This is a genomic window from Acidithiobacillus thiooxidans ATCC 19377, from assembly GCF_009662475.1.
Lineage (GTDB): Bacteria > Pseudomonadota > Gammaproteobacteria > Acidithiobacillales > Acidithiobacillaceae > Acidithiobacillus > Acidithiobacillus thiooxidans.
In genome coordinates this window covers 243,645-300,632 of sequence record NZ_CP045571.1, presented here as the reverse complement: position 1 = coordinate 300,632, position 56,988 = coordinate 243,645, and the positions used below count along the sequence as shown (strand labels likewise).

Annotated in this window: 58 protein-coding genes and 1 other RNA gene (2 of these 59 running past the window's edge); 32 read left to right on the top strand and 27 right to left on the bottom strand. The window is 53.0% G+C overall.

What is annotated here, in order from left to right; translation table 11 throughout:
• The 7 genes in view from GCD22_RS01560 to secA are tightly spaced (at most 22 nt apart) and all read right to left on the bottom strand, a layout consistent with a single transcriptional unit that may run on beyond the window.
• Positions 1-502, bottom strand: the start of a protein-coding gene (locus GCD22_RS01560) for a glycosyltransferase family 9 protein (protein ID WP_010641266.1). It extends 599 nt beyond the left edge of the window; only the first 502 of its 1,101 coding nucleotides appear in the window; the start codon lies at positions 500-502; the stop codon falls past the left edge of the window.
• A gap of 22 nt (positions 503-524) precedes the next feature.
• A complete protein-coding gene (locus GCD22_RS01555; protein ID WP_226859331.1) occupies positions 525-1,583 on the bottom strand; it encodes a glycosyltransferase family 4 protein in 1,059 nt (352 codons plus the stop codon).
• 14 nt (positions 1,584-1,597) lie between these two features.
• A complete protein-coding gene (locus GCD22_RS01550) occupies positions 1,598-2,314 on the bottom strand; it encodes a polysaccharide deacetylase family protein (RefSeq protein ID WP_031569541.1) in 717 nt (238 codons plus the stop codon).
• Positions 2,314-3,282, bottom strand: coding sequence for a glycosyltransferase family 2 protein (locus GCD22_RS01545; protein ID WP_010641260.1), 969 nt, complete (start codon positions 3,280-3,282; stop codon positions 2,314-2,316). The genes GCD22_RS01550 and GCD22_RS01545 overlap by 1 nt, the downstream gene beginning before the upstream one ends.
• A complete protein-coding gene (locus GCD22_RS01540; protein WP_024893352.1) occupies positions 3,283-4,272 on the bottom strand; it encodes a Nudix family hydrolase in 990 nt (329 codons plus the stop codon).
• Positions 4,272-5,498 (bottom strand): bifunctional glutamate N-acetyltransferase/amino-acid acetyltransferase ArgJ, encoded by a 1,227-nt coding sequence (gene argJ, locus GCD22_RS01535; RefSeq protein ID WP_031569543.1) that lies wholly within the window; start codon positions 5,496-5,498, stop codon positions 4,272-4,274. The genes GCD22_RS01540 and argJ overlap by 1 nt, the downstream gene beginning before the upstream one ends.
• A 9-nt stretch (positions 5,499-5,507) precedes the next feature.
• Positions 5,508-8,264, bottom strand: a complete 2,757-nt coding sequence (secA, locus tag GCD22_RS01530; RefSeq protein ID WP_031569544.1) for a preprotein translocase subunit SecA — start codon at positions 8,262-8,264, stop codon at positions 5,508-5,510.
• A gap of 50 nt (positions 8,265-8,314) precedes the next feature.
• Between secA and GCD22_RS01525 the strand changes: the two genes are divergently transcribed.
• The gene (locus tag GCD22_RS01525) at positions 8,315-8,830 is read left to right on the top strand and encodes a DciA family protein (RefSeq protein ID WP_010641254.1); all 516 of its coding nucleotides are present in this window, start codon (positions 8,315-8,317) and stop codon (positions 8,828-8,830) included.
• Here GCD22_RS01525 and lpxC read toward each other — a convergent pair.
• Positions 8,770-9,684: a UDP-3-O-acyl-N-acetylglucosamine deacetylase gene (gene lpxC, locus GCD22_RS01520; RefSeq protein WP_010641253.1), complete on the bottom strand. Its 915-nt coding sequence runs from the start codon at positions 9,682-9,684 to the stop codon at positions 8,770-8,772. The genes GCD22_RS01525 and lpxC overlap by 61 nt on opposite strands.
• Before the next feature lie 293 nt (positions 9,685-9,977).
• On the opposite strand from lpxC, the gene GCD22_RS01515 reads away from it, so the two are divergent.
• Genes GCD22_RS01515 through GCD22_RS01505 form a run of 3 tightly spaced genes read left to right on the top strand, consistent with a single transcriptional unit; the run spans position 9,978 to position 13,678 of the window.
• Positions 9,978-10,598: a glutathione S-transferase N-terminal domain-containing protein gene (locus GCD22_RS01515; RefSeq protein ID WP_024893348.1), complete on the top strand. Its 621-nt coding sequence runs from the start codon at positions 9,978-9,980 to the stop codon at positions 10,596-10,598.
• 1 nt (position 10,599) lies between these two features.
• Positions 10,600-12,333 carry an AMP-dependent synthetase/ligase gene (locus GCD22_RS01510; protein WP_031569545.1) on the top strand — a complete coding sequence of 578 codons (1,734 nt, stop codon included), beginning with the start codon at positions 10,600-10,602 and terminating at the stop codon, positions 12,331-12,333.
• A gap of 4 nt (positions 12,334-12,337) precedes the next feature.
• A complete protein-coding gene (locus tag GCD22_RS01505; RefSeq protein WP_031569546.1) occupies positions 12,338-13,678 on the top strand; it encodes a tRNA nucleotidyltransferase/poly(A) polymerase family protein in 1,341 nt (446 codons plus the stop codon).
• Here the strand turns inward: GCD22_RS01505 and GCD22_RS01500 are convergent.
• Positions 13,650-13,916 carry a hypothetical protein gene (locus tag GCD22_RS01500; RefSeq protein WP_010641245.1) on the bottom strand — a complete coding sequence of 89 codons (267 nt, stop codon included), beginning with the start codon at positions 13,914-13,916 and terminating at the stop codon, positions 13,650-13,652. The genes GCD22_RS01505 and GCD22_RS01500 overlap by 29 nt on opposite strands.
• Before the next feature lie 137 nt (positions 13,917-14,053).
• Between GCD22_RS01500 and rnpB the strand changes: the two genes are divergently transcribed.
• The 17 genes from rnpB to ftsZ all read left to right on the top strand — a co-directional run bounded on the left by rnpB (position 14,054) and on the right by ftsZ (position 32,194).
• Positions 14,054-14,398: RNase P RNA component class A (gene rnpB, locus GCD22_RS01495), an RNA gene on the top strand.
• A gap of 321 nt (positions 14,399-14,719) precedes the next feature.
• A complete protein-coding gene (gene mraZ / locus GCD22_RS01490) occupies positions 14,720-15,175 on the top strand; it encodes a division/cell wall cluster transcriptional repressor MraZ (RefSeq protein WP_024893345.1) in 456 nt (151 codons plus the stop codon).
• Positions 15,176-15,177: 2 nt separating this feature from the next.
• Entirely contained in the window at positions 15,178-16,131 is a 954-nt protein-coding gene (gene rsmH / locus GCD22_RS01485) for a 16S rRNA (cytosine(1402)-N(4))-methyltransferase RsmH (RefSeq protein ID WP_031569548.1), read from the top strand.
• Positions 16,121-16,384 carry a cell division protein FtsL gene (gene ftsL / locus GCD22_RS01480; RefSeq protein ID WP_024893343.1) on the top strand — a complete coding sequence of 88 codons (264 nt, stop codon included), beginning with the start codon at positions 16,121-16,123 and terminating at the stop codon, positions 16,382-16,384. Before rsmH ends, ftsL begins: the two co-directional genes overlap by 11 nt.
• Positions 16,381-18,159: a peptidoglycan D,D-transpeptidase FtsI family protein gene (locus GCD22_RS01475; protein ID WP_031569550.1), complete on the top strand. Its 1,779-nt coding sequence runs from the start codon at positions 16,381-16,383 to the stop codon at positions 18,157-18,159. The genes ftsL and GCD22_RS01475 overlap by 4 nt, the downstream gene beginning before the upstream one ends.
• On the top strand, positions 18,146-19,597 hold the full coding sequence (locus GCD22_RS01470) for a UDP-N-acetylmuramoyl-L-alanyl-D-glutamate--2,6-diaminopimelate ligase (protein WP_031569552.1): 1,452 nt from the start codon (positions 18,146-18,148) through the stop codon (positions 19,595-19,597). The genes GCD22_RS01475 and GCD22_RS01470 overlap by 14 nt, the downstream gene beginning before the upstream one ends.
• Positions 19,594-20,946, top strand: a complete 1,353-nt coding sequence (locus GCD22_RS01465) for a UDP-N-acetylmuramoyl-tripeptide--D-alanyl-D-alanine ligase (protein ID WP_081577449.1) — start codon at positions 19,594-19,596, stop codon at positions 20,944-20,946. The genes GCD22_RS01470 and GCD22_RS01465 overlap by 4 nt, the downstream gene beginning before the upstream one ends.
• Positions 20,946-22,028 carry a phospho-N-acetylmuramoyl-pentapeptide-transferase gene (gene mraY / locus GCD22_RS01460; RefSeq protein ID WP_031569554.1) on the top strand — a complete coding sequence of 361 codons (1,083 nt, stop codon included), beginning with the start codon at positions 20,946-20,948 and terminating at the stop codon, positions 22,026-22,028. The genes GCD22_RS01465 and mraY overlap by 1 nt, the downstream gene beginning before the upstream one ends.
• 1 nt (position 22,029) lies before the next feature.
• On the top strand, positions 22,030-23,379 hold the full coding sequence (gene murD / locus GCD22_RS01455; protein WP_031569556.1) for a UDP-N-acetylmuramoyl-L-alanine--D-glutamate ligase: 1,350 nt from the start codon (positions 22,030-22,032) through the stop codon (positions 23,377-23,379).
• Positions 23,376-24,551, top strand: a complete 1,176-nt coding sequence (gene ftsW, locus GCD22_RS01450; RefSeq protein ID WP_031569558.1) for a putative lipid II flippase FtsW — start codon at positions 23,376-23,378, stop codon at positions 24,549-24,551. The genes murD and ftsW overlap by 4 nt, the downstream gene beginning before the upstream one ends.
• On the top strand, positions 24,544-25,626 hold the full coding sequence (gene murG, locus GCD22_RS01445) for an undecaprenyldiphospho-muramoylpentapeptide beta-N-acetylglucosaminyltransferase (protein WP_031569560.1): 1,083 nt from the start codon (positions 24,544-24,546) through the stop codon (positions 25,624-25,626). The genes ftsW and murG overlap by 8 nt, the downstream gene beginning before the upstream one ends.
• Complete coding sequence (gene murC, locus GCD22_RS01440; RefSeq protein ID WP_031569562.1) at positions 25,619-27,013, top strand: UDP-N-acetylmuramate--L-alanine ligase; 1,395 nt, start codon at positions 25,619-25,621, stop codon at positions 27,011-27,013. Before murG ends, murC begins: the two co-directional genes overlap by 8 nt.
• The gene (murB, locus tag GCD22_RS01435; protein WP_031569564.1) at positions 27,010-27,897 is read left to right on the top strand and encodes a UDP-N-acetylmuramate dehydrogenase; all 888 of its coding nucleotides are present in this window, start codon (positions 27,010-27,012) and stop codon (positions 27,895-27,897) included. Before murC ends, murB begins: the two co-directional genes overlap by 4 nt.
• Positions 27,890-28,816, top strand: coding sequence for a D-alanine--D-alanine ligase (locus GCD22_RS01430; RefSeq protein ID WP_031569566.1), 927 nt, complete (start codon positions 27,890-27,892; stop codon positions 28,814-28,816). The genes murB and GCD22_RS01430 overlap by 8 nt, the downstream gene beginning before the upstream one ends.
• The gene (locus GCD22_RS01425) at positions 28,809-29,663 is read left to right on the top strand and encodes a cell division protein FtsQ/DivIB (RefSeq protein ID WP_031569568.1); all 855 of its coding nucleotides are present in this window, start codon (positions 28,809-28,811) and stop codon (positions 29,661-29,663) included. Before GCD22_RS01430 ends, GCD22_RS01425 begins: the two co-directional genes overlap by 8 nt.
• A 30-nt stretch (positions 29,664-29,693) precedes the next feature.
• Positions 29,694-30,983: a cell division protein FtsA gene (ftsA, locus tag GCD22_RS01420; RefSeq protein WP_031569570.1), complete on the top strand. Its 1,290-nt coding sequence runs from the start codon at positions 29,694-29,696 to the stop codon at positions 30,981-30,983.
• A gap of 41 nt (positions 30,984-31,024) precedes the next feature.
• Positions 31,025-32,194, top strand: a complete 1,170-nt coding sequence (ftsZ, locus tag GCD22_RS01415) for a cell division protein FtsZ (protein ID WP_010641217.1) — start codon at positions 31,025-31,027, stop codon at positions 32,192-32,194.
• Positions 32,195-32,210: 16 nt separating this feature from the next.
• Here ftsZ and GCD22_RS01410 read toward each other — a convergent pair whose 3' ends face one another.
• Positions 32,211-32,636 (bottom strand): hypothetical protein, encoded by a 426-nt coding sequence (locus GCD22_RS01410; protein WP_031569572.1) that lies wholly within the window; start codon positions 32,634-32,636, stop codon positions 32,211-32,213.
• An 18-nt stretch (positions 32,637-32,654) separates the two neighbouring features.
• Positions 32,655-33,512 carry a diiron oxygenase gene (locus tag GCD22_RS01405; protein ID WP_024893332.1) on the bottom strand — a complete coding sequence of 286 codons (858 nt, stop codon included), beginning with the start codon at positions 33,510-33,512 and terminating at the stop codon, positions 32,655-32,657.
• A 234-nt stretch (positions 33,513-33,746) separates the two neighbouring features.
• Between GCD22_RS01405 and aroQ the strand changes: the two genes are divergently transcribed.
• Genes aroQ through GCD22_RS01375 form a run of 6 tightly spaced genes read left to right on the top strand, consistent with a single transcriptional unit; the run spans position 33,747 to position 37,805 of the window.
• Positions 33,747-34,205, top strand: coding sequence for a type II 3-dehydroquinate dehydratase (gene aroQ, locus GCD22_RS01400; RefSeq protein ID WP_010641211.1), 459 nt, complete (start codon positions 33,747-33,749; stop codon positions 34,203-34,205).
• Between the two features lie 19 nt (positions 34,206-34,224).
• The gene (gene accB, locus GCD22_RS01395) at positions 34,225-34,692 is read left to right on the top strand and encodes an acetyl-CoA carboxylase biotin carboxyl carrier protein (RefSeq protein WP_010641210.1); all 468 of its coding nucleotides are present in this window, start codon (positions 34,225-34,227) and stop codon (positions 34,690-34,692) included.
• A gap of 1 nt (position 34,693) precedes the next feature.
• Positions 34,694-36,040 (top strand): acetyl-CoA carboxylase biotin carboxylase subunit, encoded by a 1,347-nt coding sequence (accC, locus tag GCD22_RS01390; protein WP_010641208.1) that lies wholly within the window; start codon positions 34,694-34,696, stop codon positions 36,038-36,040.
• Positions 36,037-36,915 carry a 50S ribosomal protein L11 methyltransferase gene (gene prmA, locus GCD22_RS01385; protein ID WP_153940359.1) on the top strand — a complete coding sequence of 293 codons (879 nt, stop codon included), beginning with the start codon at positions 36,037-36,039 and terminating at the stop codon, positions 36,913-36,915. Before accC ends, prmA begins: the two co-directional genes overlap by 4 nt.
• A 3-nt stretch (positions 36,916-36,918) precedes the next feature.
• Positions 36,919-37,551, top strand: a complete 633-nt coding sequence (locus GCD22_RS01380) for a zinc-ribbon and DUF3426 domain-containing protein (protein ID WP_024893327.1) — start codon at positions 36,919-36,921, stop codon at positions 37,549-37,551.
• A gap of 11 nt (positions 37,552-37,562) precedes the next feature.
• Positions 37,563-37,805, top strand: coding sequence for a helix-turn-helix domain-containing protein (locus GCD22_RS01375; RefSeq protein ID WP_010641203.1), 243 nt, complete (start codon positions 37,563-37,565; stop codon positions 37,803-37,805).
• Here the strand turns inward: GCD22_RS01375 and GCD22_RS01370 are convergent.
• From GCD22_RS01370 to GCD22_RS01330, 9 genes are all read right to left on the bottom strand, one after another.
• Complete coding sequence (locus tag GCD22_RS01370; protein WP_010641202.1) at positions 37,787-38,467, bottom strand: transglycosylase SLT domain-containing protein; 681 nt, start codon at positions 38,465-38,467, stop codon at positions 37,787-37,789. The two genes, GCD22_RS01375 and GCD22_RS01370, sit on opposite strands and share 19 nt — an antisense overlap.
• Positions 38,464-38,883 (bottom strand): ClpXP protease specificity-enhancing factor, encoded by a 420-nt coding sequence (locus GCD22_RS01365; RefSeq protein WP_024893326.1) that lies wholly within the window; start codon positions 38,881-38,883, stop codon positions 38,464-38,466. Before GCD22_RS01365 ends, GCD22_RS01370 begins: the two co-directional genes overlap by 4 nt.
• A gap of 97 nt (positions 38,884-38,980) precedes the next feature.
• Positions 38,981-40,006, bottom strand: coding sequence for a chorismate transformation FkbO/Hyg5 family protein (locus GCD22_RS01360; RefSeq protein WP_024893325.1), 1,026 nt, complete (start codon positions 40,004-40,006; stop codon positions 38,981-38,983).
• A gap of 119 nt (positions 40,007-40,125) precedes the next feature.
• The gene (locus GCD22_RS01355) at positions 40,126-42,453 is read right to left on the bottom strand and encodes an MMPL family transporter (protein ID WP_244947559.1); all 2,328 of its coding nucleotides are present in this window, start codon (positions 42,451-42,453) and stop codon (positions 40,126-40,128) included.
• Positions 42,454-42,476: 23 nt separating this feature from the next.
• A complete protein-coding gene (locus tag GCD22_RS01350; RefSeq protein ID WP_226831399.1) occupies positions 42,477-43,175 on the bottom strand; it encodes a LolA-related protein in 699 nt (232 codons plus the stop codon).
• Between the two features lie 24 nt (positions 43,176-43,199).
• Positions 43,200-44,042: a lysophospholipid acyltransferase family protein gene (locus GCD22_RS01345; protein WP_244947558.1), complete on the bottom strand. Its 843-nt coding sequence runs from the start codon at positions 44,040-44,042 to the stop codon at positions 43,200-43,202.
• Positions 44,043-44,119: 77 nt separating this feature from the next.
• Positions 44,120-44,527, bottom strand: a complete 408-nt coding sequence (locus GCD22_RS18690) for an ApeI family dehydratase (protein WP_024895485.1) — start codon at positions 44,525-44,527, stop codon at positions 44,120-44,122.
• On the bottom strand, positions 44,427-45,767 hold the full coding sequence (locus GCD22_RS01335; protein ID WP_244947557.1) for an AMP-binding protein: 1,341 nt from the start codon (positions 45,765-45,767) through the stop codon (positions 44,427-44,429). The genes GCD22_RS18690 and GCD22_RS01335 overlap by 101 nt, the downstream gene beginning before the upstream one ends.
• 50 nt (positions 45,768-45,817) lie before the next feature.
• Positions 45,818-46,549 carry a COG4648 family protein gene (locus tag GCD22_RS01330; protein ID WP_024895446.1) on the bottom strand — a complete coding sequence of 244 codons (732 nt, stop codon included), beginning with the start codon at positions 46,547-46,549 and terminating at the stop codon, positions 45,818-45,820.
• A gap of 704 nt (positions 46,550-47,253) precedes the next feature.
• On the opposite strand from GCD22_RS01330, the gene GCD22_RS01325 reads away from it, so the two are divergent.
• Genes GCD22_RS01325 through fabG form a run of 4 tightly spaced genes read left to right on the top strand, consistent with a single transcriptional unit; the run spans position 47,254 to position 50,485 of the window.
• Positions 47,254-48,450 carry a beta-ketoacyl-[acyl-carrier-protein] synthase family protein gene (locus GCD22_RS01325; protein WP_031569586.1) on the top strand — a complete coding sequence of 399 codons (1,197 nt, stop codon included), beginning with the start codon at positions 47,254-47,256 and terminating at the stop codon, positions 48,448-48,450.
• Between the two features lie 9 nt (positions 48,451-48,459).
• On the top strand, positions 48,460-49,275 hold the full coding sequence (locus GCD22_RS01320; RefSeq protein WP_031569588.1) for a beta-ketoacyl synthase chain length factor: 816 nt from the start codon (positions 48,460-48,462) through the stop codon (positions 49,273-49,275).
• Complete coding sequence (locus GCD22_RS01315) at positions 49,266-49,751, top strand: hotdog family protein (RefSeq protein ID WP_024895474.1); 486 nt, start codon at positions 49,266-49,268, stop codon at positions 49,749-49,751. Before GCD22_RS01320 ends, GCD22_RS01315 begins: the two co-directional genes overlap by 10 nt.
• The gene (gene fabG, locus GCD22_RS01310) at positions 49,748-50,485 is read left to right on the top strand and encodes a 3-oxoacyl-ACP reductase FabG (protein ID WP_031569592.1); all 738 of its coding nucleotides are present in this window, start codon (positions 49,748-49,750) and stop codon (positions 50,483-50,485) included. The genes GCD22_RS01315 and fabG overlap by 4 nt, the downstream gene beginning before the upstream one ends.
• Positions 50,486-50,564: 79 nt before the next feature.
• On the opposite strand, the gene GCD22_RS01305 is transcribed toward fabG, so the two are convergent.
• The 5 genes from GCD22_RS01305 to bamE all read right to left on the bottom strand — a co-directional run bounded on the left by GCD22_RS01305 (position 50,565) and on the right by bamE (position 54,940).
• Positions 50,565-51,332, bottom strand: coding sequence for a glycosyltransferase family 2 protein (locus tag GCD22_RS01305; RefSeq protein WP_024895476.1), 768 nt, complete (start codon positions 51,330-51,332; stop codon positions 50,565-50,567).
• Entirely contained in the window at positions 51,329-52,129 is an 801-nt protein-coding gene (locus GCD22_RS01300) for a lysophospholipid acyltransferase family protein (protein ID WP_024895477.1), read from the bottom strand. Before GCD22_RS01300 ends, GCD22_RS01305 begins: the two co-directional genes overlap by 4 nt.
• A 91-nt stretch (positions 52,130-52,220) precedes the next feature.
• Positions 52,221-53,543 carry an NAD(P)/FAD-dependent oxidoreductase gene (locus GCD22_RS01295; protein ID WP_035209650.1) on the bottom strand — a complete coding sequence of 441 codons (1,323 nt, stop codon included), beginning with the start codon at positions 53,541-53,543 and terminating at the stop codon, positions 52,221-52,223.
• 80 nt (positions 53,544-53,623) lie between these two features.
• On the bottom strand, positions 53,624-54,364 hold the full coding sequence (locus GCD22_RS01290) for a polysaccharide deacetylase family protein (protein ID WP_065958051.1): 741 nt from the start codon (positions 54,362-54,364) through the stop codon (positions 53,624-53,626).
• A 75-nt stretch (positions 54,365-54,439) separates the two neighbouring features.
• Entirely contained in the window at positions 54,440-54,940 is a 501-nt protein-coding gene (gene bamE / locus GCD22_RS01285) for an outer membrane protein assembly factor BamE domain-containing protein (protein ID WP_140391095.1), read from the bottom strand.
• 537 nt (positions 54,941-55,477) lie between these two features.
• On the opposite strand from bamE, the gene GCD22_RS01280 reads away from it, so the two are divergent.
• On the top strand, positions 55,478-55,744 hold the full coding sequence (locus tag GCD22_RS01280) for a phosphopantetheine-binding protein (protein ID WP_024893396.1): 267 nt from the start codon (positions 55,478-55,480) through the stop codon (positions 55,742-55,744).
• A 123-nt stretch (positions 55,745-55,867) separates the two neighbouring features.
• Here the strand turns inward: GCD22_RS01280 and GCD22_RS01275 are convergent, their stop codons facing one another.
• A complete protein-coding gene (locus tag GCD22_RS01275; protein WP_024893397.1) occupies positions 55,868-56,872 on the bottom strand; it encodes a class 1 fructose-bisphosphatase in 1,005 nt (334 codons plus the stop codon).
• 34 nt (positions 56,873-56,906) lie between these two features.
• Positions 56,907-56,988, bottom strand: the final stretch of a protein-coding gene (gene zapD, locus GCD22_RS01270; RefSeq protein WP_024893398.1) for a cell division protein ZapD. Its footprint extends 665 nt past the window's final position; the window shows 82 of its 747 coding nt (coding positions 666-747); its start codon lies beyond the right edge, outside the window; it ends in the stop codon at positions 56,907-56,909.

Here is a 56,988-nt window from a genome sequence, read left to right as displayed (position 1 = left end):
TTGGCCAGTCAAGTTGCTCATTTTTAGCATATTGCTGCAGGCTCGGGCCCGACCTGTCATACAACAACCCACGCCCCATGACCTGATTAACACCGACTATGGCTGACTTGCAAAAGCGACGTAGCCATCTTGCCGCTATGGTAGTTTCCAAACCATGAGGCTCATGATCAATAATCAAATCAGGCTGAATCTGCTTTGCAATTTTTCTCAATTCCGGCAACAAACGCCTCCAGGTTCGAGGTCCCACCCCACGCATCCCCCAAAAATGCCCTTCCTGCATGGGCAGAAAATGTGCACTGGAAAGCAGGAAATGCTCACGAATCAAGGCCTCACTAGGATATCCAGGCCAGCGCGTTAAAAACAGCAAATGCAACTCGACATCGGGCCAACGGTTTTTGAGGACGGCCCAAGCCGCAGAGCTGCGGAGAATATCACCTATGCCCGCGCTGTGGGATTTGATCAGTAAAATACGCCGAGGATTGGCAGGAATAGCACGCGCCATGTTTAGCCCACAAAACCAGCAATCATTGCTGCAACTCCTGCAAAAATTTACAGGCAATGTTTTCTGAGGCAAATCCTGTTGCGTAAACAGGTCCTGCATCAGCAAAATTTTCTCGCAACGCCGGATCCGCCAACAAACTCAGCAGAGCATTTTCCCAGCGCACAACATCTCCAGCCGGCAACAACCATCCACCCTGGCCATCCACAAAACTTTCGGGAATACCCCCTATGTCCGCGCCCAGCACCGGTGTTCCACAGGCCTGCGCCTCCAGGCAAACCCGGCCGAAAGTATCGGGTTCTATGGACGGCAGGGCCAAAGCATCCATGACACTATACCAAGGCATTACCGGATTTTGCCAACCCAGCACATGGTGCCAGGGTTTATTGGCCAGTCGGGAGCGCAATGTTTCCTCGTGCGCCCCTCCGCCTAACCATAAGCCATGAAGATGCACATTTTGTGCGTGGGCTGCATCAATGGCATCGGCCAGCATAAAAACGCCTTTACCACGATGCCAGGCACCCACAAAACCCAACAGAAAATCCGCATCAGTCAGCCCTAAATCGCGTCGCCGATTTTGACGGGCTTCAGCATCTCGATGGAATTCTGTTAGATGAATGGGATTCAGGAGTACTTCTACCCGCGCCGGAGGAATGCCCTGTTCAATCAGACGACGACGCAAGTATTCGGATATGGCGAAAAGTCGCAAGGGCCAGTGGGATAACAGCCAGCGGGTGCTAGGTCTGAGGCGTAAATCCATGTGCCGGAACAACACCAGAGGACGGCCACTCATCCGACTGAGTATGGCCAGAGGCCAGTATTCCTTGCTGAAACTCCCGATCAGCCAATCGGGTTGCACATGACGGATAATTTTCCATAGCTTGCGCATGGCGAGCACATCGGCACTGTTACGAAATGCACCATAGTGCAGCTTGACCAAACTGCCAGACAAAGCCTCGCCAATATGTCCCCGGGGATGCACAAATACATGCATGTCCACGCCGACATCCGCCAAAGCCCGACACATGGTGATCATGTGGGTTTCTGTCCCTCCCCCCCCCGGATTTGTGCCTACCCAGAGCAAACGCCGCCCTGAGCTCAATGCCGATCCTCATGCGCTGTCCAGATCTGCATGGGGAACACATGCGGGCCATGATGTCCGCCAACCATGACCCGGGGAAGGTCAAAAGGGTCCTCCTCCCCCGCTCGGGCGCGCCCCCGACGTACGGTCACGGCCGCCAAAAATCCGGCCTGTTTTGCCGCTTCCCGCTCGCGCTGTCCTGCCGCACCGTAGGGATAACAAAATTGCGTGACGGGAACAGCCAACAATTTTTCCAGATCCTGTCGGGAACCGGTCATTTCGTTCAGCAGATCCGCTTCCGTCAGATCCGGCAGACGGGGATGATGACGACTATGGGCGCCGACTTCCATCCCAGCTGCTTGCCATTGCCGCAACTCTGTTTCGGACATCAACGGCTTGTGTACGCCCAGAGCTTCCGCATCCCAGGCATTGTCCGCGCCCAGGGCCGCGCTGACCATGTAACAGGTCGCCGTAAATCCATAATGCTGCAAAACCGGCAAGGCATTTTCCAGATTATCCCGATAACCATCATCAAAGGTAATGGCGACGACTTTTCCTTTGGCTTCGCCACGAATATAAGGCAAGGCCGCAGACATGGACAAACCCTGATAACCAAGGCGATGCAGCAAGGCCATCTGGCGCCGGAATCGTTCTGGAGAAACGTAAAGACCGCGCAATTTCACCCCTTTGGGTGCGCGGTCAATATTGTGATACATCAAAATAGGAACAGGCATCAGGGTTCGGCACCCGGGTCAAGATGCACCGTATGGCGAATCACATAAGTCTTTTTATCCTGGGATTCATGATATATCCGCGACAACATCTCCCCGACAATACCCGTATTCAAAAACTGCAGTCCTCCCAGAAAAAACAGGACGCCCGCAATGAGCATGGGTCGACCGGAAATCTCTGCACCTTCGGCGAATTTATCAATAAACAAATAAATCAGCATGCCGGAACCTATAAACAGCGAAAACAGTCCGACGGTACCGAAAAAATGCATGGGTCGCTGGCTGTAACCCAGAAAAAACTTAACAAACAACAAGTCTACCAGCACCCGAAAAGTTCGGGAAATTCCGTACTTGCTCTTACCTGCCACGCGCGCATGGTGACGCACGGGCACTTCCACAATACGATCGGTGTAAGTCAGGGTCGATAACCAGGCCGGGATAAAGCGGTGCATTTCTCCATAAAGGCGCACCCCTTTGATCACCGAAGCCCGATAGGCTTTGAGCGTGCAGCCGTAATCATGCAAACGTACCCCCGTAAAGCGGCGAATGAGTCGATTGGCAATACGCGAAGGTATTTTGCGCAAAAACAGGCCATCTTGGCGATTTTTGCGCCAACCCGCTACCACATCCAGATTTTCAGCCAGCAAGCGCTCAGCCAAAGGGAGAATATCCTGAGGATCATTTTGCAGGTCCGCATCCAGGGTCACGATGACTTCCCCCTGGGCGGCATCAATTCCCGCCTGCATCGCCGCTGTCTGGCCAAAATTTCTTTGCAGATGAATCATCTTGAAATGGTTTCCGCGTGTTGCGGCTTCCCGGTCCAGGGCCGCCGCACTGCCATCACGACTACCATCATCGACAATGATGATTTCAGCATCTGCTCCCGCCAGCGCCGCACTCAGGGCATCACACAGCGGTGTGACGTTGTCGATTTCGTTGTACAGCGGGATCACGACGGAAATTCGGGGCACTCAGGGTCTCCAATAGCGCAGAAAATCACTGGTGGTAACAAAAGGATCAGGAGCGTCGAGAATTCCCGAGAGGATGGCAACCCCACTGGCCCCGGTAGCCATTGCTGCAGGAACCCTTTCCACACTCAGTCCGCCCAGGGCGATCAACGGAATAGCCGATGTTTCCACCAGTTCGGCAAATGCTTTTTCGCCCAATGGCAGCGTATCCGGATGGGAGCGAGTGGAAAACAATGGTGAAAGCAAGGCATAACGGGCCCCCGCCTGGGCCGCCTGGTGGATTTCCCCGGCATTGTGACAGGAAGCACCAAAGGGCTCCGAAGGGCGCAAGCCAGCTTCCAATTGGGATTGCGTCAAATGCCGACCGCTATGCGGCCAGTCCGGCAGAGGTTCAGCATGATTCAGCCAGACCTGCGCACCTGCGGCCAGGGATTCTGCACAAAGGGATTTCAACAACTTCGCGCTCTCTTCATCCACAGCGCTTTTGCAACGCAGAATCACCCATTGCAGGCCTGCTCTCAGCGCTTCCCGCCAGGCATGAGCGAATGCCTGGGGCTCCACACGGGCCGGATCTACAATCAGGCATAGTGGCGGGTGCGGCAAAGATTCTTCAAGTACGGCTGCCGTCATCCGCAGGTTGGCGGGCAGACACTCCAACGCCGGAATTTCCCAGGGGTACAACCAGCGAATTTGCTGCCCTTCCTTACCATGAGCCGCACCATCCCAGCGTCGCACCCGGTAAAAATGCAGACGCACCGTCCGCTCGGGATAGGTGTAATCCAGGGTCCGGAATGGCTCTGCATCCTGCACCCGGATGCCAATCTCTTCCCATAACTCCCGATGTAGGGCTTCCTCAGGCGTTTCACCCGGGTCCACTTTTCCACCGGGAAACTCCCAAAACCCCGGCCAGGGTTTGCCTTCAGGGCGCAAGGAAATAAGCAGACGACCATTTTCGTCCTCAAGAATACCTGTGGCTACAGGAACGACGGTCATCAGCTGCGATAATCGGCGTTAATACGCACATAGTCATAGGATAAATCACAGGTCCAGATTGTCGCGCTCGCCAACCCGCGACCCAAATCCACCCGCACCGGGATTTCTGCCTCAGCCATCACCGCCTGCCCGGCAGCCTCGGTGTAATCAGGGTCTCGGGCCCCATCCCGGACAATGCGCGTTTCTCCCAGACTGACCTGAACCTTATCCACTTCCAGATCATCCACCCCCGCTGAACCAATGGCGGCCAGCAAACGTCCCCAGTTGGGGTCTGAAGCAAAAAAGGCCGTCTTGATCAGAGGACTGTGCGCCATGCGATAGGCCACCTGCAGACATTCCTCCTCATTGCGCCCCCCTGCAATCTGGATAGGAATAAATTTGCTCGCTCCCTCGCCATCCCGAACAATGGCCTGGGCCAAAAATTGGGCCACCTCGGTAATTACAGAACAGAGCGGTGCATAGCGCGAATCTTCCACCCTGCTAATGGGCTCAGCGGCAATTTTGCCCGTCGCAATCAAAATACAGGCGTCATTGGTTGAAGTGTCTCCATCTACCGTAATCCGATTGAAGGACTGCGCCATGGCGTCCTGCAGACACTGCTGCAAGGCTTCTCCCTGCAGGGGGGCATCGGTAGCCATATAAGCCAGCATGGTCGCCATATCCGGACGAATCATGCCAGAACCCTTGGCCATGCCCGTTACCGTCACCTTTTGACCATCCAGATCAATCTGCCGCGAGCAGGCCTTGGGGATAGTATCGGTGGTCATGATGGCCGCAGCAGCTATTTCCCAATGATTTTCATCCAGGTGTATTTTTAAGGCGGGAAGCGCAGCAGAGATTTTTCCGGCCAGATCCACCGGCTCACCAATCACCCCGGTGGAAAATGGCAGCACCGACTCTGGAGGACAATCCAAGGCAACAGCAACAACCCGGCAGGCATCCTCTGCCGCCTGCAAGCCTGCAGCCCCCGTACCCGCATTGGCATTACCCGTATTGATGACCAGCGCCCGGATGGGGGTTCCCGAGGACAAATGCCGCTGGGCCACCACTACCGGAGCAGCCGAGAAGCGGTTCCTCGTAAACACTCCAGCTACCTGGGTGCCTTCATCCGCAGCAATCAGGGTAAGATCACGGCGTCCGGCATAACGGATGCCCGCTTCGGTGACCGCCAGCCGCACACCGGCTACAGGCAGCAAATCGTGGGGAGGAAGAAGGCCAACAGCCATAGCAGCTCCTTATTGTAAGCGTCCGTGACAATGCTTGTATTTTTTGCCTGATCCACAGGGGCAGGGCTGATTCCGGCCAATTTTATCATCGGCAATCAGGGGCGACTGCGCAGAAGAATGAGTCGACGAATCAGTCAGCTGTTCTCCGAGGACGCCCCCAGCCAATGCGGTCAGGCCTGAATTTTCAGCCCCCGGCTCCGCCGCAAAATCAGGATGAGAAAACTGTAAGTGCTGGGGTGCGGCGGCACGCGCCAGGGCGTCCCAATCCATGGTTTCCGCTGCCGGACTGACATGCAGACGCGACAGGGTACTGATGACCTCTTCGCGCATGCGCGCCAACATACTGTTGAACATCGCCAGGGACTCTTTTTTATATTCCTGCTTGGGATTTTTCTGCGCATAACCGCGCAAATGAATACCTTCGCGAAGATGATCCATGCTTGCCAGATGATCTTTCCACTGGCTGTCCAGCACCTGCAGCATAATGGATTTTTCAAAATGGCGCGCCATTTCGCTACCCATCAAGGCTTCTTTCTCGGCATAAGACGTTTGCACCAGCCCCATGACTTTGCTGCGCAGACCTTCGTAGTTCAAACGCTTGTCGAGTTCCAGCCACTGCTCAACGGGGGCTTCCAGCCCGAACACCCGCTGCAGGGCCGACTCCAGACCCGGAACATCCCATTCTTCTTCCATGACCCCGGCGGGGGTATGGTCTGCCAGCACAGCATCAAGCACATCTTCCCGCAACAACTGGATTTCTTCGCTGACATTATCCGCATCCATAAAGGCATTGCGCTGCTGATAAATGATTTTGCGTTGCTCGTTCGCCACATCATCATATTCCAGCAGTTGTTTGCGAATATCGAAGTTACGGCTTTCGACCTTGCGCTGCGCATTTTCAATGGATTTGGTGACCCAGGGATGTTCGATGGCTTCGCCCTCTTTCATCCCCAGTTTCTGCATCAGTCCACCCAAACGGTCACTGCCGAAAATCCGCATCAGCGGATCTTCCAGACACAGATAAAAGCGGGTGGTGCCCGGATCGCCCTGACGACCGGAACGACCCCGCAACTGATTATCCACACGCCGTGATTCATGACGTTCAGTACCAATAATGTGCAAACCGCCCGCTTCAATTGCCCGGTCATGCAGACCTTGCCAACCATTTTTCAGAGATTCGGCGCGCTCGCTTTTACGTTCTTCATCCATATCCGGATCAGCCAGCACCATATCTACCTGATGACCAACGTTCCCTCCCAACACAATATCCGTACCACGACCGGCCATATTAGTGGCAATGGTTACCGCTCCGGGCGTACCCGCCTGGGCGATAATTTCTGCCTCCCGCTGGTGTTGCTTGGCATTCAACACTTCATGGGGGATTTTTGCCTGCTTGAGCAAATGCGAGAGAAACTCGTTGTGCTCAATGGAGGTTGTACCCACCAATACCGGTTGTCCACGCTGATGACAATCACGAATATCCTCAACAATCGCCGTCCATTTTTCCTGAGCAGTGCGATAAATAAGATCCGCCATATCCAGACGCCGAACCGGCTTGTGGGTCGGGATAACCACCACTTCCAGATTGTAAATCTGATTCAGTTCAAACGCTTCGGTATCTGCCGTACCAGTCATTCCGGAAAGCTTGTCGTACATCCGGAAATAATTCTGGAAGGTAATGGAAGCCAGCGTCTGATTTTCATTCTGGACCTCGACCCCTTCCTTGGCCTCCACCGCCTGATGCAATCCGTCGGACCAACGCCGCCCGGTCATCATACGACCGGTAAATTCATCCACAATGCAAACTTCACCATCACGGACAATGTAGTCGGTTTCGCGATGATAAATGACATGCGCCCGCAGCGCCTGATTCAGATGATGCACCAGGGTGACATTAGCCAGATCGTAAAGATTATCTTCAGTCAGCAGGCCATGTTCAGCCATGAGCCTTTCGGCCTTTTCAATACCTTCCTCGGTGAGCATCACCTGCTTGGCTTTTTCGTCAACCGTGTAATCTTCCTCGACGACAAATTGCCCTACCAGCTTGTCTACCCGGAAATATAAATCCGTATTTTCTTCGGTAGGGCCACTGATAATCAGGGGAGTCCGCGCTTCATCAATGAGGATGGAGTCCACTTCGTCAATAATCGCATAATGCAAGCCACGCTGGACCCGGTCAGCAGGCGAGAATGCCATATTGTCGCGCAAATAATCGAAGCCGAATTCGTTATTTGTACCATAGGTAATATCGGCTGCATAAGCTGCACGCCGGTCTTCCGTAGCCAGATCGGAAATGATGGTGCCCACACTAAGGCCCAGAAAATTATGTATTTTGGCAACCCATTGGGCATCGCGGCTGGCCAGATAATCATTGACGGTAATTACGTGCACGCCCTTGCCCGACAAGGCGTTCAGATAGGCGGGCAGCGTAGCGACCAGTGTCTTGCCTTCACCGGTCCGCATTTCTGCGATTTTGCCTTCATGCAGCATATATCCGCCAATCAGCTGCACGTCATAGTGGCGCATACCTATCACTCGCCGGGTAGCTTCGCGAACTACAGCAAAGGCTTCGGACAGTAAGGCATCGAGGCTTTCACCCCGGGCGATGCGCTCTTTGAAAAGCGCTGTCTGCCCGGCCAGACTGGTATCGTCCATGGCCTGGTATTGCTCTTCCAACGCATTGATTCTGGCCACTACAGCACGGGCTTTCTTGATCAGGCGCTCGTTGCGACTACCAACCACATGACGGATGATGGTTCCAAACATGAATAGACAAACCTAGGTAAAAAATATTTTGCAGGTTAGCATGAAAGCCCATGAATGATAAACGACAGCGACCACAACGCCCATTTACCCTGCGCCACTCAGGTAATGTCGGCAGCATCGTACAGTATGCCCGCCTGCTGCGGGAACGTCAGCCTGCCTGGAATGCCATGCTCGACCTGGAAGTCCAGGACCACACCTGGCTGGTGGCCTGGTCGGGTAACACTTTACAAGTGCTTTGCCAAAGTCCGGTTTGGCACGCGTGGTTACGGCGTAATGAAAAAAAAGTGATTAAACGCTGGAACAAGGAATTCCCCGAAGATCCGGTGCAACAGATCCAGTCCAGCATCAGGCACTGGCATGCCCAACTACCCGCCCAGCCCAGAGTACAGAAAAAACCTGAAATCTACGCGGATCAGGCTGCCCAAACCCTCAAACAAAGCAGCAAGCAGATGGCGCCAGACATCGCCCGAGCCATGCTGCGCCTAGCAGAGACCCTGGAAAAGGCTCAGGCGGGAGAAGCCACCAAGCTTTCTGCAAAGGAAAAGGGGGCAGAGCTTTCGGAATAATCCGCAAACTCCCAGGCATCCTGACGCTGCAACAAGGCTCGCAACAGACTGTTATTGAGGGCGTGCCCTGCCTTATGCCCGGAAAAATGTCCCACCAGAGGATGCCCCAGCAGATACAAATCACCAATGGAATCAAGAACCTTATGACGGACAAATTCATTGGTGTAACGCAAGCCCTCTTCATTGAGGATGCGATAATCATCGACCACAATGGCGTTATCCAGATTACCACCCAGAGCCAGGCCCATTTTTCGGAGGGTTTCCACTTCCCGCATAAAACCAAAAGTCCGGGCGCGCGCCACTTCTTTCAGGTAAGAGGTGCGTGAAAAATCCACAGTCACGTCCTGGCCACCGTTTTTGACGACAGGATGGTCAAAATCAATGGTGAAACTCACCTTGAATCCATCAAAAGGTTCCAGACGCACCCAACGATCTCCGTCTTCGGCAAGCAGTGGCTTGGTGATACGGATGAAACGCTTGGGTGCATTCTGCTCTTCAATGCCCGCGCATTGAATCAAAAAAACAAAAGGCGCCGCGCTACCATCCATAATCGGCACTTCCGGACCATCCAGGTCTATATAGGCATTATCAATACCCAAGCCCGCCAGAGCAGACATCAGATGTTCAATGGTGCCCACACGAATCTGGCCGTCGCCAATATTGGTGGAAAGACGGGTATCCACCACATGGAGAGGATCAGCCTTGATCCAGGCGCCCCCTTCGATGTCACTCCGGTGAAAAACAATGCCGGTGTTAATCGGGGCAGGACGAAGGCCCAGATAAACCTTGCGGCCGCTGTGCAGGCCGATTCCGGTGCCCCAAATCATATTTTTAAGTGTGCGCTGACGGATCATGATTTTAATTCCTATGCGATCCTCAGGACCGCCCTCCCATACAGTTGTGGTTTAGGTTACAACTTTTGTTGTCTCTATACAACTAACCGACTGGTCAGGCAGTTTACAGCGACCCACAGTCCTCGACAAGGCCTATTGACATTCATTAACAAATAATATTTTCCCATCAGACACTCTATCCTCATGGAAATACCCCAACAATGCGGTACTCATGTATAATCAACGAGCCGATGAAATCCCCTACGGGTTTCATGCTGAAGATATACTCTACTTGCGATCAAGGAAGTTCAAATATGGCCACGCCCAGCAGCAAAAAAACTCTGATGACATTGTATTCCAGCGACGATTGCGTGTTTGCCCACCGCGTGCGTTTTGTTCTGGAAGAAAAGGCAATGGAATACCAGATCATTGAAGTTGACCTCGCCCACAAGCCTGAAGAACTCGCTGAACTCAATTCTTATAATCAGGTTCCCACCCTCCTGGACCGGGACCTCGCCATCCATGAATCGGTGTTGATTATGGAGTATCTGGACGAGCGTTTTCCTCACCCTCCCCTTATTCCTGTTGATCCCATTTCCCGGGCAAAAGTTCGTCTGGGGCTGCTGCGCTTTGACCAGGACTGGTTCGCGCCGCTTTTCCAGCCCGGCTTCAGTCCGGAACAAATCAAGACAGCCAAAGAACAAATCCGCAGTACCATGGCGGGACTCAGCACCATTTTTACGCAACAGCGTTTTCTTTTTGGCGATGATCTGTCCATTCTTGATTGTGCCATTGCCCCCCTGCTCTGGCGCCTTCCCATACTCGACATCAGCCTGCCAGCAGCGGCCAAGGCTACCCAGGAATATATGGACCGCCTGTTTCAAATGGAAAGTTTCAAACGCAGCCTGACCCCTGCCGAGAAGGCCATGCGCTGAAATGGTGGCAGACCTTGGACGTTTTCGGAGTCTGCCCGAAGGGCTGTTCGCCCGTTGCACACTGGATCCAGATGGCTGTATTGCCCTGGAGCGCCAGCCCCAGGGCTTCCAGAAAGTCAGTGCCGCCCATTTTCAGGCCCGGGTACAGGCGCGTGCCGAAGGTTTGCTGCGCTTAGGCGTCAAAAGAGGAGAAAGAGTCATATTGATGGCCCCCAACTCCATGGACTGGGCCATTATGGATTTCGCCATTCTCAGCATTGGCGCCATCACGGTTCCTCTTTATCCCAGTTTTAGTCCCCGGGAAATTCACTACGTTCTGGGGGATAGTGGTGCCGGACTGGTGTTACTGGAGGGCAAGAATGAGTGGGAAAAAATGGGTGGCGAGGGTTGGGGGGTCCCGCATGAACGCATATTACTCAGAAACCCTGACGCAGCCCGAAGCGCCAGCCTGAAATACTGGGCACAACTCGAACAGGACAATACCACGCTGCACAGACAGGAGCTGGCAGAACGCCTTGGCGAATTGCAACGTGAGCAGATTGCCAGCATTGTTTATACCTCCGGAACCACCGGATGGCCCAAGGGCGTCATGCTCAGTCATGGCAATATTCTCAGCAATATTGCCGGTTTTTTGCCTTTAGTCCCCTTGCGGCGCGGCCAGCGACTGCTGTCCATCCTGCCGCTGTCACACGTGTTCGAGCGGGGGACCGGGCATTTTGGCGCTTACCTGCTCGGACTGGAAGTGGCTTATGCTGAACGCCCCGACACCGTCCTGCGCGATATGGAAGCGGCTCATCCTGATATCGTCATTGCTGTTCCCAGAGTCTTTCAGTTGCTTTACAGCAGGGTCCGGCGTGGTATTGAAGAACGCCATGGCCTGCTCGGTCGTTTCATGCAGCGCGGCGCCGGGTTAAGTGACAGTAATCGCTCTGCCCCTCCATGGCAACGGTATGTCGCGCGTCGCCTTTTAGTCTCCGGTCTACGCAAAAAACTGGGAGGACGTCTGCGCTTTTTCGTTTCCGGAGGCGCTCCGCTGGATACAGATATCACCCGTTTTTTTCTGGACATCGGCCTGCCTGTGGTAGAGGGATATGGCATGACCGAAACCAGCCCGGTCATCGCCGCCAATCCTCTGGATGATATCCGACCAGGAACCGTCGGCCGCTTCCTGCCTAATTTGCAAGGTCGTATTGCCGCCGATGGCGAAATCCTGGTGCGCGGGCCATCTATCATGACCGGCTACTGGAATAATGACGGTGCCACCCGGGAAACCATCGTGGATGGCTGGCTACACACCGGTGATGTCGGCAGCCTTGATGAAAATGGATACCTGACTATTTATGATCGCAAAAAAGATCTGATCGTCAATTCGGCGGGCGAAAACATTCCTCCACAAAAAATTGAAATGCGCCTGATGGCCCAGGCGCTTATCAGTCAGGCCGTCGTTTTTGGAGACCGCCTTCCCTACCTGAGCGCCCTGATTTTCCCCAACCCGGAACAGGTGCAGGCGCGTTTTGGCGCGAAGCCGGACACCAGTGTCCTGCGCAAGGCTCTTCAGGAAAGCATTCATACCGCCCTGCAGGATCTGCCTTCCTATGAACAGGTACGGCGTTTTGCCGTTTTGCCGGAAGCGCTGAGTGAAGCTCATGGTGAAGTAACACCCACCCTGAAAATCAAACGTCGGGTTGTGGCCGAACGCTATGCCGAATTATTAACCGAGATGCGCAAAAACTAGGTTTATGGAAATATTCATCCCGCCAAAACTGACGCCAATAATCAACGCGTTGGAACGTGCGGGGGCAAGGACGCTGCTGGTCGGCGGTGCGGTTCGCGACAGTCTGTTAGGCCTGCCCATCCATGACTGGGACATGGAAATCCATGCGCTGAATGAAACGCGACTGGAAGAATGCCTGGCGCCTTTTGCTGCACATCGGGTGGGTGGTCGCTGTGCAGTCTGGGTCGCTGGCGGTGCGGAATTTACCCTGCCCCAAACACGCGGCGAGACAGACCCGCACCTGCCCTGGTCCATTGCTGTCCAGCGTCGTGATTTTACGGTCAATGCCCTGGCCTGGGACTGCTGCTCCGGACAAATACTGGATGCTGTGGGTGGGCTGCGCGATCTGCAGAAAAAACGACTGCGCATCGTGAATCCCGGCACCTTTGCTGATGACCCTCTCAGAGCATTCCGGGCTGCGCGTTTGGTCGGGCAACTGGATTTTCATCTCGTAGCAAGCAGCATCGCACTTTGCCAAAAACTGGCGGAGCAACTGTCGGAAATCCCTACTGAACGGCTGCGCAAGGAATGGGAGGCGCTCCTGCTGCGTGGCTGCAACCTGCGGGCAGCCTGGGATGCACTGGCACTCACCGGTAGCATTCGCGCATTCCCTGCCCTCCAAGCACTGCAGGCCGTACCCCAGCGTCCAGATGCGCATCCTGAAGGTGATGCCTGGATACATACGGGAAAAGTGCTTGCCGAAGCCGCCAACCTGCGCCAAGGCCAGCCCGCACGCGACCTCATCCTGATGCTGGCAGCGCTCTTGCATGATCTGGGTAAAGCCGACAGCACCCGGCGCGATCCACAAAATCGCTGGCGGGCCATAGGGCATGAGCATTCCCTTGCCCGGGCACGCGACTTCCTGAATCGTTATTTTCCCGGACAACATCTACAACGGCAGATTTTACCATTACTCCGTTGGCACGGGGCTCCCCACGCCCTGTTTCGGGATCGGGCCAAGCAACCGGCCTATGCGCGTCTGGCTCTACGCGTTCCTGACCGCAGCCTGCTCCTAGATATTGCCCAGGCCGATGCACGGGGTGCAGGTCATAGCGATACGGCATCCATCGTGCGAGCCCGCGAAATCTGGCAGAAACTGGGGCTCTGGGAGACACTTCCTGAAGCGCTGATCCGTAGCGACGATCTCATGGACCTTGGCGTTCTTCCGGGACCAGAACTCGGCAAGGCCCTGCGCAGCGCCTACCAGAGACAGGTTTTGGGCAACCATCAAAACAAGGAAACCCTGCTCAGGGCATTACATGGCCTGATCCCCGCCATCAATCTCCCAAACGACCCCGCTTGTTAACCGCCGTAGCATTGCCCCATTGGCTCATGTCCTGTACCTGCACACCAACCCACCAATAAGGGGCCACACTGTCCTGACCGTGCCCGCCTACCAGCGCCTGCCCGGGCGCCAAATGCACATGGTCGAGCAGTTTTCTGGCGTCCTCCCGACTGCGGAAAATGGACCAGGCCACCACTCTTTCCATCGGCGTAGTTGAGGGAACATCGCGTGCTTCATCCAGAAAATTGTCAGTAATCATAATATTCACTCCTTCAGCAAACAGTACCGGTTACCTGGATACCCGATACACCACCCATTCATGTGAACAAAGTATAGTTCGCAAAATGGATGGTTTTTCTTCTGACAGTCCTGTTGAAAACGCGTATGATCCGCCTCGGAGTGGGCCAGACGACCGCCGCAGATTTATCTGGGGAGGAAAGTCCGGGCTCCATAGGGCAAGGCGCCGGTTAACGGCCGGGGGGCGTGAGCCTACGGAAAGTGCCACAGAAAATATACCGCCAAGCGCGCAAGCGCCGGTAAGGGTGAAAAGGTGCGGTAAGAGCGCACCGCATTTCCGGTAACGGAAATGGCAGGGAAAACCCCGCCTGGAGCAAGATCAAATAGGCATGCGATACCGTGGTCCGCGGTGCATGCGGGTAGATTGCTGGAGCCTGTGCGTAAGTGCAGGCCTAGAGGAATGGTCGTCCACGACAGAACCCGGCTTATCGGCCCACTCCAATTTTTATTCCTTGCGTCATCTGCTTCCGGCAGAAATACCGACACAACGACCCAACTGCATGAAATAAATAGATAATTTATTTACATCATGGCACATACAGCTGCTCTGCTGATTTTCTGTCAAACACGTTCAAAATCACTTTGTACTGCATAATCCAATGATTACAAGAACCCTTTAAAGTGTTTTATAGAGCTTTATCAACATGCTCTAACATGCCGTAATTATTCAATATTTCTTCTTGACAGCCAGATGTGCGCCCTCTATTCTTCAGCTTGTGGGGAAAAGTGGGTCAAAGTGGAAGGTTTTGGAGAGTAAAACGCAAAATGTTTAGGGGAACGCACCGGCACAATCTCGACAGCAAGGGACGCATGAACGTCCCGGCCCGCTTCCGCGACTGGCTGAATGCCCATTGCGACGGTCAGATTGTCGTCACCATTGATGTGCAAAGCCGCCCGGGGGAACATTGCCTGGTGGCCTACCCCCTTCCCACCTGGGAAAAAGTGGAAGCCCGAGTAGCCGAACTCCCCAGCAACAATCCCGCCGCCCGCCAGTTTCAGCGGATGTTTGTCGGCCAATCAGAAGAAATGCGTCTCGACAGTCAGGCACGCATCCTACTTTCACCCAATCTGCGCCGCTTCGCAGAAATCGACAAGGAACTGGTCGTCGTCGGTCAAATCAACAAATTCGAAATCTGGGATGCCCAATGCTGGGATCGTTACCAGGAAAACAGCCTGAACAATAACGATGGATTTGCCAGCCTGGGAGATCTCATCCTGTGAACATGCCCGCGTCCGGATCTCACATTACGGTACTTCTGCAGGAAAGCGTCGCCATGCTCCAACCCGCCCTCAGCGAGGGCTCAGCCAGACGTTGTGTGGATGTGACCGGAGGACGTGGCGGGCATAGTGCGGCATTGCTGGAAAAGCTTCAGCATCAGGATATGCTATTGATTCTGGACCGCGACCCCAGCGCCATCGCGGCACTGCAAGACCGCTTTGCCGACGATGAGCGGGTACTGATCCGCCAGGCACGCTTCAGTGAAATCCGCAGCGTTGTGGAAAGTCTTGGCTGGGAATCCGTGGATGCGATTCTCGCCGATCTGGGTGTCTCTTCTCCGCAACTCGACGAAGCCGAACGTGGCTTCAGCTTCCTCCGTGACGGTCCTCTGGACATGCGCATGGATCCCGGCAGCGGCATCAGTGCCGCCGAATGGCTGAACGGTGCTCCTGAAACAGAAATCCGCCAGGTACTGAAAAACTACGGTGAAGAACGATTTGCCCGCGCCATTGCCCGCAAAATCGTCAAATATCGCGAGCGGACCCCTTTGCAGCGAACCAGTCAGCTTGCCGAACTCATCGCCGAGGTCATTCCCCGTCACGACTCCGGATTGAATCCAGCAACGCGCAGTTTTCAAGGCATTCGTATTTTTATCAACCATGAACTGGAAGAGCTGGAACAGTTTCTTCCAGAGGCCATGGCGGTACTGCGTGCTGGCGGACGCCTGGCCATCATCAGCTTTCATTCATTGGAAGATCGCATGGTCAAACGCTTTTTCCGGGCAGATGCGTTTCGGGTCAGCAGCGACCTGCCCTTGCGCGCAGCGGAAATCCCACCCTTACCATGGTCCGCCGTCGGCAAGGCCATTCATGCCAGTACGGAAGAAATTCAGATGAACCCCCGTTCCCGTTCAGCGGTACTCAGAGTGGCCGAAAGGAGTGAACGTCATGCGGCGTAATACGGTAATTCTCGCCATTCTCATCATGGTAACGCTGCTCGGTATAGTAGCTGCACGGGAAAGCACCCGAAGCCAGTTTATTGCCTTGCAGGAAGCACAGGCGAAACATTTTGCCCTGGATAATCGCTGGGGACAGCTGCAACTGGAGCAGGCCACACTCGCCTCCAATGCGCGGGTCGGGGATATCGCCCGGCAGAAGCTGGGCTTGAGCGCCCCCAAAAACAGTCAGATTGTCATGGTGAAAGCGCAGTGACCCGGACTTCTGCCTATCCGGCCAAAATCCCCGCACGCCCATTACCGGCGTGGCGGGCGACGGCCGTTTGGGCAACCGTAACACTCGCCTTTGCTGCAGTCATGGCTCAGGCCTGGCGTGCCCAGGTGGAACATGGTCCATTTTTACGCGACCAGGGAGCCCAACGCTATTTGCGTCATTTTCCGTTGCCGGTGCAACGCGGACCCATTGTTGATCGCGATGGCAAGCCACTGGCTTTGTCCGTACCAGTCAAAACCCTCTGGGTAGATCCGCAAGTATTCACCCACCAGGAAAATCAATGGCCGCTTGTGGCTTCCGCCCTGGGAATCAGCGTCAACGAACTCGATGCCCGTGTCCATGCGGGTGGTAGCCACTTTGCCTTTATCGCCCGCCAGATCAGTCCCGAACGAGCCGAAAAAATATCGGCACTGCATATTTCCGGCCTGCATAGCCTCAACGAGAATCGCCGTTATTATCCTGCCGGAAGCATTGCGGCCCCACTGATTGGCTTTACCAATGTAGATGGTAAAGGCATTGAAGGATTGGAGTTGACCTATAACCAGTGGTTAACCGGCAAGGCGGGGGAAGAAACCGGGTTGCGTGACAATTACGGCCACCCGCTGAGCCTGCACGGCCCTGCCCATTCTGCCCAGCCCGGCAAAGTCCTGACTTTGAGCATTGACCGCAATCTCCAGTATGTGGCTTACACCGCTCTGGCCTCGGCCGTACAACGCTTCCAGGCCCGTTCCGGGGCAGCGGTGCTCATGAATGCCCGGACCGGTGAAGTGCTGGCCATGGTCAGTTATCCTGCTTTCAACCCCAATAATCGCCACGATTATCAGGCTGGTCTTTATAATAATCGGGCTGTGGCCGACACCTTTGAACCCGGTTCCGTGATGAAACCCTTCACCATTGCAGCGGCACTGGACGATAACAGTATCCAGCCCGACAGTACTTTCAACGTCAACACCAACTGTTTTCGAGTTGCGCGTTTCTGTATCCAGGATGATGTCCGTCACAACAATCTGGATCTGGCGCAAGTCCTTAAATATTCAAGCAACATCGGGGCCGCAAAAATATCATTGCGCACCCCTCCGGCGGATCTTTTTCAAATGCTCCATCAGGCTGGCTTTGGACAAGACAGCGGCCTCGGGCTCCCCGGAGAAAGTCCGGGGACGCTGCCGGCCTGGCAGGGTTGGGATATTGCCCGCAGAGCGGCGATGGCTTACGGATATGGTTTATCGGTAACTCCCCTGCAACTGGCGGCCGCTTATGCGGCCATTGCCAATCAAGGGGTGTATATAGCACCCACCCTGATCCGCCAGGATACCCGCTCAGTAAACGGAGTTCGGATCATGCCTGCAAGCACTGCCGCACGACTGAGCCGATGGCTGAGCGGCGTTACCAGTCCGGGCGGTACCGGCTTTCTGGCCAGCATCCCGGGTTACAGAGTGGCGGGCAAAACCGGAACTTCCATCATGGCCAACGGTAAAGGCGGCTTCCATAAAAACCAGGTAAACACCAGTTTCGTGGGCTTTGCCCCTGCTCAGGACCCGCGCCTGGTGATGGCTGTCGTGGTCCGCGCCCCGACCCAGGGATGGCGCTATGGTGGAGTCGTGGCGGCACCGGTATTTCGGGTGACCATGGCAGCTGCCCTGCAAAGCATGGGCATTCAACCAGACCCGGGCCTTCTGAAAACCACTGCCGAATATCCATACCGCACTGTCACCGAGGCCCAGCAGTGGGCAGAAGGAGCGGGTGATGCAGCGCACTGAACCCCTATCCCGGCTATTTGATGCCGTACCTAACGCCTTCAGGGAACTGGCTGTAACCGGCATCGAAACAGATACCCGCCGCTTGCAGCCGGGCATGCTCTACGTGGGATTACACAATCATCGTGGCGATGCCGATCAGTTTCTGGCAGAAGCCTGGAAGGCGGGGGCCGTGGCCGCCGTGCTGGAAGCCGGGCACGAAGCCGTCATTCCGCAAGTCAATGGCCCTGCCTGCTGGCAGACTCCCGAGCTCCGCGACAAGCTCGGCCAGGCCTTGCGCCGTTGGCATCGCTGGGATGAAGGAGCAGCACCGCTATTGATCGGCGTCACCGGCACCAATGGCAAAAGCAGCGTCACCCGGCTGATTGCCGAACTCGCCCCCCAACCAGCCATGATTATCGGAACCTTGGGCTACGGGCCGGTTGATGCCCTCGTCCCCCATGCCAACACCACCCCGGAAGCCGTTCGACTCTGGGAGACGCTGGCCTCGCTCCGGGATCGGGGGGCCAAGGTCATCGCGCTGGAAGTTTCCTCCCATGCCCTGGCCCTGGGCCGGGTAGCTGCCGTCCCATTTGCTGCGGCCGTGTTTACCAATCTCAGTCGTGATCATCTCGATTTTCACGGCGACATGGATCAATACGGCTCTGCCAAAGCCCGTCTGTTCAAATTTCCCGATCTGAAACTGGCCGTACTGAATCGGGATGATCCCTTTTCTGCACAAATTGCGCAGCAAATCGATCCCTCCGTCAATGTTCTGGGTTTTGGAGCGGGGGCCTGGGATTTTCAGGTCCGAGAAATACATGCCGGGGCCAGTGGTACGCTCCTGACCCTGGGTACACCGGAAGGTCTGCGGCAATTACGTAGTCCGCTCCTCGGGCAGAGCAATGTCGAAAACCTCCTGGCCGCCCTGGCCGTCGCCCATGGGATGGGCTGGAAAGTCAGTGACGCAGACGTTCACCATCTAGATTTGCCCGAGGGACGTTATCAGCGCCTGCCGGCAATATCCGGCAAGGCACAGGTCATGATCGACTACGCGCATACTCCGGATGCGTTGGAACGGGTTTTGAAGGACATACGTGCCGTCGCCAAAGGACAGGTCCATGTGCTTTTCGGCTGCGGCGGCGATCGGGATCGGGGAAAACGTCCGGAAATGGGAAAAGTTGCCGAACTTCTGGCCGACCGGGTCACGCTTACAGATGATAATCCCCGCAGTGAAAATGCCGACGACATTATTCGCGACATTCTCGCGGGCATGCAGCACCCTGAGGCCATTGAGGTCATTCATGATCGGGCAGCGGCCATCCACCAGGCCATCCACCAGGCCCAAAGTGGGGATTGGGTGTTGATTGCCGGTAAAGGACATGAACGCACCCAGGAAATCATGGGTCAGAAAACTCCGTTTCATGACCAACAGGTAGCGATGGAGGCACTGCGCCCATGATGCGCTACTCCCTCAACGAAATAGCCCGCATCACCGGTGGCCAGCTTCTGCCTGGCAGCCAGGGAAAGGACGAAATACACGGCATTGCCACGGACAGTCGCCAACCCATGATTGGCAAACTGTTTGTTGCACTGACCGGAGAACACTTTGATGGGAACGACTTTGTTCCGGCAGCTTTAGCCCAGGGCGCGGCCGCCGTACTCAGCAACCGTCAGGTGGATGCGCCCGGAGTAGTGGTCAAGGACACTTTGCAAAGCTTGCAAAGCCTGGCACAGCATTGGCGCCAGCGTTTCAACATACCGGTGCTGGCGGTTACCGGCTCCTGTGGCAAAACCACGGTCAAGGAAGTCCTGACAGCCATCCTTGCCGAAAGCGGCCCCGTACTGGCCACTCAAGGCAATCAGAACAACCATATTGGCGTGCCCCTGACCCTGGCAAGACTGGGGGTGGAACATCGCTATGCGGTACTGGAAATGGGCATGAACCATCCCGGCGAACTCACCCTGCTCAGCGCACTGGCCAAACCAACGTTGGCCCTCATCAACAATGCCGGCCCCGCCCATCTGGCGGGACTCGGAACTGTGGCTGCCGTCGCGGCGGCCAAGGGCGAAATTCTCTCGGGACTGGACAATCGTGGCATCAGCATTTTGAATGGTGACGATCAATTTGCCGACTTCTGGGCAGAAAAAGCTCCGGGCGAAGTGTGGCGCTTCAGTCTGAACAACCTCCCGGTACGCGTCCGTGGACATTGGCAGGATCGTTCAGGAAGCAGCGGCCAACTGGATGTACGCGCCCCCCAGGGCGAATTCACCCTCGAAGTCCCGCTCCCGGGAAAACATAATGGTGCCAATGTCCTGGCTGCCGTCACCGCCGCACTGGCCCTGGATATCAGCATCCCTCAGATTCAGCGTGCTGTGGCCGCGTTGGAAGCCATCCCCGGGCGCTTGCAATGGCGCAACGGAAGGGGCGGCTGCCGGGTTCTGGATGACACCTACAACGCCAATCCAGCTTCATTAGAGGCCGCATTACGTGTTCTTGCCGCCCAATCCGGCCAGCGTATTCTCATACTCGGAGATATGGGTGAACTGGGTCCCGATACGGTAGTTTATCACCGGCAGGCAGGAATTCTGGCCCATCAGCTGGGCATTGATGCGGTTTACGGACTGGGACAACTGGCTGCCAAAGCCGCCGAAGCGTTTGCAGCCGGTACAGAGCATTTTATGGAACTGCCCCCCCTGATTGATGCTCTGCAGCCCCATCTCAATCCGGAAACGGTAGTGCTGGTAAAAGGTTCCAGAGCTGCACACATGGAACGTGTCGTTCAGGCACTCGTGGCTGGAGACGCCTGATGCTCTACGCACTATTCATGCAACTCGGCCATATATACCACGGTTTTTACGTGTTTCAGTATCTGACCCTACGGGGCGTACTGGCGATACTGACCGCGCTGGTCCTCTCCCTGGTTATTGGCCCCTTTTTCATTGCCCGTCTGCGCTATTACAAAATCGGGCAGATGGTACGCAATGATGGGCCGGAAACCCACTTCAGCAAACAGGGGACGCCGACCATGGGCGGGGCCCTGATTCTGCTGATTGTCATCATTACCACCCTGCTCTGGTCAGATTTGCGCAATCCTTTGGTCTGGGTGGCGGTCGTCACTACTTTTGCCTTTGGCGCCATAGGTTTTATTGACGACTGGCGCAAGCTGCGGCGTAAAAACACCAAAGGTTTATCCGCCCGCGCCAAATATGGTTTGCAGTCCTTGTTTGCCCTAGCTGCAGCTGGAGTATTGTATGGACTGGCCAATAAGCCCGTAGAAACCAGCCTGATTATTCCTTTTGTACCTCATGTCCTGATTCCCTTGGGGTTCGGCTTTATCATTTTCAGCTACTTCGTTATTGTCGGCACCTCCAACGCCGTCAATTTGACTGATGGCCTGGACGGGCTGGCCATCGTCCCAACCGTCATGGTGGCTGCAGCCCTGGGAATATTTGCTTATGTTTCAGGAAATTCTGTATTCGCCCATTACCTGGATCTGCCCTGGGTGCCGGGTTCCGGACAAATGCTGATTTTCTGCGGATCACTGGTTGGTGCCGGGCTCGGCTTTCTCTGGTTCAACACCTATCCGGCCGAAGTATTCATGGGCGATACCGGCGCACTGGCCCTCGGTGCCGCCCTGGCCATTGTCGCCATCATCGCCAGACAGGAATTGGTATTGGTCATCATGGGTGGGGTTTTTGTCATGGAAACCCTGTCGGTGATGATTCAGGTGGCCTCCTTCAAGCTGACGGGCAAACGGGTGTTTCGCATGGCGCCCATTCATCATCATTTCGAGAAAAAAGGCTGGCCAGAGCCACGGGTAGCCGTGCGTTTCTGGATTATCACCGTGATTCTCGTGCTCATTGGCCTTTCCAGTTTGAAGATCCGCTGACATGAAACTCAACGGCAAAAAGGTATTCATCCTCGGCTTCGGCAAAACCGGACAATCACTCCTGAACACCGCTCTGCGCCTGGGTGGACATTGTCAGGTGGCGGATACCCGCCACCTGGAAAATGCTGACACCCTCCGTACGCAATATCCCCAAGTCACTTTTCATTTCGGGGCGCTTCCTGAAAATCTGCTTCTGGACAGCGATCTGATTCTGCTCAGCCCCGGTCTTGCTCCTACCCTGCCGGCCTTGCAAAAGGCCAGAAAGGCGGGAATCACCGTCATGGGTGATATTGAATTATTTGCACTGCTAGCCTCGGCACCCATCATTGCCATCACCGGTAGTAATGGTAAAAGCACCGTTACCACGCTGGTCAGCGAAATTGCCCGAAAAGCCGGAATAATGGTTGCGACCGGTGGCAACCTGGGGACTCCGGCACTGGAGTTATTACCAGAATCTGGCCCTGAACCGGCCTGGTATATCCTCGAACTCTCCAGCTTTCAGCTGGATGCCTGTACGACTTTTCGACCCCGGGTGGCTGCCATTTTGAACCTCAGTCCCGACCATCTGGACTGGCATGGTGACTACGCGCAGTACGGGGCAGCCAAAGCCCGAATTTTTCAGAACATGAATGCCGGTGATGTCCTGGTTTTGAACGGCGAAGATGCCTTTACGTCGAGCTTGCCCGGACAAGTCCCAGACTCCGTGGCCATCCGTTGCTTTGCTGTTCATGATGAGCGCAGTGATGCCTATGTACTGAATGACCGGCTCACGCTGCGCAACAGCGGAGCCCTGCTTCCCGCAGCCGATCTGCGTATGCAGGGCGGACACAATATCGAAAACGCACTGGCCGCAGCGCTCCTGGCCGAAGCGGCCCAATTTCCACTTGCTGCCATTCAGGAAGTGTTTTGCCAGTTTTCCGGTCTCCCACACCGACTGGCCTGGGTCGCCGAATATCAGGGGGTCAATTATTACGATGATTCCAAGGGAACCAATCTGGGTGCCACGCTCAAAGCCATGAGCGGCTTATCCGGACCGTTGGTGATGATTCTCGGTGGCGATGCCAAGGGCGCGGATCTCAGTCCGTTGCAGCAAGCCTGCCGTGATCAGCGCGCCGCTGTTGTACTCGGCAAGGATGCCAAAAAAATCGCGCAAATGCTTGAAAATGTCATTCCGGTAGATTACGCCGACAGCATGCAGGATGCGGTTCTTAAAGCCGCATCCAGAGCCATGCCCGGAGATCAGGTTCTGCTTTCACCAGCCTGCGCCAGTACCGATATGTTCCGGGATTATCAGGATCGGGGGCAGCAGTTCACTGCAGCTGTCCAGAAACTGGCTGGAGGGAAATCATGAAACGTCCAAGCTGGTGGCTGGCCGAAAACGGCCCGGCAGATACCATTCTGTGGTGGATCATTCTGGTACTACTGGGTTTTGGTCTGATCATGGTGTATTCCGCCAGCGCGCCCATTGCCCAGCATGAAACCGGTAATCCGTTCTTTTTTGCCGAACGTCAGGGCCTTTATGTCATTCTGGCCGCCGCCGTATTGTACTATTTTAGCCGTATTGATCTCGACTTCTGGGAACGCATGACCTTTCCCCTCATGATCATTTCCCTGATCGCCCTGGTGATGGTGTTTTTGCCGGTCATCGGCGTTGCCGTCAACGGCTCACATCGCTGGATCAATTTCATCATTGTCCGCCTGCAGCCTTCAGAACTGCTGAAATTTGCCCTGCTCTTATTCCTCGCACGTTATGTGGTGCGCAAAGGCGAGCTCCTCGGCAAATTCAAGGAAGGACTCTGGCCGATTTTTGTGGTGCTGGGGTTGCTGGGGTTGCTGCTGTTACTACAACCCGATTTTGGCTCATTTGCGATGGTGGTACTGCTCACTGGCGTCATGTTGTTCCTGGGCGGATTACCCATTACTTACGTTCTACTGGCAGGCATTGTTGCCGGTGGCGCGTTGGGAATTCTTGCCGTATCAGCCCCCTACCGGCTTGCCCGCATCACCGCTTTCCAGAATCCCTGGGCAGATCCCTACGGAGCGGGTTTTCAGTTGGTACAGTCCCTGATTGCCTTTGGCCGGGGTGGTATTTTCGGGGTCGGCCTCGGCGATGGCATCATGAAATACTTTTATCTGCCAGAATCCTATACGGATTTCATTCTGGCAGTGATCGGCGAAGAGTTGGGCATGATCGGGGTATGGGCACTGGCCATTTTCTACAGTGTGGCCTGCTGGCGTATTTATCGGATCGGACGCCGCGCTGCTGCCGCCGGAGATGCTTTTTTTGCCCTGTTCTGCTATGGCACGCTGACATGGTTCGGCGGTGAGGCGGTCATGTCCATGGGCGTCAACCTTGGCGCTCTTCCTACCAAGGGTTTTGCCCTGCCACTAATCAGTTACGGCGGTAGTGCGCTGGTATTTCTCTGTGCCTCTCTGGGTGTGGTTCTGGCTGTCAGTCGTCGTTATCCGGCGCTTTCCGCCCAACAAACAGAGCAGATGCAGAAGGAGGTACAGCATGGCTGAACGCGTCCTCATTGCTGCAGGCGGTACTGGCGGGCACGTATTTCCGGCTCTCGCGGTCGCCGACATGTTACGCGATCAGGGTGTGGAAGTGGCCTTTGCCGGAACCGTTGCCGGGATGGAGGCGCGCCTGGTCCCCGAACGCGGCTATCCCCTGCATACCATCGACATGCAAGGTGTTCGCGGAAAAGGCGTGGGACGCTGGTTGCGCATGCCCTGGCGGGTCAGCAAGGCCGTTGTTCAGGCCCGGAAAATCATTCAACAAACCCACAGCCAGGCCGTGCTGGGTATGGGCGGCTACGTGACGGCCCCCGTAGGCCTGGCGGCCTGGAGCATGGGTTGTCCACTGTGCCTGCACGAGCAGAATGCCATCGCCGGGCTGAGCAACCGTCTGCTGGCCCCCCTGGCCAAACATGTTTTTCTGGGATTTCCCGGGGCGCGCTTGCCCGGGGGTGAATGGGTCGGTAACCCGGTACGCCGCAGTATCCGCGAACTCCCCATGCCGCAGGAGCGCTTCGCCAGTCATCAGGGGCCTGCACGTTTATTGATTATGGGCGGCAGCCAGGGAGCCAAGGCGCTGAATAGCGTCAGTGTCGCCGCCATAGCAGCCATGCCCACGGAACAACGCCCACAAATCTGGCACCAGACCGGCAAGGATCATTGCGAAAGCACCCGAGCCGAATATGCGGCGGCAGGTATCGACGCCCGCGTCGAGCCTTTCATCCCGGATATCAGTGTCGCGTTGGGCTGGGCGGATCTGGCACTATGCCGCGCTGGCGCTGCCACCGTCGCCGAACTGGCAGCGGCAGGGCTGGGAGCCATTCTCGTACCTTTTCCCTTTGCCGTGGATGATCATCAGGCAGCCAACGCGCAGTTTCTGGAAAGCGCTGGAGCCGCGCGAATGCTTCGCCAGGAAAACCTCCATGCCCGGGAATTGCGGGATATTCTCAGCCCCCTGCTCAACGATCCGGCTTTACGCCTGCGCTGGGCAGAAGCGGCCAGACAACAAAGCCGGGGGGATGCCGCTGCAGCCGTCGCCCGAATTTGTATGCACCCCGAAGGAGTAAGCCATGCGTAACTGGGTCAGACAGATTCATATGGTCGGAATAGGTGGCAGCGGCATGCGTGGTATTGCCGAGGTTCTGCTTAATCTTGGCTATGCTGTTTCCGGTTCTGATTTGCAGCCAGGCAGTTCGACCCTGCGCCTTACTGATCTGGGTGCGCGGATTTTCTCGGGTCACGAAGCCGCCAATGTGCGCGGCACTGATGTCGTCGTGATTTCTTCGGCCATTCCCGACAGCAATCCAGAAGTACAGGCAGCCCGGGAATCACGTATTCCCGTGATTCGGCGCGCCGAAATGCTGGCCGAGTTGATGCGCTTCAAACAGGGCATCGCCATTGCCGGAACCCACGGCAAAACGACCACAACCAGCCTGGTCGCAAGCATTCTCGGCGCAGCCGGTCTGGATCCCACTTTTGTGATTGGTGGTCGGTTGAAAAGTGCTGGCACCCATGCCGCCCTGGGCAGCGGTGAATACCTGGTGGCGGAAGCCGATGAATCGGACGCCTCCTTTTTGTATCTTGCTCCGGTCATGGCCGTCGTCACCAATATTGATGCCGACCACATGGAAACCTATGGCGACAGTCTCGATAATTTGCGCAATGCCTTTTTGCAGTTTCTGCAGCGCCTGCCTTTCTATGGTCTTGCCGTGCTCTGTACGGACGAGCCCATGGTCGCCGGCCTGATTCCGGAATTACGCACGCCGGTGCTGCGTTATGGATTCGGTGCAGATACGGACCTGCAGGCCCGTAATGTGACCGTCCAGGGAGTGGGCAGTCACTTTGAGGTCTGGCGGCGGGTGGATAATGACTATGTGCACTGGCTGGATGTAGAGCTGGGGATTCCCGGACAACACAACGTACTCAATGCCCTTGCCGCCATCGGCATTGCCAGCAAGGTCGGGGTGAGCGAACAGACCATTCGCAGTGCCCTGGCTGATTTTCGCGGGGTAGGTAGACGCTTCGAACAGGTCGGCGAGTTTACCGGCATAACCATTGTTGACGATTATGGTCACCACCCCCGCGAACTGAGCGCCACCATCAGCGCCGCCCGGGCCGTATGGCCTGATCGCCCTCTGGTAGTCGCCTTTCAACCCCATCGCTATAGCCGAACCCAGACCTTGTTTGGCGATTTTGTCCACAGTCTGGCCCAGGCCGATCTGGTCATACTCACCGATATTTACAGTGCGGGCGAAAAAGCCTTACCCGGAGTCAGCAGTCAGGCACTCAGCGCGGCCATGCGTGCCCAGGGAATAAGCGTTCACTATTTACCGGAGCTGCTCAATGCCCCCGCGCAGATTCGCGCACTACTGCCTGCGAACGCGGTGCTACTCACCATGGGCGCTGGCAGCATTGCCCGTCTGGCGGGTCAATGGGCCGAAGTATTTGCGGAGGCCACCCCATGATGCCGGTCATTGGTGGCCGCCTGCGCCTGGGAGAATCCATGCAACGCCATACCAGCTGGCGGGTTGGAGGACCGGCTGATCGCTTCTATCTACCCGGCACCCTGGAAGATCTGCAAGGATTTTTAAGACATTTTGCGGTTCCGCCGCTCACCTGGATAGGGCTGGGCAGTAATGTGTTGGTGCGCGATGCCGGACTGCGCGGGACCACCATCTGCCTCGCCAACACCCTGGATCAGATCGTTTTGGCAGAAAATGATCTGCTGCGGGTCGGCGCCGGTGCAGGTGCGGTAAAAATTGCCCATTTTGCGGCCAAGGCAGGGCTTGCCGGCGCAGAGTTTCTGGCGGGTATTCCCGGCACATTGGGAGGCTGCCTGAGCATGAATGCCGGCGCCCACGGAGGCGATACCTGGAGTCTGGTGGAATGGGTGGAAGTCATTCATCCCCATGGTGAAATCCAGCGTCTTGCTCCTCAGGATTTCCAGATTGGCTATCGGGAGGTTCGCGGCCATGGTGACGCCTGCTTTGTTGCGGCCGGACTCCGCCTGATCCCCGAAGAAAGTACGGCAGTCATGCAACGCTTGCGCGCCTGGCAGGAGAAACGCGCCGCCACTCAGCCTCTCGAATGGCCCAGTTGTGGTTCGGTGTTCCGTAACCCGGCGGGGGACCACGCGGCCCGCTTGATTGAAGCGGCCGGGTTAAAGGGAAAAGCCCGTGGGCAGGCCGAAGTCAGCAGCCAGCATGCCAATTTCATCATCAACCGGGGCGATGCCCGGGCGGCTGACATTGAGGCCTTGGTGGAGGAAGTACAATCAGCGGTCCAGCAACAGTTCGGCATCCGGCTGCAAGTCGAAATGTGCATTCTGGGGGAGGTGAAGCATGGCTGAATCCATCCGCATAGCCGTCCTATACGGTGGCCCCTCGGGCGAACGCGAGGTGTCATTGCTGAGTGCTGCGGCAGTCCTTGATGCCCTGCGCAGCAGTGGCATGGAAGCACTGGGCATTGATATTGAACCAGCGCGGCTGCAACAGCAGTTGCAGGATGAACGCGTCCGTATCGCCTTCAATGTCTGCCATGGCGCCATTGGCGAGGATGGCCTCCTCCAGGCCGTCCTTGAAACCCTTGCCATTCCCTACACCGGGAGCGGCGTCTTGAGTTCGGCACTGGCCATGGACAAGTGGCGTTCCAAGCAGATCTGGAAAGCCGCCGGCCTCCCCGTAACGGAAGGAATGCTGATGCGGCAGCACGATCCGCGACCTGATCTCGCGGCAAACTTTACCTGGCCGCTTTATATCAAACCCAATCATGGTGGTTCCAGCCTCGGCGTCAGCCGGGTGAATGGGCCGGAAGAACTGGAGAAAGCCATAACGGATGCTTTTGCTCTCGAGGATGAAATTCTCTGTGAAGCGGCTGTCATTGGTCATGAAGCCACGGTCGGCATTGTCGATGGTAAAGCCCTTCCACCCATTGTCATTGAAACCCCGCACGCCTTTTATGACTACGATGCCAAATATCTTGCCGAGGATACCCGTTATCTGCTGCCTTCTGGACTGGGTGCCGGCAAAGATGCCGAACTGCAGGCCCTGGCTCTCCGGGCATTTGCCGAACTGGGTGGCAGAGATTGGGGCAGGGTCGATTTCATGATCAGTGCATCCGGGAAAATACATCTTCTGGAAATCAACAGCGTTCCCGGCATGACCAGCCACAGCCTCGTACCCATGGCCGCCAAAGCTGTGGGCATGGATTTCCCCGAATTATGCAAGACCATACTGCGTACGGCGCAGAGGAGAGTGAATCATGGTTAGTGTCATGCGTGATTATCGCCACGGACAACAGCCACAACGGCCAGCAGCCACCCTGAAGGAAAAACCCAAAGCCGCTCCCCGGACGGCACCCGTCAAGGCCGCTGCCAAAGCCCATAAGCCCCTGCCCTGGAAGCTTTATGGAAAGTTCCTTGCGGGTGGACTGAGTATCAGCATTCTCGCCTGGGGAGGATGGTCCGGATGGCAATGGCTCCAGCAACCCTCCCTGATGCCCATCAACACCCTGACCATTACCGGCAGTTCTCCCAAAATTCCTCTGGCCGAAATCAACACGGTTCTCAAGCCCTATGCGGCGCGTGGCTTTCTGTGGGCGAACCCCGAACAAATCCGCCATTCTCTGGATGCCCTGCCCTGGGTCGCCGATGCCGAGGTGCGGCGGGTCTGGCCCGACCGCCTGACGGTCAATATCAAACCCTACACGCCGGTCGCCCGCTGGCTGGGTGGTGCCGGGCAAATGGTCGATGCCCAGGGAAAAGTGTTCAGCGTTCCCCCAGCACAAGTACCCAATGGACTCCCCAATCTAGCCGGACCCGCCGATAGTGGCAGCCAACTCCTCGCGCAACTGGCGAAATTTAATTCCATTGTTGCCCCACTGGGCCTGAAGGTCGTTTCCCTTCAGGAAGACCAAAGGGGTGGATGGCGCTGCATTCTCAATAATCAGGTTCGCCTGCTGCTGGGCAGCGAGGACGTGATACCCGCTTTAAAACGCTGGGTGGCCATTGCCCCCCAGGTCAAGGAATACCTGGTAGCCGGAGCCACAATGGATCTTCGCTATACCAATGGTTTTGCGGTCGCCATGCCCTCAGCGACCACCGTCAACAGTCAGTAACGGATCCCGGATCCGAAGGAGAGAAAGCAAATGAAACGTGGACATCAGGAACTCATCGTCGGCCTGGATATTGGTACTTCCAAAGTGGCCTGTATTGTTGCGCAGTCCAAAGGTGGTCGTGAAGCAGAAATCATCGGTGTTGGTCAGCACCCCTCCCGGGGCTTGAAAAAAGGCGTTGTCGTGGATATTGAATCCACGGTTCAGGCTATCACCCGTGCCGTGCAGGAAGCCGAGCTCATGGCCGGTGTGCAGATTCATGGCGCGGTAGTCGGCATCGCCGGCGGACATATTCGCGGCTACAACAGCCACGGTATTGTCGCCATCAAAAACAAGGAAGTCAGCAATGATGATGTAGGTCGGGTCATGGACGCGGCGCGCGCCATCGTGATCCCGCAGGATCAGAACGTCATTCATATTCTGCCCCAGGAATTCATGATTGACAGCCAGGAAGGGGTTCGCGAACCGGTCGGCATGTCGGGAGTACGCCTGGAAGCCCGGGTACATATTGTTACGGGTGCTGTCAGTGCCGCCCAGAATATCGCCAAATGTGTGGAACGTTGCGGACTGCAAGTCCAGGATCTGGTCCTCGAACAGCTGGCCTCGGCAGACGCCGTGCTTACCCAGGACGAGAAAGAGCTGGGTGTTTGTCTGGTGGATATTGGTGGCGGGACTACCGATATCGCCATTTTCCGCGATGGGGCCGTCCGCCATACGGCCGTCATTCCCATCGCCGGAGATCAGGTGACCAATGACATTGCCCTGGGTCTTCGCACCCCACCCGTCGAAGCTGAGCAAATCAAGAAATTATACGGTTGCGCTCTGGGTGATCTCATTCAGCAGGATGATGAAATCTCGGTCCCCAGCGTCGGCACCCGCCCGCCCCGCACCATTTCCCGGCGCATTCTCGGTGACATCATTGAGCCCCGCATCAAGGAATTGTTTGAACTCATCCAGGCAGAACTAAGACGCACCGGCTATGAAGATTTGATTGCCGCTGGCGTCGTCATTACCGGCGGTTCCAGCCGTCTGGAAGGCATTGCCGAACTGGCAGAAGAAATCCTTCACCTGCCGGTTCGCGTCGGTGAACCCATGCATTTGCCGGGGATGGAAAACGTGGTTCGGGTACCTGGACATGCCACGGGCGTAGGCTTGGTCATGTACGGATTACATAATCAACCCGCCGGACAAGGCGAAGCCGCCGTTGTCGTCCAGCCCAGGGCGGCCTATGAAGATCAGGGCCAGGGACATGCCGGCATGGACACCAGCTTTGGCGGTGTTTTCCGGAAAATGCGCAACTGGGTCCAGACCAGCTTCGGCTGATCCCCACCAACACTCATACTTAACGAATCAGGAGAAATATTATGTATGAATTGAACGAATGCGAACAGGACGGCGCCGTCATCAAGGTCATCGGCGTCGGCGGTGGTGGTGGTAACGCCATCAACAACATGTGCGGAGCGGGTCTGGAAGGGGTGGAATTCATCACCGCCAATACGGATGCCCAGGCTTTACGTCACTCACAGGCCAGCCGCACCATTCAGCTGGGTGCGCAGATTACCCGTGGTCTGGGCGCCGGGGCTGATCCGGAAGTCGGCCGCAAGGCAGCGGAAGAAGGTCGCGATGATATTCGTGCAGCCCTCGAAAAAGCGGATATGGTATTCATCACTACCGGCATGGGTGGCGGAACCGGTACGGGTGCTGCTCCTGTTGTTGCTGCCATTGCCCGGGATATGGGCATTCTGACGGTTGGTGTGGTAACCAAACCCTTCAATTTTGAAGGCAAAAAACGCCAGCAGCATGCACTTTCCGGTATCGACGAACTTTCCCAGCATGTCGATTCTCTGGTCATTATTCCCAATGAGAAGCTGCTGGCCGTTCTGGGCACATCCATCAGTCTCAAGGATGCCTATCAGGCAGCGGACAACATTTTGTTGGGCGCGGTGCAGGGTATCTCCGAGCTGGTCACCCGTCCCGGCCTGATGAACCTGGATTTTGCCGATGTGCGTACGGTCATGTCAGGCATGGGTCTGGCGATGATGGGTGCCGCCAGTGGCAAGGGTGAAAACCGCGCCAGAGATGCAGCGACCCGCGCCGCATCTAGCCCGTTACTGGACGACATCAACCTCTCCGGGGCACGCGGTATTCTCGTCAACATCACGGCAGGTATGGACCTGACCCTGGGCGAATTCCAGGAAGTCGGCGAGCTGATTCGCGGTTATGCAGCAGATGACGCCAATGTGAAGGTCGGTACAGTGCTGGATCCTGACCTGGATGGGGAGTTACGCGTCACTGTAGTGGCTACGGGTTTGCAACGCGAACCTGTACGTTTGGCCGTGGAGAACATCCGGGGTCGTGGGGCTGCCAGTGCCGGCAATCCGAGCACCCCTTCCGACTGGCGCAATCTCGACATACCCGTGGGTATGCGTCATAACGAACGTCCGGCACCAGCTTCAACCTCTAACCGTAGCTCCGGGGTTCAGGATTTTGCCGATTTGGATATACCTGCCTTTCTGCGCCGCCAGGCTGACTAAGGTCGGTACCGCCGGGTCAGCGCAATAACGGCGCCTGACCTGGACGACAGCGCTCCTGACTAGGCCGTGGCCCCTTGGCTGCGGCTGTTCTTACCAGTTCATCCTCATCGGCAAGCAACCCGGCGCGCTGAATGTCTGTCAGCAGGGGATTTCGGGCAATGGCATAGCGCACATTGGGATCCCGATCCGTACAAAACTCCGCCACCTGTTCCGCTGATAAATCCGGTCTTTTCGCAATGCACAAGCGGATCACGTAGTCGTCATCCCGAGCCAACGCCGCTACTTCTCCGGGCAGCAAATCCACGCGTCTGGCAAAATAACAGCGCGTTTGAACCCACTGTTCCCTCAGCAGGAAGGGACGATAGTGACCGGGCAGTTCAGGACTCAGTGCCCATTTCAACCTTTCCTCCAGGCTCATACTCCGCCAGGATGCATCAGACATATTTAAACGTACCTGATGTCAGCCAGCGGCCATATGCCCGGATGCTTCGCGGTCTGCACTGGACATGGCCTTACGATAACGGCTCAGATCCTTGGCACTCTGGATGGGAATTTCAAGCAGCGTGGAAAGATTGCGCAAAATGCCATTGATAACCTTGCCTTCCCAGATGGCATCAAAATGAATCTGGGTATCCAGCCATTGCTCCAGCCAGCCCGGATCCGGCAGGTGACTCTGGACACTATCCTCAGGGTACATCTCTTTATTCACATGCAAGTTGGTTGGATGCAAAGCCTTTGCCGTCTTGGTATTGGCCATCAATACGCCAATTTTAGCGAAAGCCAGACGCGCCGAGTCTCCCAGGCGCTCAATGGCCCGGCGCATATATTTCAGATAAATGCCCGCGTGCCGCGCTTCATCTTTAGACAGCACTTCGTAAATAGAACGAATGACCGGCTCGCTGTGCCACTGCGCCGCGCATTTGTACCAATGCGTCAAACGAATTTCCCCACAAAAATGGAGCATCAGGGTTTCCATGGCAGGGGCAGGATCAAATTCAAATCGCACCTTGTGCAGCTCTTCCTCAGTCGGGAGATATTCGGGGGCAAAGCGGCGCAGGTATTCCATCAAGACCAGCGCGTGCTTCTGTTCTTCATAAAACCAGATGGACATGAATGCCGAAAAATCCGAATCATCGCGATTATCACGCAAAAACATTTCCGTCGCCGGCAGCGCCGACCACTCGGTCACAGCATTCATCTTAATGGTGCGCAGCTGCTCTTCACTCACCAGACTCCGATCAAACTGATCCCAGGGAATATCTGTCGCCATATTCCAACGCGCGGCCTCCAGGGATTTAAATAATTCAGGGTATAACATGGCAAAGCCACCTCTCTCCGGCGTCGTCAATCACAATAGGTCGCAGCGACCTGTCTGGGCTGCACCATACTGCCAGCAACCCCTATGAACTATATATTGGGTGTATTCTACGTCAAATCAACGCGTGGGGCGATGCCTGCGAAAAATCATGAGGCGCTGATGTAGTGCTTCGACCTAGATTTATGCGCGCATTTGCGGCAGACTTCAGTTTATTCTTGATGTTACGCGGAAGCCATGGCTGTATCTAATCCTCACATATTGGTACTGCACGGACCGAACCTGAACCTTCTGGGTCAGCGTGAACCGGCACACTACGGCCACAGTACCCTGGCCGACATAGACGCCAAACTGGTAGCCATGGCCAATGCCTGGGGTTGGGCCTTGAGCAGCTTGCAAAGCAATGCCGAGCATCAATTGATAGATGCCGTGCAGCTTGCACCCAAGCAGGGTGTCACCAACATCATCATCAATCCTGCTGCGTTTACCCACACCAGCGTGGCCCTGCGGGATGCCCTGAGTGCCGTGGCGATTCCGTTCATTGAGGTACATTTGTCCAACATTCATGCGCGGGAACCCTTCCGTCAGTATTCCTACTTTTCCGACATGGCCCAAGGGGTCATCGCCGGATTGGGTGCTGATGGCTACTTCCTCGCGCTGGAAGCCATTTACCGGCGTTTTTCACGCCCTGACTAAACGCATAATAAGGAAAAGTATGGATATCCAATTCATTCGTCGCCTTGCCGAATTACTTGAAAAAAGCGCTATTGACGAAATTGAAGTTGTGGAAGGTGAAAGTAAGGTGCGTATTACCCGACATGCAGCCCCCGTCGCCCCGCAAAATGTGACCTATCACACTCAGCCAGCCCCGCTGCCAACACCGACTGCAGAAGTAACTCGGCCTCCTGAAGCCACTGCAGCACCTGAAACCGCCCCCCAGGGCTACATGATCAAGTCCCCCATGGTCGGCACCTTTTATCGGGCTGCTTCACCGGAAGCTGCGCCTTTTGTTGAAGAAGGCAGCACCGTCAAGGCTGGTCAGACACTTTGCATTATCGAAGCCATGAAATTGCTGAATGAAATTGAGGCGGATGTCTCCGGCAAAATCATCAAGGTGCTGGCCAGTAACGGCCAGCCCGTAGAATACGGTGAACCACTCTTTATTATTGCACCAGAGGATTGATATGTTTGAGAAAATCCTCATCGCCAACCGGGGCGAAATTGCCCTGCGCATTCAGCGTGCCTGTCGTGAGCTGGGTATCCGCACGGTGGCCGTGCATTCCGAACCCGACCGTGACCTGATGCACGTCAAGCTGGCCGATGAATCAGTCTGTATCGGCCCCGCTCCCAGTGATCAAAGCTATTTGAATGTCCCGGCGGTCATTGCTGCCGCAGAAGTTACCGACGCCGAAGCCATTCATCCCGGCTACGGATTTTTATCGGAAAATGCCGATTTCGCAGAAAGGGTGGAAAACAGCGGTTTTGCATTTATTGGTCCCCGTGCAGAAACCATTCGCCTGATGGGAGACAAAATCGCGGCCAAGGCCGCCATGATCAAGGCCGGCGTACCCTGCGTTCCCGGGTCTGATGGTCCCCTACCCGATGACAATGAAGCCCTCAAAAAACTGGCGAAGGAAATCGGTTATCCGGTCATTCTCAAGGCTGCCGGTGGCGGTGGCGGACGCGGCATGCGCGTTGTCCACACCGAGGCACATTTGATCAACGCCGCCAACCTGACCCGGGCAGAAGCGGGCAAGGCTTTTGGCAATCCGACCCTGTACATGGAAAAATTTCTGGAAACCCCCCGCCATATTGAATTCCAGGTGCTCTGCGATGCGCACGGCCATTGCGTACACCTCGGCGAACGGGACTGCTCCGTACAACGGCGTCACCAAAAGGTCGTCGAGGAAGCACCGGCTCCAGGCATTACCGATAAACAACGCGCCGAAATTGGTGCAGCAGTGGTCAAAGCCTGTTCAGACATGGGCTATCGCGGTGCCGGAACCATTGAGTTTCTTTACGATCCCGGCAGTAAAACCTTTTACTTTATCGAGATGAACACCCGCGTTCAGGTAGAGCATCCAGTGACTGAAATGATTACTGGTGTGGACATTGTCAAAGCGCAGATTCTGATTGCGGCAGGCAAGCCTCTCCCTTTCCGGCAGGAAGATGTCCGCTTGCAGGGACATGCCATTGAATGCCGCATCAACGCTGAAGATCCTGAAAAATTCATGCCCTCACCCGGGCAAATCACGGCATGGCACCCACCCGGCGGTCCAGGAATTAGGGTAGACAGCCATATATATGCCGGTTATCGGGTACCGCCTTTCTATGATTCCATGATCGGCAAAATCATCGCCTATGGAAATGATCGGGAAGAAGCCCAGATGCGCATGCGCAGCGCTCTGCGGGAAACCAGCATTGAAGGCATCCAGACCAACATTCTTCTGCATCGCCGCATTCTTGAAGAAGCCCAATATGCAGCCGGTGAAGTGAACATCCATTATCTGGAGGCACTGCTCGCGCTATGAACATTGCGTGGTGGCAACTGAGCCTTCAGGTTCCGGCCGACTCTGCCGCAAAGGTGGAAACACAATTGCAGGAGGCAGGTGCTGAAGCCATCACTTTTTTGGAGCTGGATACCAGCGAAGCACTTTTTATTGAAGGAGAGCTCTGGCAGAAAAGTCAGTGTCAGGCGCTTTTTGCTGCCGAAAACCATAGCGAAGCCAGTATTCATGCCTTAGTAAACATGGCCGGTTGGCAAAACTACGGAGCCTCTGTCCATGCTTTGGAAGATCAGGATTGGGTATCCAGTACCCAGACACAATTTCCGGCCCGTCAGTTTGGAAAACTCTGGGTGGTTCCCAGCTGGGATCAAGCACCACAAGATACCCGCTACGAACTGCACCTCGACCCCGGCCAGGCCTTTGGTACCGGGGCGCATCCCACTACTTCGCGTTGCCTGCATTTTCTGGAAAGCCACATTCAAGGTGGCGAGTGTATTGTGGATTATGGCTGCGGCTCAGGTATTCTCGCTATTGCTGCTTTGCTTTTGGGTGCGAAAGAAGCTTATGGAGTCGATACCGACTCTATTGCGCTGCGAGTGGCCATGAGCAACGCCCAACGCAATGGTGTCGCGGAGCGACTGCGACTGTCCCTGCCGGAAGCAACACCACTGCCCTTGGCGGATATTCTGGTTGCCAACATTCTGGCTGGGCCCCTGCTCAGTCTTGCCCCGACGCTGGCTGCATTGACCAGGCCAGGAGGGTGGATTGCCCTCTCCGGCATTCTCCACAGCCAGGAAACCGGCATTCAAAATGCCTACGCACCCTATTTTAATTTAGCCGCCCCGCAACATGAAGAAGACTGGTCCCTGCTGTATGGCCAGCGAAAATCCGGAGACTGAACCATGGAAATAACCTGCCCGCGTTGCGAGTCCACTTTCAGCGTGGAAGCAAAGGCCCTGCAACAACATCACTATCAAGTGAAATGTGGCGTCTGCCAGCACGTCTTCCAGGTAAACCCGGACGACGAAACCAGTGCAGCCGGCGCCCATCTGGGGCAACGTCTGGGCCGTTATTTACTCCTGTTGATTATTTTCCTGTTGATTTTGGCGCTGATTGGACAAATCCTCTGGTCAACGGGCGTCTATAGTTATGCAGCCAACAGTGCGCCCATCCGCCGTGCCATGATCCAGAGTGCCAACACATTAGGTACACAGATTTCCTGGCCGGGACCCAATAGGGAAATGCGCATTGTCGATAGCCATGTCACAGCGCTGGATAATCACTTGGCTGAAATTACCGGAAAAATGGAGAATCTGGCGGGGCACGTGCAGGCATACCCGGTCATCCAGGTCACTCTGAGTAATGTTTACGGTGCACCCATTGCCCATCTGCAATTCACGCCTAAAGAATATCTGGCAAAGCCGGAAGAGAGCATCTCCGGATTTTTATCCCATACACCCGTTCAGTTCTCCATCAAGAGTCCGAAACTGATTGCCGCTGCAGGCTATCAGGTCACTCTGCTCAGTCAACCCTGAGGAGCAGGATCATGGCAACAGAATCAATGACTCTGAGTGACTGCGTGGTCATGATCGTGGATCGTTATCTGGACGATCTGCAGGGCGAAGCGCCAAAAAACCTGCATACTCAGGTTATTGAACAGGTGGAATGTGCCCTGCTCGAACACACCCTGAAGAAATGTGACGGACAACGGGGTACGGCTGCCCAATGGCTGGGTATCAATCGCAATACCTTGCGAAAAAAACTGCAAAACTACGGGCTGGACACCTGAATAAGCTGTGGAGAGACCGAAACCGGAGTGGGCATATGATCAATGACACCCAGGCTTGGGCCAGAGCTGCTGCCATTGAGATAACGCTGGTAATAAGCCAACACCCGAGGTACATAGGCCTGGGTTTCAGCAAAGGGAGGGATGTGATAACCCGCCTGAATAACCGCACCGGAACCGGCATTATAGGCGGCCACGGCCAGTTTCAGATCACCGCTGAACTTACGCAGCAGATGGGCCAGATAAGCAGTGCCACCATTGATGTTTTCGGCCGGACTGAAAGAGTTGGAAACCCCGAAACGGGCCGCTGTGGCCGGAATTAACTGCATCAGACCAATGGCTCCCTTGGGTGAAACCGCACCGGCGTTATAACCAGACTCGGCAGAAATGACGGCATTGACCAAAGCCGGACTCACCCCGTAGCGGCTGGCCGCCGCGTGAATCAGCGACTGATATTGCTGTTTGGCTACCCGGTTGAAGTCGGCGCGAGCCGTAGCTACCGGCATTTTCGGGGTGCGCATGACCATGTGATACGCGCTGTTTCCAGCCGGAACATTGGTCAGATGCACGACCCCATGGCTATCTGTATAGGCGTAGATATTTGCCTCGGCCGCCCCCGCAATCAGGAGCAACAGCAGTCCACAGAAACCCGCCTGAATTTTCATTTGATGACCCGCAATGAAGGTCTCTCTGGTTTTTCCTGAACCTCAGCAGCACGCGCTACACGATCTTCAGGTTCGGATCCTGGAGGCGGGGCCTCAGGCAGCTCTGGCTCCGCAAAACCCATACCCTCCTGGGTTTCTGCTGCATAAATAGCCACCACGGCCGCCATAGGTACATCCACCGTTCGCGCCACACCACCAAAGCGCGCATTAAAGCTGATCCAACCATCAGCCATGTTGAGGTTGTGGCAAGCATTCGGGGAAATATCCAGTATCATGCGCCCGTCTTTTTCATAACCGCTGGGAACCGCCACCCCCGGATAGGCAACCACCACCAGAATATATGGCGTATGACCCTGGTCAACACACCATTGATAAACACTATTCAGCAAATAAGGCTTGGCACTTTCAGGCAACAAGTTGCATTCTCCATTAATTCCGGGTCTGGATGACTATCTTCCAGATGAGTCACTAGGGATATATAGCCGAATTTTCAGAATCCTCAAGCTGTCATCATCAGTGGTGATGTTCAATCGTACTTGTGCAAGGCAAAGCAACTGCTTCTATTTCAACCAAGAGGTCGCGTCGGCATATGTCCGCCTGGATAATCAGGCAATTTACCTCTTTACCGACTATCTGATCCATTTCCTCGCGAAACATCCAAAGATCAGCACCATTCCGCAAATAAGCCTTGAATTGCAAGTTGGCAAGTTCCCAGTCAACGCCATGGGAACAGCTGACCTCATGGAGCAGTGCCTCTATGTTTCGCATGGTCTCGCGGATTTGTTCACGACAATTATCGGGGTGCATACTTTGGTGACCCACAATACTTGCTGTGCCCGATATAAACAGGGTCGGTCCATCCAGATCAATCAGGCTGGCACGAGAAAAGGTAGGCGGGCAGGGTCCATAATTTTGAGGATAATCATAAGCTCGAATTTGACGAGGATTTTCAATGGCCAGTGGCGCATGATGCGAAGCCAGTGCAAACAGTGCCAATGGGGTATTGCGCTGCGCGCCCAGCGCGCTGGCCGCTGGTGGTGCAACATCAATTACTGACCAGTTGCCGGCCATAAAAGCTTCTAGTCTACCTATATTGAACTGTCGGTAACGTTCAAGGCCAGTCGAATCATCGTTTATATCACCAATGTGGTTCCAGACTCTCAGCAGATGCGGATAGCCAAGAGCAGTTATTTCGGCAAGCAATGCGCAGTAGGCATCTCGTGTAGCGTCATGCAAACATTGTTCAGCATTACCGATTTCCACCGTCAGAAACAGTAAGGATTCATTGGCTCTCCAGGAAATTGGCCCGTGACTCCCCGCCCGCACTTTTTGCTGTGACCTCCAGAGTTCACAAATACCATCGCCATGACCCAAAACCGGGACGTTGACTAAAGAAACGGGGATTTCGAGCTCTCTGAGTCCCGTGTGAACTTGATTTGGACCATAATGCACAATACCCAGCACATGAGACAGATATTCTTTGGGTTGACGCAGCAAAATTTCAGTACTGATCCATTCAAGTTGCAGCGGCTCATTCATACATAACAAATCCTTCAAGGCAAGTAGTACCAGTTAAAAATGACACAAGCGCGCGCGTGATGACTCCTCCTCAAAAATCAGCACGGCCCAGAACAGGATCATCCACAATGATCTTGGAATCAGGATGCTTGACGTTGGGAAAAGCTTGCAGAGAACAACAGGGCTAGAAAAACTCCTGGAGCAACAGTGGCACCTATGGCCTGAAGAACAGGCACCCCGGAAAAAGCGAGTGGCGCGAATCCCATAATGGTAGCAGTATTGGCAATAACCAGAGAGGCGAGTGTACACGAAGCAATTCCCCCCTGACCATGCCTATCGGCCTGATCAAAAAATATTGCATAGTTTGACCCGATGGCAACAATCAGCATCAGCCCAATTAGATTCATGATATTAAGTTCATATCCGCACAAGACAAATCCTGCAGATACGCTCAGTACAGCGGCTGTTAGCGGTAACATTATTCTAAAAACCCGAACTGGGGAACGTAATAAAAACAATAAAAGCACCACGATAAGAACCACACCGGCTAATGACAGTTTAATCACATTGGAGAGATAACCTTTATACAATTGATCTGATGAGTCGGATAAATCAATGAGCATGGCGTCTTTGATATGTTGCCGGGCAAGGCTGCTACGTATGCGCTGGGTATTCACAATCCCTGATGCAGGTGCCTTGATCGGCAAAATGGCCTGCCATCCTTTCCCATGGTGAACAAGCATGCTGTTAACCACCATACCAATGCTGGTGCCATGCAGATCGGCAAGTTTTAAGGGGGCACATGTACGTTGTATTTCAGCCTCGTGGATAAAGGGTGTAAAAAGGGAGGCTTTTACCGGCAGGCCTGTTAAAGCCTCATGCAATCGCTTTGCCAATTGCGTTTGCGGTGGAATTGCTGCTTGCCGCTCTTGTTGCATGGTAATGCTTGGGAGATATCTAACAGGGCTTTCATAACTTGCAATCACATCATTTTCAACCAGGCCCTGTAAGGTAATTCCAGCCTTTTCAGCTGTCAACAACGTGGCGTTAATCGTGGGCCCTGAAACAACAACCAGATAACCGCTTCCAGATACCCCCAAATCAGCGCGCAGTCGTGCATAAAGTTTTTGCTCAGCCGCCGGAACCGGACTCAGAGCAGATGGTTTATAATCCCAGATATTATCATGATGGCTAACAAGGGTGACACAAGCAACTATCAACATTAAGACAATACCGGGCCTCAGGATAAAAAGAATCTTTTTCCAACGCAGCAGATATTCGCCAATAGCGCTTAAATCCCGCACCTTAAGATGACGAGGCTTCAGGATTGGCAAGATCAGCCTGGTAACAGTCGCCGCAGTAAGGAGACCTGTAATTGCATATAGACCAATTTGCGCTAACCCAGGTAAATTAGAAAACAGCAGGCTGGAAAAACCTATGACTGAAGTGAATACTCCCAATTTTATTGTCGGCCAGTAGTTACGGATCCATTCTTCTGTATTTTTTTCTGACTGACCAGACTGCACGAAAAAATAAATAGAATAATCTACTGCTTCACCAATTAACGCGGTACCGAACCCCATAGTGATATCATAAACAACGGAAAAGCCAAGAGCCACCGCAGTAATCCCGACAATGACACCAGAAAATACCGGTACGAGGCCTAAAACCAACACAAACACAGAACGGTAAACAAATAAGAGCAATATCGTGATAAGCGTCATGCTGATGATGGACATCATCTCAGCGGCATGAACGATAGTATCACGGGAGTCCACCGAAATAACTCCAACCCCTGTCATCATTAAGTAAGTGCCTGTGGCTAACAAACCCGCCTCATTTTTGGTTTTGGCAAAGGCCAATCTGATGCTATTAACCGCAATCTGCTGAGCAGCCATGTCAGAACCAGAGGCCCGGGTCTGAGCCAATATCAAAGCACTCTGACCCGAACGAGACGACCAGACTCCATCTTGCGTCATTGGTCTTGCAACACGCCCCAGGGATTGAATCAGTTGCACTGTGGCCCCAGTTGGATCACTCGGAAACAGGGATTGGACCATTTCCCCACCCGGTGTAGCCAACATATTAATGGAATTTTCTATAGCTTTATGTAAACCAGCCACAGTAAAAAGTTGCGAGTTGACGCTAGGACTCAGCAGATAGCGATGGGAGAAAAAATAATGAAAAAAACTGGCATCATCATTGCTGCTGTTATTGCTAACCGAGAAAAATGCCGCATTTCGCTGCAACTTCTTAACAATCTCAATGGAAATCTTGGCACGGGTGGAAGCATCACCGCCATTAATCTCAATCATGATTTGGCGTGACAAAATACCATGCAGTAATTGTTCATTCAGAACCGCTTGCTGTGCGGTTGGAGACTGCGGCATAAATTCCGAAAGACTGGCTGAAAAGTTGGCCGTCAAAATCAATGCACCACCGACAAACAAAACAGTCAGCCAGATCACGACGACCAAACCGTGAATTTTTCTCACGGGGTACCGGACGAAATGATGGTTATCAGCGAACGATCATTATTCATTTTCAGAGTATTAATGCTGGTAATACTACTATTGTTACCATCAACTTGAATATATCTAATCAGACCGGCCAGTTTTTTTTGTTTGGGTCGCAACGTCAAGGTCCAGTTTTTTTCATCACCCTTCAAAAAAAGATAAAAATATTGCTCGAGCATCTGCTGGTTACCAGTTAATACACCACGAATACTATCAACAAATGCAAGCAGTTCTGGATGATCTTGTAAGTGGATATCATGGTGGTCAATACTTAGGATGTCGCCGTGAATAAGCATGACCTCATTTTTTGGCTCAATGGTGTGCATCTCCAATCCATCTGGAGCAATAAATTGCATTTTCCCATATGATTCTATGGGTTTTTCCAGAATATTAAGAAATTTTTTTTCGACGAATGTAGCATGATCCGGTTGAGCGTGTGCCAGAGAATGCATGAGTTGATTAACATTCCATTCTGCAGCATCCGCGTCACTCGTCAGCATTACACTTAACCCCATGAATGCCATAATAATAAAAGCACTGTAACGAATATACCGAGTAGCCGAGGGGAATGAAAAACCTCCCAACCAAACCTGACACCTGCGGCCGGTGCTTTCAGGATATATTGTGATCATTTTGATCGGTATATCCAGCAGGCCTCGAAATACTTCAGCCATCTTCTTCAGATTAACCTCCTATATTCATTGCCAAAAATCAAAAAAATTAAACCAGTTATACGGGGCCATATGACAGTATTTGTCCAGCAATCCTACATAGTTTGTTAATGCTTGTTGTAGTGCCGCTTCTTTTCCTTCTTTTTCGACCTCAGTGAAATCAGCCAATGGCTCTATAAAAACTTCATATTTCCCCGGTCCAGTATATAATCCGGTCATGAAGAATACCGGCCTGCGCAATATTGCCGCTATTCGTAAGGGACCATTGGACCATAAAGCAGATTTACCCAGAAAAGGAATTGGTTGCATTTTCTCCTTACCAAAAGAGCGATCTCCAAGCAACCCAACCAAGGCACCATTTTCCAGTTCTTTTTGCACGCAAATCATCGAATCTACACGGCCTGGAGATATAACATTTTGTTCAATATTCGGGTTTACCGCTGCAAGAATGGCATTAATACGCTCCGCATTTTTTTCATACATCACCATAATTACACGGGGATCAATATGTTGTCGGCCAATGCCTCTTAATACCTCGAAACTACCGAGATGTGCGCCGAGCAGCAATACTCCTCGTCCTGTCGCAACAGCTGTATCAACGGCCTCTGGTTGGTGTAAAGATATATCAAAAAAGTCAAAACGATCATTGAGCAAATAAATCCGATCATGGATTGTCGCTGCAAAAGAAAAAAAATGTCGATAAACTTGCCAAATATGTGCCGGTCGGCCGAATACCCGAGTGAGATAGGCTCGCGATGACCGCCTGGCTTTTGGTGCAAACAACACAAAGTAACCGGCGATCAAATACAAGATAAGGCGAGCCATGCGACGACCCAACTTCAGGGAAATCCAGGTGATGAGCCGTAACATAGTCATGCTGCCACGTTCTGGAGAGCGTGCCCAACCTTGCTGATCTGAAGATATTGACGCCTGGTCTCGTGCAAACATCAGCAGAGATCGAGTGTTGCAGCTGGTTTGAGATTCCCTGCAGCGATTTTTCTTTTATTCTCATAAATCTCAAAAACGATAGTCTTATCCTGCCTTATATCAAAACGTAAACTCAGCAGATCTCCTGGAGAGACAGGACTGTAAAATTTTGACGCGGCAATCTGCCCTCCAGTCATTATTGTCTGGCCAATTGCAGACTCGATAGCATGAATTGCCTCGTCCACTAGCATCACCCCGGGAACGATGGGATGCCCCGGGAAATGCCCGGAAAATACCGGATGCGCAGCAGGGAAGCTGAAGAATATCTCATGCTGTGTCAGGATTATTCCCCCTTTTATGGTATGCAGTGACCAATGCCAGAAGCGCCTCGCGCGGCAGTTTACCCGTATTATTACGCGGCAAGGCATCAACCATATGCAGGGGGCGCGGAAGAAAAGCCGGATCAATACGTTCGCGCAGTTTGGTGTTAATCAACTGGGCATCTACCCCACGTGCTACGACAAAAGCAATCAGGCGACTAACACTACCAGGCATACCATCTTCTGGCATAAAAAAAACGCCGTCTTGAACTTCCGGGATAGAGTTGAGTTGATGGTTTAGATATTCCAATGAACTGCGTTTCCCAGCAATATTGACAAGATCGGCGGCTCGGCCCTGCAGAAGAAATTGTTCCTTATTCAGAACCTCTAGGTTGTCACTGATTTCGGTTTTCTGCGCCAAATGCCCTCCCCCAACCCATAAGTGCTCAGCCTCTTTTGTCAAATGCAGGCCCGGTAATAATGTCCATGCATCAGTTTGTGCAGTCCGCCGGGTGGCAATCAAACCTGTTTCAGTAGATCCGTAAATTTCCTGCAACGGTGCTTCAAAGCGGGCCTCCGCTTTTTGAGCAAGATCCTGGGGTAATGGAGCCGTCGCTGAAACCAGCAAGTCGGCGGTAGGTAAACAAATATTGGCACTGAGTAACGCACGGAGGTGAATAGGCGTGCTCACCAGCAAGCGAGGACGTGGCAACGATGAAAATTCAGATCCAATATCAGCTGGATAAAAATATTGTGGCGAGCTGAGGGCTCCTCCACTTTGCAAAACAATCAGTATCGTTGATTCCAAGCCATACATATGTTGAGGTGGCACTGTACCAAGGACAGTATATTTACGTCCATCAAACAAGCCCAGCCGTTGGGCTTCAGAACGAGCACTCCCCACCAGAGCAGCCCACCTTTTCAGGTGAGGTACAGGACTTCCAGAAGATCCTGATGTGAACACATAACCTACCGGCAAATTCCCTGGAAGAAGAGGTATCGGTATATTTTTATGGACCTCCGATTTGGGAGACAAGTCAGACAGGCGAAGTTGGGGCAAGTTGATGTCGTTATCCGCGTCGTTGAGGCAAAACACATCCGGGGCGAAGCGTAGCATCTGATTGATGGTTTCGTTCGTATATGTCGACGGTAGGAGACTTATTTTATTAGCAGTCATGACTGCGGCGAGCCCCACCATGAAACGGTAACGGTCATGGCAAACATTGAGAACGTGTTTACCAGGAAGAAGCATGGCACGAATCTGCTCCACGTCCGCCAAAAATTGACGCACTGTAATCGCTTCACTATGCCTAAATGCTACGATATCGTTCGCAGAAGTGTGGGTCATCAGTGGAAGAAGATTCGTTGCCGGAGTATCCATAGATAATGAATAGTACCTTATCCATTGCCATTGCGTGGCTTTTCTTTGCTCAGCGCAGCATCAGCATCAGAATACAAGAAAAAAGCGTGAAGCGCTTCCACCATTCCGGCACGTTCGCCTACCGGTATAATGCGGCAACGCACTGTATATTCAGCAAACATCATAGAAACTAGCAGCCCCATAGTAATAGCATTGGTCATCAAAAAAAATAAAGGATGTGGTGAAAATTCAAAAACAATTAACGGCAGAAACGTCATGAAGCCGAACAAAGAGGTCCAAGCTATTGTTACCTGTCGCGTGTACTGCGCCACTTTTACATTCAGCGGGCCATGCACCAACTCAGCAATTCTGGAGATCATAGGAATACGCCCAGGGAGCAACGTGATGCCAAAAGCAAAAGCTGATAGTGCGAAAATGCAGCTTCTTTGAACCATGTACGTCCAGCTCAGATAGTTCACCAGAGTAGCTTGATAATACCACAAAGCAAAAAATCCGGCAGCAATAGCGACAAATCCGATGTTCCGGTATTTGGTCTTCCATAACATAATTAAAATCAAAACAATAATAGGAAGATAAGAAACAACGACAAGAAAAGCCCCTGGATGCGTAGAAGATACCCCTCGATAGGCGAGTATTTGATATACAAAAAAAATCAATACAATAAATGCCATCCCCAAGTAAGCTTTCAACTTCCCTGAGAACAGATTTAACTGAACAAATTGAAAAAATTGATTGTGCAGCGATTTCATCCGTTCTGCCTTACAAGAATCTGCCGTCACAAAACAATACAACTGTAATATTGTTCGAAATAATAACATAGCACCATTCTGCTTGAAGCTTTTGGTTCAAAATGAATCAGATTGCATTGGGCACCATGGCCTTGCTGCCAATTTATTATATTGAATGGGTCCATACCTCTCCTCCAATATCAGCCACCCACCGCTGCAAACTGATGTAATCATGGCCCACAATCACGCTCACACTAACTTCATTCCAAGAGGAATAGAGAACGAGTTATACGACCAAACCCCGCAATATTGCACAGCAAACAGCGCGTCATAATCGAAGAACCCGCTCTCCATAGAGGAAGTTCAAGTAATTCCCAGCTTCCTTGAATCCACAAAGCCAAGCGGACGGCAAGTCGCCCACATCTCCTTCAGCATCAACCAGCAATTTCGCTTCCCGTAACACCTGCGAAAAACTATAGCCTACCACATAAAAATCACAAGTCACTTACCCGTTGACTCCGTTGCCCCAGGCTCCGCTCTTCCAGTCAGACAGGCAGAGCACCAGCTCGTACAGAAAGAAAACGTACAAATACCGTAGATGATTGCCCTATCAAGATATGTCCACCTCAAATTTCAGTTCCTGGCATCCGACTAAACCGGTTTGACATTCATGGGGGCCCCGACCACAATGCTGTCATGACTTATTGTTGTAACTTATAAGATACATGACATCGGCGCTTATATCACGATTCACTGCGACGAGTAGCATTGGACGCGGTTTGGAACAGACAAAAACTGCACTGAGCGAACGCCAGTGCGGACTGCGTCATCGTGTCTTTCAGAATATAAACATCAACACCTGGGTCGGCGAAGTAGACGCCGTTGACGACGAAGAGATAAGTCCGGACTTAAGGGATTTCAACTGTCGTAATAATCGGTTAGCGCAAATGGCCCTGCGCCAGGATGGATTTGAGGAGGCGGTAGAAGCTGCCATCGAAAAATGGGGTCGCAAGCGAATCGGCGTCTACATGGGGACCAGTACCGCCGGAATTCTCCAGACCGAATTGGCATTTCAGCATCGTGACCCGGTAAGGGGAAGCCTGCCAGCAGATTTTGTTTATGCTGCCACCCACAGTCCCTACTCTTTAAGTGACTTTGTACGGCGCAAATTACGCCTTGAAGGCCCGGCCCTTTCGGTCTCTTCTGCCTGCTCATCCAGCGCCAAGGCTCTCGCTTCAGCAAAACGCATGCTGGACTTGGGACTAATTGACGCTGCAGTTGTTGGCGGCGTAGATTCGTTATGCGCTACCACTGTTTACGGTTTTCATTCCTTGGGGCTATTGGCCGACGGCCCTTGTCAACCGTTCAGCGATGATCGCAAAGGGATATCCATTGGCGAAGCAGCAGCTTATCTGCTCGTAGAGCGCATGCCAAAAGATCACTGCGGAGATGAGGTACTCCTGTTAGGTGTAGGTGAATCCAGCGATGCTTATCACATGTCATCCCCCCACCCTGAGGGTCTCGGAGCACGTTTTGCTATGGAACAAGCTCTGTCCACATCCGGTTTAAAGCCCGCAGACATCAATTATATCAACCTGCACGGTACCGCCACGCTCAATAACGACATTTCCGAGGCCAAAGCCGTGGCGAGTGTCTTCGGCATCAATACGCCATGTAGTTCTACAAAAGGAGCAACTGGACACACCTTGGGTGCTGCAGGGGCTCTGGAAGCCGTTATTTGTGCCATTGCCATTCAAAATAATTTGCTGCCAGCAGGCCCAAAAGCTAATCAGAGAGATACGTCAACTGGCATTCAATATCTTGCTTCAAACCAAAGGCAAAGGGTTTCCCATGTGTTAAGTAATTCCTTCGGCTTTGGTGGCAGCAACTGCAGTTTGGTCTTTGGTCGCTCCTTCAAGTGAAATGACATCATGACAGTGCTCAGTGCTTATCTTGATGGTATTGGCCTGCTCGGCCCTGGACTTGGAAGCTGGTCGCAAGGCTTGGCTATACTGACAGGGCAATCTCCTTACCAAAATCAGAGAACCGTATTATCACCCCCAGCTTCGTTACCAACAGCAGAACGACGTCGCGCCAGCCCAGGAGTCATGGCTGCCTTGGAGGTAGGTCATGCAGCCTGCGCTATGGCTAATGTGCCGCCCGCAGAACCTGCATCAGTTTTTGCTTCGTCTGGAAGTGATGGCCGCATCTGTCATTCGATTTGTACAGCGCTGGCATCTGGAGATACCATGATTTCTCCCACTCAGTTTCATAATTCCGTACACAATGCGATTTCTGGTTATTGGGGCATTTCTGCGGGTGCAATGACACCATCCTCTGTGGTCAGTGCACATGATGGAAGCTTTGCCGCTGGACTTCTGGAAGCCATTGTGCTCTTGGCCACTACGGAAATACCTGTGCTGTTAATAGCCTGCGAAAGTGACTATCCTCAGCCTCTGTACGATGCCCGACCAATTGTTGACACTTTTGCCGTGGCACTGTTGCTAAAATCTACACTTAGCCCTGGAAAAACACTAGCTCAGGTCAGTATCTGCAGCGAGAACCTATTCGCGGATGCTATTGTGCAGACCATGAACCATCCTGATCTTGAAATTTTGCGCCAATCCAATCCTGCAGCACGCTGCCTGCCGCTGCTTCAGCGCATAGCAATTGAAAAAGCCGGCCGTGTTGTTCTGAATTATGAGAATCCATCCTGTCTAAGTGTGGATATAGCACCGTGCCATTAGACCGCCAATGGATTGGCGGACATATACCCCATCAGGGTCAAATGCATTTGCTTGAAGCCGTGGAACAGTGGGATGAAAACACCATCACCTGCAGGGCAACCAGTCACCGCAGTGAGACTTTGCCTCTCCGTGCCCATGGACGACTCGGCGCTGCCTGCGGCATTGAATACGCAGCACAGAGCATGGCAGTACATAACGCTTTGTCGTGCCCAAAAACAGGGGAGAGTGATACAACTCATTTAGGATATCTCATCAGCGTACGGGAAGTTGCCTTGCATGTGTCGCGCCTTGATGACATTGCATGCGATATAAAAATTAAGGCCGAAAAACTGGCTGACAAAGGCAATGTGTTATATCACTTTACAGTTATGGCTGCGAACTGTGTGCTGCTGGAAGGACGTGCGGCGCTTTTATTGGGTGTCAATAAGCCGGCAGCGGAACCCTTTTTGCAATCCCCCTTGACCACACTCGAATGAGTATAAGCTGCATACCGAAGCGTGCACTGGTGACTGGTGGTAGTGGCGGTATTGGTGCAGCCATAGCCAGAAAACTTGCTGAAGATGGCCACCAAGTCATTATTCACGCCCACCAAAACCTGCCAAAAGCCCAAGCATTAGCTGACCAGATAGTACTCGCTGGTGGAAAAGCAAGTACGCTGGCTTTTGACATCACTGACGTTGAGGCTACCAATACAACCTTGCAGAAAGAACTTGAATGTGGCCCCATCCAGATTCTGGTCAACAATGCGGGCATTCATGACGATGCAGCCTTTCCGGCCCTAAATGCAAGGCAGTGGCATGACGTGATAGATGTTTCACTCAATGGTTTTTTTCATGTAACACAGGCAGTGCTCATGCCTATGATCCGTACCCGCTGGGGGCGTATCATCAATATCACCTCGGTGTCGGCCCAAACAGGTAACCGTGGTCAGGTCAATTATTCGGCAGCTAAAGGAGCATTACATGCGGCCACCAAATCTCTGGCGCTGGAGGTCGCCAGCCGGGGCATTACTGTGAATGCAGTAGCGCCTGGCATAATCGCCACGGACATGAGTGCTCAAACCTTCACTACCGAAACCATTGCGCAAATAGTGCCAATGAAACGTGCCGGACGCGCGGATGAGGTGGCCGATCTGGTTGGATTTCTAGCCTCGGAACAAGCTGGCTATATCAGTGGACAGATTATTTCCATCAACGGAGCAATGGCATAAACCACAGATGGCGCCTGGCAAATGCACCCCCCCGGGGGCGACCTTCCTGCGCCAGCCGGTGTCAGCGGATCCAGTGGACTCATTGTGTCCGCGCTGAATAACGACGCAAAAACAATGCTGGGAGGCGTAACAAAAATCCGAAGAACAGACGGGTGTGCATCCAGGTAAGCAGCAGGTTGTCCCGCAAATAATGGAAATGGGATACCCCCCCTTCATCCATATCAAAATAACGCACTGATGCGGGCATATTGATAATCCGGACACCAAGCCAGGACATTCTCACTGCCGCCTCAGGGTCAAAATCGAAGCGCCGCATCCATCGATGTGCATGCATCAGCTGCCGTAGTGGGGAAACAGGATAGACGCGAAAACCAAACAGCGAATCACCAATGCCACCACCCAGTGTCTCCAGGTTGGCCCACCAGTTGGATATCCGCCGGCCTTTTACACGCAAGGCCGGCGCACTGATATCGAATACCGGAACCCCAAGAATCATGGCGTCTGAATTTTCATGTGATGCCGCCATGAAGTCGGAAATACGCTCCATGGGATGTTGCCCATCGGAATCCATTGTAAGCACATGGGTGTAACCTTGAGCAGCCGCCTGATCCAAACCAAAAAGCACAGCTGCACCTTTACCCTGATTATCGGAGCGTTGAAAAACGCGTATTCCACTATCTTTGGCAGCCATAGCTTCCAGTCCAGCAGCTGTTCCATCAGTACTGCCATCCACTACAACCCATACGGGGTTCCACTGCAACCGCGCCGAAACAACGGTTTCATATACTTTTGGGCCCGGATTATAGCTGGGAATCAATACCAGATGGGTGACTGAAGCTTCGTTCATTGTCTCTCTGCTTCTGTTGGATAAAGCGGCGGGAATGGAACTTCCGTCATTGCTGACTCGAAATATCTTTCCAGCTCAACCGTAAAACCACGCACATCGCTCGGTGGGGCAAAGCGTTTGCCTAAACGGATCCGATAATGAATAGGCATAGATGGTTTACGAAAAAAAGACCAGCCTTTGGTCAGGAAAGCCGAGTCGGTTTCAATAAACACAGTTTGAATAGGTACCTTGGCTTCCTTGGCAATCAGGGCAATGCTGCCATGCACGGTCCCAATGGGGAGGCGTGTAGTTCTGGTACCTTCCGGAAAAAGCAGCAAATGGCTACCACCGCGCAGGTCTTCCGTGGCAAGGCGAATCATCTTGCGTAAAGAATCGTTGCGGATATATCCAGCCAAACGAGCCCCCGCACCAAAAAACAGGTTATTTACCAAATCAGACTTCAAGATGCACGCCAGATTGGGCAATCGCGAAATCACCATCAGCGCGTCCAGCATGGACGGATGATTAGGCGCAATGATCATGGGCGAATCATTTTGGAGAATATCCAGTGCTTGCAGATTAAAATGGCAAGCGCCCATACTAGAAAGTGCCCACAAATACATTCTGAAACCCATAGTAATAATTATCCGCCCGGTGAGCGTTTTCCATTTTCTCGGCAAAATCAGGTTTAATGGCAAAGCCAACAAGGTCCATAACAAACTGATGCCTGCCAACAAACCTAGTCCACAATAAAAAATGAGGTATTCTCGCAGAGTCCGGAATCTGCTTGGAGAACCCGCGTCCGGAATCTGGCTCATACCCCACCGCTAAAAAATAGACTTTCGATTTCTCCAATTTTTACCAAAAGATCTCCCAAGCTATATCGGCCTGATGATAAAACACTGGAGGTCACTCTACCCGTATATTTTCTTTTCGTTGCTTCCAGGCTGACCACGAACGCGTCGCATGCCGCAAAGAAGCTAAGTAATAAATACTCTTGAAGGCGGCGAGCGAAGGTTTGATCGGTGTCTTCTTGAAAATATCTCCCGCAAGGACCGAGATAACCGCCTCCCGAGCTCGGAAAATATTCCCTGAACGCATAAAAAGATCAATCATAGTCGGTTGGGTGATTCGATAGATGTACCAGGAAAACACCTTGCCTCCATGGCGCACCTGTTGATCAAAACGTCTGAGCGCCTTTGTGGCTTTTTGCGGCTCACGCAAACAAGTGTCAATGGTCTTTGCACCAATGAAAGCACTTTGCATTGCCAACATGACCCCCGAAGAAAAAACCGGATCATAGAAAGCGAATGCATCACCGAGTAATAGATAGTTGGAACCATGGGTTTGTTCACAGACATATGAGTAGTTGCCAGTCGCATTCACTGAACTGGTACGTTTTGCATTCACCAGCCGCGCTGCCAGATCGGGACATAACGCGATGGTGTCCATAAAAAATTCCTCTACTGATTTTGTTCTGGATTTCAGATAGTACGGCCAAACCACAGATCCCACGCTGGTCGTTCCATCAGCGAGGGGAATAAACCAGAACCATCCATGCTCAAACCAGAAAAAAGAAATATGACCCTCCTCTTTACCCTCAAGACGTCGAGCCCCCTGAAAATGCGCATAAAGAGCCGAACTATTATGCTTTGGGTTACGACGCTTCTGCTTGAAAAGATTTCCCAAAAAGGTATCGCGACCAGATGCATCCACAAGAAAGCGTGCCTGCAAATTTTCCTGTCGACCATCTTCATACTCCGCAAGGATCCGGACTCCCGCATTATCAGGCAAAAAGTCCACTGCTTTGGCTCGGCAACCTTCAATAACCTTGGCACCCTTTCGCTCGGCATTGCGAATAAGTATCTCGTCGAAATCCGAGCGCCGCACTTGATATGCCATTGGCATAGTCTTGTCCCATGCGTCGGCAAAAGCAAAGTTCTGCGGCTTTTCAGTATGGTAGGGTGAATTAAATTCCGCCCCCCATTTTTCCATGCCAATTTGCTTCACTTCTTCTGCAACGCCCAATTCTTGCAACAAGGGCAAATTGGCCGGAAGCAGTGATTCTCCAATATGAAAACGAGGATGATGCACCTTTTCCAGAACCGTCACTTGATAGCCCCGTTCCACCAGCAGCGCACTGACTGTAGAGCCCGCCGGTCCACCGCCGATCACCAGAACATCGCAAATTTTTGTTGTCAGGCTCGGACCGGTTATTTCTTCGTTTTCCATTTGTTGTCTTCTCCACTGTATTTTTCACAAAACATTCTCAACGATTACGCCCTCAGCAGACGCCTGAACCATAAACAAAATTAGAAACCACTGTTATCAAGTGCCATTGGCAAAGACACACTGTGTAGATCATGTTGTTCAAAACACTCCAATAGCCTAGGCAACACCTCAAGGACGACGGGTTGACCGGTAACCGTGCTCGCCGACCCTCCATCGTGCATCAACAAAATATCACCTGCAGATAAATTATGGACGAGGCGACGGAAAACCAAATCAGAATTATGACAAACCGTATCATAACCGCGCCGGGTCCAGGCCACATGTTGCATGTGCAACTGGCGCAAAACAAAGCCTAACCAAGGACTTCGAAAACCAAAAGGTGCACGAAAGAACCTGGGATTGACACTATTATTGGCTAAATTCAAGACCTGTTGTGTAGCTAGGACTTCTATCGTCAATTTTCTCATCCCGCAAAATGCAAACAAATTTCGGTGGTTGTAACTATGATTTTCAATGCTGTGCCCTCGACGAACGATTTCCGCGAGCAAGTCCGGATGTGCGACTGCTTTCTTGCCAATACAAAAAAAACTGGCCTTAGCGCAATATTTGTCGAGTTGGTCCAGTATCAGGGGAGTCACATAGGCATCTGGTCCATCGTCGAACGTCAAAACTATCTCACCACGCTTAACAGCGTTTTCTGGCAAGCGTACCAGATTACTGCTGATCACTTTGCAACGGGGACACATTACCAGAAAGCCCAGTCCAACATTTACCAAAACCACCACCCCTGCAAGAACCCAAAGCACTGAGGTTAACTGCATATGTCCAAAAACCTCCAATTCCAAGCCACCTTAAGCAGATCAACCCCCAGAGAAAAAAACCATAACCATATATTTTTATGGTGTATTTGTATCCACTGTTATTTTAATCAAACTATCTGTGGATCCAAATCGAGAGTTGTTGTCATAGGTAAGAACACCTTGATCCTTGTAAAATGCTTCCGTACGACGCGTATCACCGCCAAAGTAGAATGGGATAAATTGCTTGCCGGTGATATGGCTCGAAGTATGACTTGGGAAACCAATCAACTGCTCGACTTGTTGTCTGGACATACCTACTTTCAATTTGGAGAATGGCGAGCCGGGGGCAGGAAGAACCACGGGAGCTTTTGTCTCAAGTGCTGGTGCCGAGTTTGTACTGGCTGTAGGAGCCGGGGCCGCAGCATTAGCTTGGGCAGACGAAGAGATTAATGCAGGCTTACTCGCGTCGTTTGCGCAACCAATCAGCCCAAAAGTCAAACAACTTACCGATAATATTCCAAAAATTCTCATGGCTGAGTTCATTGTTCTAATTTCCCCATGTTGAATATCAATTAAGATGATTGATGTGTATTCCACTGACTTATACTGCGGTTTATGCTACAGACGAAAGCCTGTCCAGTCTAGCAAGTGGCTGACCACAAACACACTGCCACTGACATCTTCGCGTATGCCTCATTAGTTTTTACAAAATTGAAAAATGGTCATCACAGATCTACATAACCATTCAGCTGGCGCATGGAATGGATAACATATTCTTAGCAATGTATTCATTGTTGCATGCCCTGTGGTAATCTATACCCTGTTGTTAGAAGGTAAATGGCGCTTTTCATTGTGCAGAAAGGCTGGAATTTTAGTACTTGCGAGGTATTTGGCCGTACTACAGCTTTTGGAGACTGGCACCTACCTCCAACGATGGGGGCAGAAGATTAAAACAGGGAAAAGAGGCAATTGCTGGCCGTCAAAAAAGTTGATCTCAGCATCAATTTTGTTTTAATCGATTAATTTTAAAAATTATTTTTAGAGGAATTATATTTATAGAAAATAAAAAATTAGAATTAATATAACATAATGATCCTGATTTATCTCAGTTCAAAAAAATGGAGATCGTCAAGTATGAACAACCTTACGCCCCAGGAAATGGAATTAAGCTCACTGATAATAAAAACATTGAATCTTTCTACCGAACCGCACAACATCGACCCTGAATCACCACTATATGGTGGAGAATTAGGGCTTGATTCTATTGATATTTTAGAGATATCTATGGTTGTATCAAAAAAATACGGGGTGACCATAGCCAACGATAGTGAAAATAAAATGGAAATTTTTAGTTGCCTGCGCAATCTATCCACTTATATAGAGTCACACCAAGTCATTTAGCACTTGATTTGAGTAAATGCTGACATTTCTTGAAAATTTGATCACACCCCCATAATGCGCGGTTTGTGTGAAACAAAAAGCTCCCGACCAAACTCGGGAGCTTTTTCAGTTCTGCTGAAAAAATCAGTGCTGATGGTAACTGAGCACCCGTTCGACTTCATTTTTAGCGCCCAAAATGACGGGAACTCGCTGATGCAGTCCCTCCGGCTGTATTTCCAGAATCCGTGCAGTCCCGGTACTTGCTGCACCACCCGCCTGCTCCACCAGATAGGACATGGGGTTGGCTTCATACAACAACCTGAGTTTACCGGGTTTTTTGGGGTCTTTCTGATCAAAGGGATACAGAAAAATTCCGCCCCGGCAAAGAATGCGGTGAACATCCGCAACCATGGAACCCACCCAGCGCATGTTGAAATTCCGCCCACGCGGACCTTCTGTACCCTGGTTCAGCTCATCAATATAACGTTGTACCGGTTTCTGCCAGTGCCGATGATTACTCATGTTGATGGCATATTCACTGGTGTCTTCCGGAATGGTCATTTGCTTGTGGGTGAGAATGTATTCGCCGATGGACGGGTCCAGGGTGAAGCCATTGACCCCGTGCCCCGTACTGTAAACCAGCATGTTACTGGACCCATACAGGGCATAACCGGCACACACCTGCTCCACACCCGGCTGCAGGAAATCTTTCATACTGGCATCCCGTCCCGCAACTGGCGCTCTGAGAATGCTGAAAATCGTTCCGACACTGATCCCAACATCCGTGTTGCTGGAACCATCCAGAGGATCAAAAAGAAGCAGGTATTTACCTCTGGGAACACTATTGGGGATGGAATAAGGATCATCCATTTCCTCGGAAGCCATCCCCGCAAGATGACCCGTCCAGTCCATGGCGTGCAAAATGGCGTCGTTGGAAATAATATCGAGCTTTTTCTGTACTTCGCCCTGGACATTATCAGTCCCGGCACTTCCCAGGGCCCCTACCAGGGCACCCCGATAAACCTGTGCACCGATAAACTTGCAGGAAACGGCCAGATCATTCAAAAGTGCAGCAAAGTCTCCGGAGGCCTGAGGATGCCGTCGTGTTTCTTCCGTAATGAATTGTGTCAGGGTAGTCCCAATATGCATGCGCCGATCCTTTAATTAAGCAATGAAAATTTGTCTACAGGGCACTCAGACCCAGCCTGAAGGTGATGGTGGATTCTATCGCGCGGCCCGCGCCCTGGTCCAACCATTGCAACCAC

Bases quoted from the DNA above. Each gene is read 5' to 3' on its own strand.
- GCD22_RS01550 (WP_031569541.1), bottom strand. From the start codon at position 2,314: ATGCCTGTTCCTATTTTGATGTATCACAATATTGACCGCGCACCCAAA.
- GCD22_RS01540 (WP_024893352.1), bottom strand. From the start codon at position 4,272: ATGACCGTCGTTCCTGTAGCCACAGGTATTCTTGAGGACGAAAATGGT.
- argJ (WP_031569543.1), bottom strand. From the start codon at position 5,498: ATGGCTGTTGGCCTTCTTCCTCCCCACGATTTGCTGCCTGTAGCCGGT.
- secA (WP_031569544.1), bottom strand. From the start codon at position 8,264: ATGTTTGGAACCATCATCCGTCATGTGGTTGGTAGTCGCAACGAGCGC.
- GCD22_RS01525 (WP_010641254.1), top strand. From the start codon at position 8,315: ATGAATGATAAACGACAGCGACCACAACGCCCATTTACCCTGCGCCAC.
- lpxC (WP_010641253.1), bottom strand. From the start codon at position 9,684: ATGATCCGTCAGCGCACACTTAAAAATATGATTTGGGGCACCGGAATC.
- GCD22_RS01515 (WP_024893348.1), top strand. From the start codon at position 9,978: ATGGCCACGCCCAGCAGCAAAAAAACTCTGATGACATTGTATTCCAGC.
- GCD22_RS01510 (WP_031569545.1), top strand. From the start codon at position 10,600: ATGGTGGCAGACCTTGGACGTTTTCGGAGTCTGCCCGAAGGGCTGTTC.
- GCD22_RS01505 (WP_031569546.1), top strand. From the start codon at position 12,338: ATGGAAATATTCATCCCGCCAAAACTGACGCCAATAATCAACGCGTTG.
- GCD22_RS01500 (WP_010641245.1), bottom strand. From the start codon at position 13,916: ATGATTACTGACAATTTTCTGGATGAAGCACGCGATGTTCCCTCAACT.
- mraZ (WP_024893345.1), top strand. From the start codon at position 14,720: ATGTTTAGGGGAACGCACCGGCACAATCTCGACAGCAAGGGACGCATG.
- rsmH (WP_031569548.1), top strand. From the start codon at position 15,178: ATGCCCGCGTCCGGATCTCACATTACGGTACTTCTGCAGGAAAGCGTC.
- ftsL (WP_024893343.1), top strand. From the start codon at position 16,121: ATGCGGCGTAATACGGTAATTCTCGCCATTCTCATCATGGTAACGCTG.
- GCD22_RS01470 (WP_031569552.1), top strand. From the start codon at position 18,146: ATGCAGCGCACTGAACCCCTATCCCGGCTATTTGATGCCGTACCTAAC.
- GCD22_RS01465 (WP_081577449.1), top strand. From the start codon at position 19,594: ATGATGCGCTACTCCCTCAACGAAATAGCCCGCATCACCGGTGGCCAG.
- mraY (WP_031569554.1), top strand. From the start codon at position 20,946: ATGCTCTACGCACTATTCATGCAACTCGGCCATATATACCACGGTTTT.
- murD (WP_031569556.1), top strand. From the start codon at position 22,030: ATGAAACTCAACGGCAAAAAGGTATTCATCCTCGGCTTCGGCAAAACC.
- ftsW (WP_031569558.1), top strand. From the start codon at position 23,376: ATGAAACGTCCAAGCTGGTGGCTGGCCGAAAACGGCCCGGCAGATACC.
- murG (WP_031569560.1), top strand. From the start codon at position 24,544: ATGGCTGAACGCGTCCTCATTGCTGCAGGCGGTACTGGCGGGCACGTA.
- murC (WP_031569562.1), top strand. From the start codon at position 25,619: ATGCGTAACTGGGTCAGACAGATTCATATGGTCGGAATAGGTGGCAGC.
- murB (WP_031569564.1), top strand. From the start codon at position 27,010: ATGATGCCGGTCATTGGTGGCCGCCTGCGCCTGGGAGAATCCATGCAA.
- GCD22_RS01430 (WP_031569566.1), top strand. From the start codon at position 27,890: ATGGCTGAATCCATCCGCATAGCCGTCCTATACGGTGGCCCCTCGGGC.
- GCD22_RS01425 (WP_031569568.1), top strand. From the start codon at position 28,809: ATGGTTAGTGTCATGCGTGATTATCGCCACGGACAACAGCCACAACGG.
- ftsA (WP_031569570.1), top strand. From the start codon at position 29,694: ATGAAACGTGGACATCAGGAACTCATCGTCGGCCTGGATATTGGTACT.
- ftsZ (WP_010641217.1), top strand. From the start codon at position 31,025: ATGTATGAATTGAACGAATGCGAACAGGACGGCGCCGTCATCAAGGTC.
- GCD22_RS01410 (WP_031569572.1), bottom strand. From the start codon at position 32,636: ATGTCTGATGCATCCTGGCGGAGTATGAGCCTGGAGGAAAGGTTGAAA.
- GCD22_RS01405 (WP_024893332.1), bottom strand. From the start codon at position 33,512: ATGTTATACCCTGAATTATTTAAATCCCTGGAGGCCGCGCGTTGGAAT.
- aroQ (WP_010641211.1), top strand. From the start codon at position 33,747: ATGGCTGTATCTAATCCTCACATATTGGTACTGCACGGACCGAACCTG.
- accB (WP_010641210.1), top strand. From the start codon at position 34,225: ATGGATATCCAATTCATTCGTCGCCTTGCCGAATTACTTGAAAAAAGC.
- accC (WP_010641208.1), top strand. From the start codon at position 34,694: ATGTTTGAGAAAATCCTCATCGCCAACCGGGGCGAAATTGCCCTGCGC.
- prmA (WP_153940359.1), top strand. From the start codon at position 36,037: ATGAACATTGCGTGGTGGCAACTGAGCCTTCAGGTTCCGGCCGACTCT.
- GCD22_RS01380 (WP_024893327.1), top strand. From the start codon at position 36,919: ATGGAAATAACCTGCCCGCGTTGCGAGTCCACTTTCAGCGTGGAAGCA.
- GCD22_RS01375 (WP_010641203.1), top strand. From the start codon at position 37,563: ATGGCAACAGAATCAATGACTCTGAGTGACTGCGTGGTCATGATCGTG.
- GCD22_RS01370 (WP_010641202.1), bottom strand. From the start codon at position 38,467: ATGAAAATTCAGGCGGGTTTCTGTGGACTGCTGTTGCTCCTGATTGCG.
- GCD22_RS01360 (WP_024893325.1), bottom strand. From the start codon at position 40,006: ATGAATGAGCCGCTGCAACTTGAATGGATCAGTACTGAAATTTTGCTG.
- GCD22_RS01350 (WP_226831399.1), bottom strand. From the start codon at position 43,175: ATGGCTGAAGTATTTCGAGGCCTGCTGGATATACCGATCAAAATGATC.
- GCD22_RS01345 (WP_244947558.1), bottom strand. From the start codon at position 44,042: ATGTTACGGCTCATCACCTGGATTTCCCTGAAGTTGGGTCGTCGCATG.
- GCD22_RS18690 (WP_024895485.1), bottom strand. From the start codon at position 44,527: ATGCCTTGCCGCGTAATAATACGGGTAAACTGCCGCGCGAGGCGCTTC.
- GCD22_RS01335 (WP_244947557.1), bottom strand. From the start codon at position 45,767: ATGACCCACACTTCTGCGAACGATATCGTAGCATTTAGGCATAGTGAA.
- GCD22_RS01330 (WP_024895446.1), bottom strand. From the start codon at position 46,549: ATGAAATCGCTGCACAATCAATTTTTTCAATTTGTTCAGTTAAATCTG.
- GCD22_RS01325 (WP_031569586.1), top strand. From the start codon at position 47,254: ATGACATCGGCGCTTATATCACGATTCACTGCGACGAGTAGCATTGGA.
- GCD22_RS01320 (WP_031569588.1), top strand. From the start codon at position 48,460: ATGACAGTGCTCAGTGCTTATCTTGATGGTATTGGCCTGCTCGGCCCT.
- fabG (WP_031569592.1), top strand. From the start codon at position 49,748: ATGAGTATAAGCTGCATACCGAAGCGTGCACTGGTGACTGGTGGTAGT.
- GCD22_RS01305 (WP_024895476.1), bottom strand. From the start codon at position 51,332: ATGAACGAAGCTTCAGTCACCCATCTGGTATTGATTCCCAGCTATAAT.
- GCD22_RS01300 (WP_024895477.1), bottom strand. From the start codon at position 52,129: ATGAGCCAGATTCCGGACGCGGGTTCTCCAAGCAGATTCCGGACTCTG.
- GCD22_RS01295 (WP_035209650.1), bottom strand. From the start codon at position 53,543: ATGGAAAACGAAGAAATAACCGGTCCGAGCCTGACAACAAAAATTTGC.
- GCD22_RS01290 (WP_065958051.1), bottom strand. From the start codon at position 54,364: ATGCAGTTAACCTCAGTGCTTTGGGTTCTTGCAGGGGTGGTGGTTTTG.
- GCD22_RS01280 (WP_024893396.1), top strand. From the start codon at position 55,478: ATGAACAACCTTACGCCCCAGGAAATGGAATTAAGCTCACTGATAATA.
- GCD22_RS01275 (WP_024893397.1), bottom strand. From the start codon at position 56,872: ATGCATATTGGGACTACCCTGACACAATTCATTACGGAAGAAACACGA.